This is a genomic window from Trinickia sp. Z7 (assembly GCF_056498045.1).
In genome coordinates this window covers 55,961-111,478 of record NZ_JAUEQW010000015.1, presented here as the reverse complement: position 1 = coordinate 111,478, position 55,518 = coordinate 55,961, and the positions used below count along the sequence as shown (strand labels likewise).

52 protein-coding genes (1 of these 52 running past the window's edge) are annotated in these 55,518 nt (G+C 65.4%); 27 read left to right on the top strand and 25 right to left on the bottom strand.

Annotation, left to right across the window (positions count from 1 at the left end; all coding sequences use genetic code 11):
• Positions 1-2: 2 nt before the first annotated feature.
• Complete coding sequence (locus QQS38_RS21750) at positions 3-434, bottom strand: DUF1841 family protein (RefSeq protein WP_479647440.1); 432 nt, start codon at positions 432-434, stop codon at positions 3-5.
• Positions 435-681: 247 nt separating this feature from the next.
• Between QQS38_RS21750 and QQS38_RS21745 the strand changes: the two genes are divergently transcribed.
• Positions 682-1,614 carry a DMT family transporter gene (locus QQS38_RS21745; protein WP_479647423.1) on the top strand — a complete coding sequence of 311 codons (933 nt, stop codon included), beginning with the start codon at positions 682-684 and terminating at the stop codon, positions 1,612-1,614.
• Positions 1,615-1,622: 8 nt separating this feature from the next.
• Here the strand turns inward: QQS38_RS21745 and nth are convergent, their stop codons facing one another.
• Positions 1,623-2,267 carry an endonuclease III gene (gene nth, locus QQS38_RS21740; protein WP_479647422.1) on the bottom strand — a complete coding sequence of 215 codons (645 nt, stop codon included), beginning with the start codon at positions 2,265-2,267 and terminating at the stop codon, positions 1,623-1,625.
• 24 nt (positions 2,268-2,291) lie between these two features.
• Positions 2,292-3,203, bottom strand: coding sequence for an electron transport complex subunit RsxB (gene rsxB, locus QQS38_RS21735; protein ID WP_479647421.1), 912 nt, complete (start codon positions 3,201-3,203; stop codon positions 2,292-2,294).
• Between the two features lie 280 nt (positions 3,204-3,483).
• Between rsxB and QQS38_RS21730 the strand changes: the two genes are divergently transcribed.
• On the top strand, positions 3,484-4,116 hold the full coding sequence (locus QQS38_RS21730; protein WP_479647420.1) for a TetR/AcrR family transcriptional regulator: 633 nt from the start codon (positions 3,484-3,486) through the stop codon (positions 4,114-4,116).
• Between the two features lie 27 nt (positions 4,117-4,143).
• Here the strand turns inward: QQS38_RS21730 and QQS38_RS21725 are convergent, their stop codons facing one another.
• Together QQS38_RS21725 and QQS38_RS21720 are read right to left on the bottom strand one after the other, a co-directional pair.
• Positions 4,144-5,421, bottom strand: coding sequence for a polyhydroxyalkanoate depolymerase (locus tag QQS38_RS21725; RefSeq protein WP_479647419.1), 1,278 nt, complete (start codon positions 5,419-5,421; stop codon positions 4,144-4,146).
• Positions 5,422-5,800: 379 nt separating this feature from the next.
• Complete coding sequence (locus QQS38_RS21720; RefSeq protein ID WP_479647418.1) at positions 5,801-7,651, bottom strand: glycoside hydrolase family 15 protein; 1,851 nt, start codon at positions 7,649-7,651, stop codon at positions 5,801-5,803.
• 289 nt (positions 7,652-7,940) lie between these two features.
• Here QQS38_RS21720 and QQS38_RS21715 point away from each other — a divergent pair, with 289 nt between their 5' ends.
• Entirely contained in the window at positions 7,941-8,186 is a 246-nt protein-coding gene (locus QQS38_RS21715; protein WP_479647417.1) for a hypothetical protein, read from the top strand.
• Positions 8,187-8,208: 22 nt separating this feature from the next.
• Here the strand turns inward: QQS38_RS21715 and QQS38_RS21710 are convergent, their stop codons facing one another.
• Positions 8,209-8,367 (bottom strand): DUF3096 domain-containing protein, encoded by a 159-nt coding sequence (locus tag QQS38_RS21710; RefSeq protein WP_277429925.1) that lies wholly within the window; start codon positions 8,365-8,367, stop codon positions 8,209-8,211.
• Between QQS38_RS21710 and QQS38_RS21705 the strand changes: the two genes are divergently transcribed.
• Positions 8,366-9,607, top strand: a complete 1,242-nt coding sequence (locus QQS38_RS21705; RefSeq protein WP_479647416.1) for a lactonase family protein — start codon at positions 8,366-8,368, stop codon at positions 9,605-9,607. The genes QQS38_RS21710 and QQS38_RS21705 overlap by 2 nt on opposite strands.
• Before the next feature lie 160 nt (positions 9,608-9,767).
• On the opposite strand, the gene QQS38_RS21700 is transcribed toward QQS38_RS21705, so the two are convergent.
• A complete protein-coding gene (locus QQS38_RS21700) occupies positions 9,768-12,977 on the bottom strand; it encodes a DNA translocase FtsK (RefSeq protein WP_479647415.1) in 3,210 nt (1,069 codons plus the stop codon).
• Positions 12,978-13,017: 40 nt separating this feature from the next.
• Positions 13,018-13,575: an META domain-containing protein gene (locus tag QQS38_RS21695; RefSeq protein WP_479647414.1), complete on the bottom strand. Its 558-nt coding sequence runs from the start codon at positions 13,573-13,575 to the stop codon at positions 13,018-13,020.
• 188 nt (positions 13,576-13,763) lie between these two features.
• On the opposite strand from QQS38_RS21695, the gene purT reads away from it, so the two are divergent.
• Together purT and QQS38_RS21685 are read left to right on the top strand one after the other, a co-directional pair.
• Positions 13,764-14,978 (top strand): formate-dependent phosphoribosylglycinamide formyltransferase, encoded by a 1,215-nt coding sequence (purT, locus tag QQS38_RS21690; RefSeq protein WP_479647413.1) that lies wholly within the window; start codon positions 13,764-13,766, stop codon positions 14,976-14,978.
• A 403-nt stretch (positions 14,979-15,381) separates the two neighbouring features.
• Positions 15,382-16,821 (top strand): DEAD/DEAH box helicase, encoded by a 1,440-nt coding sequence (locus tag QQS38_RS21685; protein ID WP_479647412.1) that lies wholly within the window; start codon positions 15,382-15,384, stop codon positions 16,819-16,821.
• Positions 16,822-17,064: 243 nt separating this feature from the next.
• Here the strand turns inward: QQS38_RS21685 and QQS38_RS21680 are convergent, their stop codons facing one another.
• Complete coding sequence (locus QQS38_RS21680; protein ID WP_479647411.1) at positions 17,065-17,631, bottom strand: Lrp/AsnC family transcriptional regulator; 567 nt, start codon at positions 17,629-17,631, stop codon at positions 17,065-17,067.
• A gap of 204 nt (positions 17,632-17,835) precedes the next feature.
• Between QQS38_RS21680 and QQS38_RS21675 the strand changes: the two genes are divergently transcribed.
• Positions 17,836-18,852: a 1-aminocyclopropane-1-carboxylate deaminase gene (locus QQS38_RS21675; RefSeq protein ID WP_479647410.1), complete on the top strand. Its 1,017-nt coding sequence runs from the start codon at positions 17,836-17,838 to the stop codon at positions 18,850-18,852.
• Here the strand turns inward: QQS38_RS21675 and gluQRS are convergent.
• Both gluQRS and QQS38_RS21665 read right to left on the bottom strand, forming a co-directional pair.
• Positions 18,849-19,865, bottom strand: coding sequence for a tRNA glutamyl-Q(34) synthetase GluQRS (gene gluQRS, locus QQS38_RS21670; protein WP_479647409.1), 1,017 nt, complete (start codon positions 19,863-19,865; stop codon positions 18,849-18,851). The genes QQS38_RS21675 and gluQRS overlap by 4 nt on opposite strands.
• Positions 19,829-20,692: a sulfurtransferase gene (locus QQS38_RS21665; protein ID WP_479647408.1), complete on the bottom strand. Its 864-nt coding sequence runs from the start codon at positions 20,690-20,692 to the stop codon at positions 19,829-19,831. Before QQS38_RS21665 ends, gluQRS begins: the two co-directional genes overlap by 37 nt.
• A 217-nt stretch (positions 20,693-20,909) precedes the next feature.
• Between QQS38_RS21665 and dnaE the strand changes: the two genes are divergently transcribed.
• The 3 genes from dnaE (at position 20,910) to QQS38_RS21650 (ending at position 26,825) form a co-directional block, all read left to right on the top strand.
• The gene (gene dnaE, locus QQS38_RS21660; protein WP_479647407.1) at positions 20,910-24,437 is read left to right on the top strand and encodes a DNA polymerase III subunit alpha; all 3,528 of its coding nucleotides are present in this window, start codon (positions 20,910-20,912) and stop codon (positions 24,435-24,437) included.
• Between the two features lie 14 nt (positions 24,438-24,451).
• Positions 24,452-25,447, top strand: a complete 996-nt coding sequence (locus QQS38_RS21655) for a glycosyltransferase family 9 protein (RefSeq protein WP_479647406.1) — start codon at positions 24,452-24,454, stop codon at positions 25,445-25,447.
• A 151-nt stretch (positions 25,448-25,598) separates the two neighbouring features.
• Positions 25,599-26,825, top strand: a complete 1,227-nt coding sequence (locus QQS38_RS21650) for a glycosyltransferase family 9 protein (protein WP_479647405.1) — start codon at positions 25,599-25,601, stop codon at positions 26,823-26,825.
• Between the two features lie 28 nt (positions 26,826-26,853).
• On the opposite strand, the gene QQS38_RS21645 is transcribed toward QQS38_RS21650, so the two are convergent.
• Positions 26,854-27,963: an O-antigen ligase family protein gene (locus tag QQS38_RS21645; RefSeq protein WP_479647404.1), complete on the bottom strand. Its 1,110-nt coding sequence runs from the start codon at positions 27,961-27,963 to the stop codon at positions 26,854-26,856.
• A gap of 31 nt (positions 27,964-27,994) precedes the next feature.
• Between QQS38_RS21645 and QQS38_RS21640 the strand changes: the two genes are divergently transcribed.
• A complete protein-coding gene (locus tag QQS38_RS21640) occupies positions 27,995-28,162 on the top strand; it encodes a hypothetical protein (RefSeq protein WP_479647403.1) in 168 nt (55 codons plus the stop codon).
• Positions 28,163-28,256: 94 nt separating this feature from the next.
• Here the strand turns inward: QQS38_RS21640 and QQS38_RS21635 are convergent, their stop codons facing one another.
• Together QQS38_RS21635 and QQS38_RS21630 are read right to left on the bottom strand one after the other, a co-directional pair.
• Positions 28,257-29,105 carry a glycosyltransferase family 2 protein gene (locus QQS38_RS21635; RefSeq protein ID WP_479647402.1) on the bottom strand — a complete coding sequence of 283 codons (849 nt, stop codon included), beginning with the start codon at positions 29,103-29,105 and terminating at the stop codon, positions 28,257-28,259.
• A gap of 95 nt (positions 29,106-29,200) precedes the next feature.
• On the bottom strand, positions 29,201-29,998 hold the full coding sequence (locus QQS38_RS21630; protein WP_479647401.1) for a glycosyltransferase family 2 protein: 798 nt from the start codon (positions 29,996-29,998) through the stop codon (positions 29,201-29,203).
• Between the two features lie 218 nt (positions 29,999-30,216).
• On the opposite strand from QQS38_RS21630, the gene msbA reads away from it, so the two are divergent.
• Positions 30,217-31,998 carry a lipid A export permease/ATP-binding protein MsbA gene (msbA, locus tag QQS38_RS21625; RefSeq protein WP_479647400.1) on the top strand — a complete coding sequence of 594 codons (1,782 nt, stop codon included), beginning with the start codon at positions 30,217-30,219 and terminating at the stop codon, positions 31,996-31,998.
• Positions 31,999-32,148: 150 nt separating this feature from the next.
• Positions 32,149-33,534 carry a pyridoxal phosphate-dependent decarboxylase family protein gene (locus QQS38_RS21620; RefSeq protein WP_479647399.1) on the top strand — a complete coding sequence of 462 codons (1,386 nt, stop codon included), beginning with the start codon at positions 32,149-32,151 and terminating at the stop codon, positions 33,532-33,534.
• 32 nt (positions 33,535-33,566) lie between these two features.
• Here QQS38_RS21620 and QQS38_RS21615 read toward each other — a convergent pair whose 3' ends face one another.
• Positions 33,567-33,878, bottom strand: a complete 312-nt coding sequence (locus QQS38_RS21615; RefSeq protein WP_479647398.1) for a hypothetical protein — start codon at positions 33,876-33,878, stop codon at positions 33,567-33,569.
• 17 nt (positions 33,879-33,895) lie between these two features.
• A complete protein-coding gene (locus tag QQS38_RS21610) occupies positions 33,896-34,054 on the bottom strand; it encodes a hypothetical protein (protein ID WP_479647397.1) in 159 nt (52 codons plus the stop codon).
• A 222-nt stretch (positions 34,055-34,276) separates the two neighbouring features.
• Here QQS38_RS21610 and QQS38_RS21605 point away from each other — a divergent pair, with 222 nt between their 5' ends.
• The 8 genes from QQS38_RS21605 (at position 34,277) to QQS38_RS21570 (ending at position 41,277) form a co-directional block, all read left to right on the top strand.
• Positions 34,277-34,555, top strand: coding sequence for a hypothetical protein (locus QQS38_RS21605; RefSeq protein WP_479647396.1), 279 nt, complete (start codon positions 34,277-34,279; stop codon positions 34,553-34,555).
• A 172-nt stretch (positions 34,556-34,727) separates the two neighbouring features.
• Positions 34,728-35,150 (top strand): DUF2946 domain-containing protein, encoded by a 423-nt coding sequence (locus QQS38_RS21600; RefSeq protein ID WP_479647395.1) that lies wholly within the window; start codon positions 34,728-34,730, stop codon positions 35,148-35,150.
• 82 nt (positions 35,151-35,232) lie between these two features.
• A complete protein-coding gene (locus tag QQS38_RS21595) occupies positions 35,233-37,572 on the top strand; it encodes a TonB-dependent receptor (RefSeq protein ID WP_479647394.1) in 2,340 nt (779 codons plus the stop codon).
• Positions 37,569-38,366 carry an energy transducer TonB gene (locus QQS38_RS21590; protein WP_479647393.1) on the top strand — a complete coding sequence of 266 codons (798 nt, stop codon included), beginning with the start codon at positions 37,569-37,571 and terminating at the stop codon, positions 38,364-38,366. Before QQS38_RS21595 ends, QQS38_RS21590 begins: the two co-directional genes overlap by 4 nt.
• Before the next feature lie 11 nt (positions 38,367-38,377).
• Positions 38,378-39,091 carry a MotA/TolQ/ExbB proton channel family protein gene (locus tag QQS38_RS21585; protein ID WP_479647392.1) on the top strand — a complete coding sequence of 238 codons (714 nt, stop codon included), beginning with the start codon at positions 38,378-38,380 and terminating at the stop codon, positions 39,089-39,091.
• Positions 39,091-39,510 (top strand): ExbD/TolR family protein, encoded by a 420-nt coding sequence (locus QQS38_RS21580; RefSeq protein ID WP_479647391.1) that lies wholly within the window; start codon positions 39,091-39,093, stop codon positions 39,508-39,510. The genes QQS38_RS21585 and QQS38_RS21580 overlap by 1 nt, the downstream gene beginning before the upstream one ends.
• Positions 39,511-39,598: 88 nt before the next feature.
• Positions 39,599-40,762, top strand: a complete 1,164-nt coding sequence (locus QQS38_RS21575; protein WP_479647390.1) for a sialidase family protein — start codon at positions 39,599-39,601, stop codon at positions 40,760-40,762.
• Complete coding sequence (locus QQS38_RS21570; protein ID WP_479647389.1) at positions 40,759-41,277, top strand: TlpA family protein disulfide reductase; 519 nt, start codon at positions 40,759-40,761, stop codon at positions 41,275-41,277. The genes QQS38_RS21575 and QQS38_RS21570 overlap by 4 nt, the downstream gene beginning before the upstream one ends.
• A 36-nt stretch (positions 41,278-41,313) precedes the next feature.
• Here QQS38_RS21570 and rng read toward each other — a convergent pair whose 3' ends face one another.
• From rng to upp, 9 genes are all read right to left on the bottom strand, one after another.
• A complete protein-coding gene (gene rng / locus QQS38_RS21565) occupies positions 41,314-42,777 on the bottom strand; it encodes a ribonuclease G (RefSeq protein WP_479647388.1) in 1,464 nt (487 codons plus the stop codon).
• Between the two features lie 11 nt (positions 42,778-42,788).
• Positions 42,789-43,424: a Maf family protein gene (locus QQS38_RS21560; RefSeq protein WP_479647387.1), complete on the bottom strand. Its 636-nt coding sequence runs from the start codon at positions 43,422-43,424 to the stop codon at positions 42,789-42,791.
• Between the two features lie 54 nt (positions 43,425-43,478).
• The gene (gene rlmH / locus QQS38_RS21555) at positions 43,479-43,949 is read right to left on the bottom strand and encodes a 23S rRNA (pseudouridine(1915)-N(3))-methyltransferase RlmH (protein ID WP_479647386.1); all 471 of its coding nucleotides are present in this window, start codon (positions 43,947-43,949) and stop codon (positions 43,479-43,481) included.
• Between the two features lie 25 nt (positions 43,950-43,974).
• On the bottom strand, positions 43,975-44,502 hold the full coding sequence (gene rsfS / locus QQS38_RS21550) for a ribosome silencing factor (RefSeq protein WP_479647385.1): 528 nt from the start codon (positions 44,500-44,502) through the stop codon (positions 43,975-43,977).
• A gap of 2 nt (positions 44,503-44,504) precedes the next feature.
• Complete coding sequence (locus tag QQS38_RS21545) at positions 44,505-45,212, bottom strand: nicotinate-nucleotide adenylyltransferase (RefSeq protein WP_479647384.1); 708 nt, start codon at positions 45,210-45,212, stop codon at positions 44,505-44,507.
• Positions 45,213-45,294: 82 nt separating this feature from the next.
• Entirely contained in the window at positions 45,295-46,218 is a 924-nt protein-coding gene (gene hemF, locus QQS38_RS21540) for an oxygen-dependent coproporphyrinogen oxidase (RefSeq protein WP_479647383.1), read from the bottom strand.
• A gap of 104 nt (positions 46,219-46,322) precedes the next feature.
• On the bottom strand, positions 46,323-47,597 hold the full coding sequence (gene purD / locus QQS38_RS21535) for a phosphoribosylamine--glycine ligase (protein WP_479647382.1): 1,275 nt from the start codon (positions 47,595-47,597) through the stop codon (positions 46,323-46,325).
• Positions 47,598-47,608: 11 nt separating this feature from the next.
• The gene (locus QQS38_RS21530) at positions 47,609-48,337 is read right to left on the bottom strand and encodes a YebC/PmpR family DNA-binding transcriptional regulator (protein ID WP_479647381.1); all 729 of its coding nucleotides are present in this window, start codon (positions 48,335-48,337) and stop codon (positions 47,609-47,611) included.
• Between the two features lie 357 nt (positions 48,338-48,694).
• Positions 48,695-49,345, bottom strand: a complete 651-nt coding sequence (gene upp, locus QQS38_RS21525) for a uracil phosphoribosyltransferase (RefSeq protein ID WP_277429965.1) — start codon at positions 49,343-49,345, stop codon at positions 48,695-48,697.
• Positions 49,346-49,527: 182 nt separating this feature from the next.
• Here upp and QQS38_RS21520 point away from each other — a divergent pair, with 182 nt between their 5' ends.
• From QQS38_RS21520 to QQS38_RS21495, 6 genes are all read left to right on the top strand, one after another.
• On the top strand, positions 49,528-50,307 hold the full coding sequence (locus tag QQS38_RS21520) for an SDR family oxidoreductase (protein ID WP_479647380.1): 780 nt from the start codon (positions 49,528-49,530) through the stop codon (positions 50,305-50,307).
• Positions 50,308-50,372: 65 nt separating this feature from the next.
• A complete protein-coding gene (locus QQS38_RS21515; RefSeq protein ID WP_479647379.1) occupies positions 50,373-50,762 on the top strand; it encodes a methylglyoxal synthase in 390 nt (129 codons plus the stop codon).
• Positions 50,763-50,869: 107 nt separating this feature from the next.
• Complete coding sequence (locus QQS38_RS21510; protein ID WP_479647378.1) at positions 50,870-51,844, top strand: quinone oxidoreductase family protein; 975 nt, start codon at positions 50,870-50,872, stop codon at positions 51,842-51,844.
• 104 nt (positions 51,845-51,948) lie between these two features.
• The gene (locus QQS38_RS21505; protein ID WP_479647377.1) at positions 51,949-52,566 is read left to right on the top strand and encodes a DUF4126 domain-containing protein; all 618 of its coding nucleotides are present in this window, start codon (positions 51,949-51,951) and stop codon (positions 52,564-52,566) included.
• Between the two features lie 44 nt (positions 52,567-52,610).
• Positions 52,611-55,157: an ABC transporter permease gene (locus tag QQS38_RS21500; protein ID WP_479647376.1), complete on the top strand. Its 2,547-nt coding sequence runs from the start codon at positions 52,611-52,613 to the stop codon at positions 55,155-55,157.
• Between the two features lie 78 nt (positions 55,158-55,235).
• Positions 55,236-55,518 carry the 5' portion of a group II truncated hemoglobin gene (locus QQS38_RS21495; RefSeq protein WP_479647375.1) on the top strand. 134 nt of this gene lie beyond the right edge of the window, so 283 of the gene's 417 nt are visible here — the first part of the coding sequence; its start codon is at positions 55,236-55,238; the stop codon falls past the right edge of the window.

Genomic DNA, 55,518 nt, shown 5'->3' with positions numbered 1-55,518 from the left:
GGTCAATCCTTCGATGCCCGCCGTTCAATGCGGGCAAGATAGGCCTCGGTATCGGGCGGCATATTGCTGCGCTGCGCTTCCCAGATCGTTTCCCCGAGACACTCCATGATCGCGTGCTGCGCTTCATGTGTGGAACCGAGCCGGGCCGCGAGCCGCTCGTGCGCGGCCCGAATGCCGGGCGGCTGATCGATCGAGAGTTGCTCGCTGATCGCCAAATGCATCGAGAGATGCAGGAACGGGTTGGTGCGTCCCGCTTCGGGCGAATAATCGACGGTAGCCGTGCCTTCGTCGGCTAGATCCGCGTGGTATTCGGGATGCTCGACGATCCAATCGGCCGCGATCGCTTCCAGCGGCGTCAGGATCTCGCCCGCGCGCTGCTTGCGCCAGGTGTCGATGAAAAAGCGTCGGACTTCGTCGCGGCTCGGATTGAACATCGTGGGATCGACCTTGAAGTAGCGCCGCTCGGCCGTGCGCTCACAGGTAATGTGCCCCGTGTGCGCGGGCTGACCGGCCAATCGGCTATTTTACGCTGCCCGGCTTGCGCGGTTCGGCACTCCCATCCGATCTCGCAGTTAGAATCGACGCGCGCCCGAGCGAAGGGCGCCAGCCCCGCCGTGCGAGCCGAAACGCACGCCGGGCCGACACGGCCCGCAACGCTAACGACAACGACGTTCCTTTACCATGCCAGCTTCGTCCCCCTCCACGCGCGCCGATACGTTGCGCGGCGCTTTGCTCGTGGCGCTGTCCGCCGCCTCCTTCGGCGCCATGGCGATCTTCGGCCGCTATGCCTATGCGGGCGGCACCGACGTACTCGGTCTGCTGACGCTTCGGTTTCTCATCGGCGGGACGGTGCTCGCTGCCGTCGCACGCCGCCGCAACGTCGTCTGGCCCCGTGGGCGCACGCTTTGGGGCATCGTCGCAATGGGAGCCATCGGGTACGTAGGGCAGTCGATTTGCTATTTCGTCGCGCTCCAGCATGCACAGGCGAGCCTCGTCGCGTTGCTGCTTTACCTCTATCCGGCATTCGTGACGCTGCTCGCGGCGCTGTGGCTCGGCGAGCGTTTGACATGGGTGAAGGGCGCAGCGCTCGTGCTCTGCCTGGCCGGCTCGGCCGTGATGGTCGGGGGCGGGCGCGGCGAGCCATTGGGAATCGGGCTCGCGCTGACGGCGGCCATCGTCTACTCGCTCTACATCGTCGCCGGAGCGCGCGTGACGCGCGAGGTCGATCCGCTTGCGACCACGTCGGTCGTCTGTTTATCCGCGGCCGCGGTTTTTTGCATGGCTTCGCTCGTGCGAACCCTGGCAGGGGCGCCCCCGCACTTGCCGTCGACCTCGCTCGGCTGGGCCGCGCTCGTCGCCATTGCGCTGATATCGACCGTCACGGCGATGCTTGCTTTTTTTGCGGGGCTCGCGCGCCTGGGTGCGGCGCGCACGTCGATGCTTTCCACGCTCGAGCCGGTCGTCACCGTGTTGCTTGCGGCAGTTTTGTTGGGCGAGCGCCTGACGCCGCTGCAATGGTTGGGCGGCGCCGCGGTGCTGGCAGCCGTGCTCTGGCTCGTGCGTGCCGGAGGCGGTCCGCACGACGAAGCCGTATCGCTGGAAGCGAATCTATAAGGGCTGCTTCAAAGCTCGGGCGGCGGCGTTTTGGGCTTGAATTCGCATAGCGGCTCGATCGCGCAGTGCCAGCACTCGGGCCGGCGCGCCTTGCAGACATAGCGCCCGTGCAAGATCAGCCAATGGTGCGCGTCATGGCGGAACTCGGGGGGCGTGAATTTTTCCAGGGCTGCTTCGACGGCGCGCACGTCTTTGCCCGGAGCCAACCCGGTGCGGTTCGCGACCCGAAAGATATGCGTGTCGACCGCGATCGTCGGTTGTCCGAAGGCCGTATTGAGCACCACGTTCGCCGTCTTGCGGCCGACGCCGGGCAGCGCTTCGAGCGCGGTACGCTCGGCCGGCACTTCCGATCCGTGCTGTTCGAGCAAAATCCGGCTCGTGGCGATGACATTCTTGGCTTTGGTGCGGTATAGCCCGATCGTCTTGATGTAGTCGGCCACGCCCGCCTCGCCGAGTTCGAGCATCGCTCGGGGCGTGTTCGCCACGGGAAACAACTTGCGCGTCGCCTTGTTGACCGACACGTCGGTTGCTTGCGCCGAGAGCATCACGGCGATCAGCAATTCGAACGGGCTCGTGTATTCGAGTTCGGTCGTCGGATGCGGGTTGAGGCTTTGCAGCGTCTCGTAGATGGCGCGTCGTTTTTGTGCGTTCATGCGGCGGGGGTCGTCGAAGCGGACTCAGTGATCGTCGGGCTTAGCGGGGGCGCCGTGGGAAGCCTCGTTCGTGCGCGGTTCCACCGCTTTGCCCGTCGGCGCGCCGGCTGCGTCCGATCGCTCGGAAGGCGGTTCGGCCGGGGGGGCGTCCCCGCTTGCCCGTGGTGCTGCGCTGCGCGCTTGCTCGGTACCGGCGTCGGTGCGAGCGTCCGCACTCGCCGCAGGGACGTTCCTCGGGCCAAGGCCTTGAGCTGCCAGCGCTTCTTTCTTTTGACGGGCGCGTTCGAGCGCGGCTTGGATGATGGCGCGCTTTTTCGCGGCTTCGTCGTCTGCCCCAGGGCTTGCGGCTGCGGCTGCGGCGGCCGCGGCGCCGGCGCTTGCGGCCGCTTCCGCCCGCCGGGCCGCGGCACGCGCCTGCGCCGCTTGACGCTCGCGTTCGAGGCGCGCGGCGCGCAACCGGTGGCGCTCTCGGGCGGCGTCCGCCTGAGCTTGACTCCAGGCGTCCCAACCCGTGCGATCGCCCGTCACGGGCAGCATCGCAATGCAATCGACGGGACACGGCGCCACGCATAGATCGCAGCCGGTGCAGCGCTCGGCAAGGACCGTGTGCATGAGCTTGGGCGCGCCGACGATGGCATCGACCGGGCAGGCCTGCATGCAAAGCGTGCAGCCGATGCATAGGGATTCGTCGATGACGGCCAGGGCGCGCGGGCGCTCCTCGCCGTGCTCGGGATTCAACGGGATGACGCGCTTGCCCAGGAAGGCGGCCAGGCGCGCAATGCCCTGCGCGCCCCCAGGCGGGCATTGATTGTAGTTGGCTTCACCTTGTGCGATGGCTTCGGCGTAAGGCCGGCAGCCGGCATAGCCGCACTTGGTGCATTGCGTTTGGGGCAGCAGATCCTCGATGCGGTCTGCGAGCGGTGCGCGATCGGTCACATTCGGTACGTCTAGGGCACGCGAGAGCAGCGACGAAAGCGGGCGCCGAGCGGCGCGCTGCGGGGCAGCAGCCGGTGCGCTTCGCGTGCGTGAAAAGAGCGCATTATCGCCGATTTCCCGGATTGCGATTGGTCGGCCATGTGCCATAATCGAAGCGCTTTTTCGCACGAGGCGCAGGGTGTTTCGACAATAACGGCGCGCTCGTCCGCATTGCCGGCGAAGGACCGAGGAGGGCTGGCAGGGCGGCGGGGCAACGCGGCTCATGAAGCAAAAGGCCACCATGAATCAATTGAAAATCAAAAGAGACCCTGAAGGAACCCGGCGCCGTATTCTGCTCGCCGCCGCCGAAGAGTTCGCAAATGGTGGTTTGTTCGGCGCTCGCGTCGATCAGATTGCCCGGCGCGCAGAGACGAACGAGCGCATGCTCTATTACTATTTCGGTAGCAAAGAACAGCTTTTCACGGCGGTACTCGAACACGCTTTCAACGCATTGACCGAGGCGGAAAAGACGCTCGACCTAAATGGCATCGCGCCGATCGAAGCCATTACGCGGCTCGCCCATTTCGTCTGGGACTACTACCGCGATCATCCGGATTTGCTGCGCCTCATCAACAACGAGAACCTGCACGAGGCCCGGTATCTTCAGAAGTCGACGCGCATTCGCGAAATGATTTCGCCCATGGTGACCACGCTCTCTTCGATTCTCGATCGGGGCCAACGCGCAGGTCTTTTTCGTGCGAACGTCGATCCGTTGCGGTTCTACGTTGCCCTGTCGGGGCTCGGCTACTACAGCGTATCGAATCGGTTCACGCTCGAAGCCACGCTGGGCCGCGATTTCAACGCACCCGCGGAGCGTAGCGAAATGGTGCGAATGAATACCGAGTTGCTGCTCGCGTATCTGATGCGCAAATAGCGGGCGCCGCCGTGGCGGCGCCTGCGATCAAGCTTCGACGGGCTCGCGCGTGCGCTTCGTTTCCCGATTGTGTTCCAGGATGAAGTCGCGCAATTGCGGGTAGATGATCGTGCGCCAGCGGCGGCCCGAGAAAATGCCGTAATGGCCGCACTTTTCCGCGGTGAAGTGATGTTTGTGCTTCTCTGGGATGCCCGTGCACAGATCATGCGCGGCGCGCGTTTGGCCGCAGCCCGATATGTCGTCGAGCTCGCCTTCGATCGTAAACAGCGCCGTCTTCTTGATGTCCTCCGGCCGCACGGCTTCGCCGTTGACCTCCCACGTGCCTTCGGCGAGACGGAACTCTTGGAACACGATGCGGATGGTGTCGAGGTAATACTCCGCTGCCATATCGAGCACGGCGTTGTACTCGTCGTAGAAGCGGCGGTGCGCTTCGGCGTCGTCTTCATCGCCGCGCAGCAGGCTCTGATAGAAGTCCCAATGCGATGCCGCGTGCCGTTCGGGGTTCATGGCGACGAAGCCCGAATGCTGCAGGAAGCCTGGGTACACGTGACGGCCGACGCCCGGATAGTTCGAAGGCACCGTATGGATGACGTTGTTCTCGAACCATGAATAAGAGCGCTGCATCGCGAGCGAGTTGACCGACGTGGGGCTGCGCCGCGCGTCGATCGGGCCGCCCATCATCGTCATCGTGCGGGGAGTGTCCTCGCCGCGGCTCGCGAGCAGCGAAATGGCGGCGAGCACCGGCACCGTCGGCTGGCAGACCGACAGCACATGCAGATTCTTGGCGCCGATGTGGCGAATGAATTCCTGGATGTAGGCCACGTAGTCGTCGAGATGGAACGGGCCATTCTCGAGCGGCACCATGCGCGCGTCCATCCAGTCGGTGATGTAGACCTTGTGATCCTGCAACAGCGTGCGCACGGTGTCGCGCAGCAGTGTGGAATGGTGACCCGACAGCGGTGCGCACACGAGCACGACCGGCTCGTCCTTCAATTGCGCGACGGCCTCGCTATCGTCGGCGAAACGCTTGAAGCGCAGCAGGCGGCAAAACGGTTTTTCGATGATCGTTTGTTCGATGATCGGAATGTTATGGCCGTCTTTGACGATTTGATGAATATTGAATTCGGGCTTTTCGTAATCTTTGCCGAGGCGGTAAAGCAGTTCATAGCCGGCCGAAAGACGCGTCGCGCCGGGCACGTAGGCGAAGGGGCTGGCGGGATTTGCGAACGATTTCGAAGCGGCCTGTGCCCAGGCTGTCAACGGATTCAAGAGCGCGCGCTGAAACTCGTAAAACTGGTAAAGCATGGTGTAGGGCTCCCGTGGGGTATGGACGGGGCAAAAAATATGCGGCGCTTTGCGTCGCGGCTGGACCTTGAACGGATGCTCGTGGCGGCGTTACTTCTTTGATGATAAAGGAGAAAGGGTCTTATGTGCAATGCAGCAATCGGCTCGCCCGACGGGTGTTTTCCCCGATACGCCGCAGCGGCTCTCGTGCCGAGATAGGCGTGCTTGCCGAAGCTATCGCGACGCCCATGCCAGACAAGCGTTGGGCAGCTCCTCGCCCCAAGTTGGGGCATGAGGGGCGGCGCCGACGATGTCTTGCCTGCAGTATTCATAGCCGGTTGTTTTCTTGCACTTGCCTCGCCAAGCATGTTGGGAGGGGCCGAATCAGCGTGTCCCGGCCTTAGAGTGCCCCGTCTCCGAAGGCGGGATTCGCATCGCCCTCCGAGCGCGGCGGGTGGCCTGTCGCATGGGCGATCGATTCCTCGTGCCGCATGAGGTTCAAGCCGGTATGGATGAGCGCCACATGCGAGAACGCTTGCGGAAAATTACCGGTGAAGCGCTTCGTCTGCGGGTCGAATTCTTCGGAAAGCAGGCCGACGTCGTTGACGAGACCCACGAGACGCTCGTACATCGCGTGCGCTTCGTCCATGCGCCCTTGCAGCGCGAGATTGTCGACCAGCCAGAAGCTGCAGGCGAGAAACGTACCCTCGCCGGGAGGCAATCCGTCGTCGACCTCGTGGGTGTGATAACGGCGCACGAAGCCCTCGAACATCAAGTCTTGCTCGATCGCGGCGGTCGTCGAGGCGATGCGAGGATCGGTCGGCGGCAGGAAGCCGAGCAACGGCATCAAGAGCAGGCTCGCATCGAGCGCATCGTCGCCATAGACCTGAGTGAAGGTGCGGCGTTGCGCATTCCAGCCTTTCTCGCAGACATCGGCGTGGATCCGCTCGCGCAACGCGCGCCACTCGGCAATCGGTCCGGATAGCTTGAATTTCTCCGCGGAACGGATGGCGCGATCGAACGCGACCCACGCCATGACCTTCGAAAAGGTGAATTGCCGTCGGCCGCTGCGCACTTCCCACAGCCCTTCGTCGGGTTCGGCCCAGACCGTCGCCAAGTGTTCGAGCATGACGCATTGGAGCGACCAGACGTCTTCATCGGCATGCAGCCCGCCAACACGCGCCAGATGCAGCGCGTTCATCACTTCGCCGTAGACATCGAGTTGAAGCTGGCCTACCGCCTTGTTGCCGATGCGCACCGGCTGCGCGCCTTCATAGCCCGGCAGCCACGGGAGTTCCATTTCGGGCACGCGGCGCTCGCCCGCCACGCCGTAGAGGATCTGCGCCTGCGCCGGCGAGCCGGCAAGCGCGCGCTCGAGCCAAATTCGCCAAGCACGGGCTTCGTCGTAGAAACCGCAGCGCATGAGCGCAAGCAGGGTGATCGTCGCGTCGCGCAGCCAGCAGAAGCGGTAGTCCCAGTTGCGCGAGCCGCCCAGCCGCTCCGGCAGCGAAGTGGTGGGTGCGGCCACGATCCCGCCCGTCGGTTCGTAAGCGAGCGCCTTGAGCGTGATCAGCGAACGGCGGATCGGCTCAGCATAGCGCCCGGTGACACGGCATTGGGCGATCCAATCGCGCCAATGTTGCTCGGTGTGTTCGAGCGCCTCGAACGGGTCCTTGGCGGCGGGCGCGCGTTCGTGCGACGCCGAGTAGGCCAACACGAACGGAATACGCTCCCCTTCGGAGACCGTGAAATCGGCCTCCGTGTGCATGTTCTCGCCGCGCAGTTGAACCGTAGTGCGCAGCACCACCGTGTCGGGACCGACCACGGCTTTGATGCCGTGACCGTGGGGGAGCTGTGTGACCCACGGCACCGATAGGCCATAGTCGAAGCGCAGCGTCAGCTTCATGGACATCGGCACCGTGCCGCGCTTGCCCTCGACGATGCGAACGAGCTGTGAGCCGCCGTTGCCCGGTGGCATGAAGTCGATGACGGTGACTGCGCCCTCGGCGGTTTCGTGATCGGTTTCGAGGATGAGCGTGCCGTCGCGATAACGGCGCACCCGGGTGACGGGTCCGTCGACTGCCGGCGCTAGACGCCACGAGCCGTGCTCGTCGGACCCGAGCAGGGCGGCGAAGCACGCGCCCGAGTCGAACCGCGGCCAACAGAGCCAGTCGACCGATCCTTCATTCGAGATGAGTGCGGCCGTTTTGCCGTCGCCGACGAGTGCGTAATTTTCAATATGCGCGGGCATGGTGTTGGAAATTCTCCTGCTGTTTCGCGACGACGCCGGGACGAATGCGGTACGCAATGCCGGTGGGGCGAGCCGTTAGCGTGTGAAACCCAGCAAAGGTTACGCCTCGTCGTTCGCGCTCGCACTGGAAACGGTTTTTGCGTTGCCAGTGCGCAAATTCGCTGGCTACAATCTGGCATCGGGGATTCCGGCCGCGCGCGTTCGATACAACAATCCATACATCTCAGCGTGCCGCGCACTCGGCCATCATCGCGCCTGTCATCCAACACTCAAAGCGAGAACTGACGCCATGCTGAATCCGTCGAAGCTCGACTGCATCACGATTCTCTCTGCCGCACGCGAGGTCGGCGAAGACGCCTTGCTTCACCTCGATCCGCGCACGCTCGGTCTCACACGCAACGGCATGGAAACGGCCGCCGCGTTTCTGATCGAGCGCGCCTGCTTCAAGCGGCATCGCAACGGTAACGGCCAATACGCGGTGGGCGGCTTGTCGCTGCAAGGCAAGCTGCGGCTCGATCAACTCGCGAACGGTTGAACGAGCGCGCGGGCGGGCGAGTTCACAGATGCAGCGAGTGAGCGCCCGGCCCGAATAGCCCCAGTAGTCCGATGATGATGAGGTAGAGCGCGACGATGTAATTGAGCAATCGTGGCGCGACCAGGATCAGAATGCCGGCGATCAGCGCGGCGAGCGGTCCCAAGCTGACGGAAATACTCATGGTGGCTCCTTTCTCGTTTGGCATTTTCGATGCAACGCAGCGGCGCGCATCTTCGTTAAATCCATCCGGCAGCCTCAAAGCGCTGGTGCTCGCGCTTGCACTGGGCGCGATGCCGGCGTTTGCGCAAACCGGCACTGCCGGCTCCAGCTACGACCTGCTCGTCGGCACCTATACGACGGGCGGCAAGAGCGAGGGCATCTACGTCTACCGCTTCGATTCGGCTACCGGGCAGGCAACGCCCGTTTCGTCCATGAAGACGGTCAACCCATCGTACCTCATCGTCGCCCGAGATAACCGGCATGTCTACGCCGTCAGCGAATTGCCGGGCGAGAACGGCCCCGCGTCCGAGCGAGGCGGCGTCAGCGCGTTCGAGTTCGATCCGGGGGCCGGTAAGCTCACGTTCCTCGATCGGGTCTCGTCGGAAGGCAACGATCCCTGCTATCTGAGCTTCTCGCCCGATGGCCGCTATCTGCTGACGGCAAACTATTCCGTTGCCGCCGATCCCGGCGGCAGCTTTGCCGTCTTCCCGCTGCTGGACGACGGCCGCGTGGGCGCAGCGGCGCTCGTCGTCCATCACGAAGGGGCGGGCCCGGTGCGCGGCCGGCAGGACAATGCGCACGTTCATTCGACGGTGTTTTCGCCGGACGGCCGCTACCTGTTCGCGCAAGACCTCGGCAACGACAAGCTCTACCGATACCGCTACACGAACGACCACAGCCGAGGGTTGCTTAGCCCGACGCCGGAAGGGTATGTGCAGATGCCGCCGGGATCGGGGCCGCGGCACCTCGTGTTCGCTGCGACGGGGCGCTACGGCTATTTGACGAGCGAGTTGGCCGGCACCGTCACCGCGCTGCGATACGAAGACGGGGAGTTGACGCCGCTACAGACGCTCGCGCTCACAGCGCCGGGTTTCAAAGGCAAGATCGGCGCGGGCGCGATCCATTTGTCGCCCGACGGCAAGTTTCTCTATGCGACGAACCGCGGGGACGCCAACGAGATCGTGATCTTCTCGATCGATCCCGGCGACGGGCGGCTCAAGCTCGCCGGCAGGCAATCCACGCTCGGCCGCACGCCGCGCGAGTTCGCGATCGATCCTACGGGCCGCTGGCTGATCGTCGGCAATCAAGATAGCGATAGCGCCTACGTGTTCCGGCGCGACCCCGATACCGGGCTGCTCGCGCATCCGACGCGCCTCGAGATCGGCTCGCCCGTCGATTTCAAATTCACGCCGTCGTCTTGAAGGCGATGGCGTGCGACGCCCTCGCGGCGCACGCCGCTTCGCCTATCGGTGTGCCGTGCCTCTCATTGCTTCGGCGCGAGTCCCGGCCGAGCGGTTAATTCTTGCAACCGTCGCGCAGCTTTTACACGTGGTATTGCTTCGACCGTCGTCGGGCCTGACGTCACGGTTCCGCGCTCGACGGCGCGAGCACTTCGCGGCTGCCGTTGATGCCCATCGCCGAAACGAGACCTGCCGCTTCCATTTGCTCGACGAGGCGCGCCGCGCGGTTGTAGCCGATGCGCAGTTGCCGCTGCACGGCGGAGATCGAAGCGCGGCGCGTGCGCACGACGAAGGCAACGGCTTCGTCGTACAGCGGATCGGCCTCGGCATCGGGCGCATCGCCGAACAAGTCTTGCGGGGCGCCATCTGTCGCTGGGCCGTCGAGAATGCCTTCCTCGTATTCCGGCTCGCCGAACTGTTTCAGGTGTTCGACGACGCGATGCACTTCCTCGTCCGCCACGAACGCGCCATGCACGCGTTGCGGATAGCCGGTGCCGGGCGGCAGGAACAGCATGTCGCCTTGGCCCAGCAGCGATTCGGCTCCCATTTGGTCGAGGATCGTGCGCGAATCGATCTTCGACGAAACCTGAAAGGCTACGCGGGTCGGAATGTTCGCTTTGATGAGGCCCGTGATGACATCGACGGACGGGCGCTGGGTCGCGAGAATCAAATGGATGCCGGCCGCGCGCGCCTTTTGCGCGAGCCTCGCGATGAGTTCCTCGATCTTCTTGCCGGCGACCATCATGAGATCGGCTAGCTCGTCGATGACGACGACGATCATCGGCAGCGGCGAGAGCGGCTCGGGCGCTTCGGGCGTCAATGAAAACGGGTTGCCGATCTTCTTGCCCGCGGCTTGCGCATCGCGCAGCTTTTGATTGAACCCTGCGAGGTTGCGCACGCCCACCGCCGACATCAGCCGATAGCGCTTTTCCATTTCGCCCACGCACCAGTTCAGCGCATTGGCGGCGAGCTTCATGTCCGTGACCACGGGCGCGAGCAGATGCGGAATGCCCTCGTAGACCGACAGCTCGAGCATCTTCGGGTCGATCATGATGAGCCGCACTTCCTCGGGCGTCGCCTTGTACAACAGCGAGACGATCATCGCGTTGATCGCCACGGACTTGCCCGAGCCGGTCGTGCCGGCTACCAGCATGTGCGGCGCTTTCGCGAGGTCGGTCACGATCGGGTTGCCGGTGATGTCCTTGCCCATCGCGAGCGTGAGCTTGGAGACCGAACCCCGATAGGAAGGGGCGGCGAGGATTTCCGACAGGCTGATCGTTTGCCGCTTGGCGTTGGGTAACTCCAACCCCATGCAGGTTTTGCCGGGAATCGTCTCCACCACGCGGATCGAGGTCAGGCCAAGCCCGCGCGATAAGTCCTTCATCAAGCCGACGATCTGGCTGCCGCGCACCCCGAGGGCGGGTTCGATTTCGAAGCGTGTAATGACGGGGCCCGCCGACGCGCCGACGACCGCCACCGGCACTTTGAATTCCTGCAAGCGCTGCTCGATGAGCTGCCCGGTTTGCTCCAGGCGCTCGGCCGGGATCTCTTCGGCTTGCGTCGGCGCCGGGTCGAGCAGGTCGAGCGTCGGTAGTTCGACGGCGGAGGCCGCCGGGGCGTGGAACGTGAACTCCGGGCCGGTGTGGCCCCGCAATGGCGGGCGCGGGGCGCCTTCGGGCGGCGGGGGATCGAGCGGCGCCGGCGGCGAAGGCGGGAGTGTCGCAGCCGGCGGTGTCGCAGCCGGGGGCGCTGGAGCCGAAGGTGTCGGAGCCCAGGGTGCCGGAGCCGCCGCAGGCAAAGCCGCGGCGTCCGTGGGTTCGGCGCCTACGGGATTTGCCGCGGTCGCGGCCCAAGGTGCAGCGCCGGCCGGTGGCGTTGGATCGATCGCGAGGGGCGGCGCGGGGGCGACGAGAGGCGCCGACGCAGTTGCCGGCGCCTTGGCCTTCGGCGACGAAGCGAGCTCGATCAGCACCGGCGCTGCCGGCGCTGGCTCGACGCCGCCCGCCGGGGCGTTCGGCGCCAATGAGGCGCCAGCGGCCGGCTGACCCGCCGTCTCGCTCGCCGCCACGGAGCCGACCGGCATTGGCGGCTTGTCGCGATGGTCCGAGGGCGATGCGCTCACGGCCGATATTGCGCCGCTCGTTGCCTCGGGTGAGGGCTCCGCCTCTGCCGAGGGCGATCGCGCGGCGGTAGCGGGCGTGGCGCCGCGGCGCGCAAGGCTCGAGCTCGCAATCGCTGTCCACTGGGCAGCATTGGCTTCGATCGCGCGCAGCGTCTCGAGCACGCCGGGGGGAGGAGCGCCCGCGGCGGACGCCGGGGCGCCTGCTTCGGGCGCCGCGTGCCTCACCTGCACGATCCGCGGCCGTACGGGTGGCCGGGCAGGTTCCGCAGGAGCGGGCGAGGCAGGCTGGCGGCCCGGCTGGGCCGAGGTCGCGGCCCCAGCCGATGAGGCCGACGCGATCGACGATGGCTGCGACGGGCGGTGGGTTGCGTTCACGGCCGCCCCTGTGGCGCCGGGGGAACGCTGCTGCGCCTGCGCGACGCGGGACTTGGCGGCTTCTGTCGAAGCTTCATACGGCCGGGGCCGCATGGCGGGCGAACTCGCTGCATGCGATGCGCCCGATGGGCTAGATGCAAGCGGCGCAGGCCGCCTCTGGCGCGCTCCATGGGCGGAGGGGCCGGCCGGGAAACTTTTGCCTGACGGGGCGCTTCGGCTGGGCGTCACCGGCTCGAACCGGTTGGCGCTCGAAGCGCTCGCCGCATGCTGGCCCGCGCTCGCCACCTGCCCCGCGCGGGCCGTGGCGGGCGGCTGCCATACCGTCGGCCGGGCATATCGCCCTGTCGACTTGGGCGCCATGACGTTGGTCGTGTTGGTCGTGCTCAGGCGTGCGGCCGCGTTCGTGCCGCGCGTCGCGCGCGGCTCGTCCTCGCGCGCGCTGGCCGTGGCACGGGATGCCGGGCCGGAGCCCAGGTTCAATCCCAAGCCGAAGGCCCGATCGGCCCAACGCAGCACATCGCGCCAGCGGAAACCGATCAGCCAAGGCAGCGAAGCGAACAGCAACGCGGGCGGCGCGAACAAGGCGCCGCGCCCGAGCGAACGGGTGGCGGCGGCAAGTAATGCGTGCCCGAGCGCATTGCCGGTGTGAGGCGCGAGTAGGGCTTCCAGCGTCCCGCTGCCGGCCAGCGCGCCGGCAAAGCCGAGCCAGAGCCGGATCGTGCCGCGCCCCCGGGCGGCGGGTTCGCGTGCGAAGGCCGCCAGTGCTAGACGCAAGGCGAGAGGGACGAACCAAATGGCCGAGACGCCGAACCAGCCGAAAACTACCGTATGCATACTCAAAGGTGAAACGTTCGAGACGGTTGCGCGGCGCGCATCATCGAGTGTCGCGAAGGAAGGTGAGCGTGAGCCCGGTCGTAGCGATGATCCGCATTTCCTGCGGCGGCCGCATTTGCACGAGCGTGGCGCCCGCGTGTTCGAGCGCATCGAGGTACGCGCGCTCGATGCGATCGGCCTCGGCGCCGCAGGCTTTGCGCGTCGTCACGAGGGCATCGAACGTCAATTTCCCGCTCGTCAGCTCATACGGAGCCGAAAACCGGTTGCAGCCGGCAAAGCCGCTCGCGCGGCGCTGGCCGGAATGCGTGTCGAGCACGAGCGTGGGCGCCGCCGCTTTATCGGTCGGCACGTCGAATGCCGTGTTGCCGTCGCTCGTTTGGGCGCGCTCGAGCACCCAGCTCGTATCGTCGAGCAACTGCACGGCGGCGGGGTTGAGCGGATTGCTGGGGCCTGCGGCGGAGTCGGGATGGGTCGGGATCGCACAGCCGGCGACGAGCACGCAACCGGCGAGCGCGAGCATCGCCGCGAGCGTGCCCAAGCGCGACGGCAAGCCGCGCTGAGACATCCGCTGCAGCGGCGCGTTGAATGGATTCGACATGGCCCCGAACCTACTGTTTGAACTGGCGAAGGCGTAAGGGTAACGCACTCCCGTCGCGACGCGCGAGTACGCAAGCGCCCGATGCGGTCTTCGGCGATGGGCCGATGCAGGCTACGACGCACGCAAAAGGGGCCGGCCGCCCATGGTAGCATCGCCCTCTTTCCTTTCATTCGCATACGGGATACGCCATGCAGATCGGTCAACGGATCGGCACGCCGCTCTCGCCCAGCGCCACGCGCGTGATGCTGCTCGGCGCGGGCGAACTCGGCAAGGAAGTCATCATTGCGCTACAGCGTCTGGGCGTCGAAGTCATCGCGGTAGACCGCTACCCGAACGCGCCCGGCCATCAAGTGGCGCACCGCGCTCATACGATCGACATGTCCGATCCCGATGCGATCAAAGCGCTCGTGCACGTGGAGCGGCCGCATTTGATCGTGCCCGAGATCGAGGCGATCGCCACCGACGCGTTGATCGACATCGAAGCGCAAGGGCTGGCCGAAGTCATCCCGACCGCGCGCGCGGCCCAGTTGACGATGAATCGAGAAGGTATTCGCCGCCTAGCCGCGGAAACGCTGAGCTTGCCGACTTCGCCTTATGCGTTCGCCGATTCCCTCGACTCGTTCAAGGCGGCGATCGCACGCATCGGCTATCCCTGCGTGGTCAAGCCCGTGATGTCGTCCTCGGGCAAGGGCCAGTCCGTCGTGCGCAGCGATGCCGACGTCGAGCACGCTTGGCAATATGCGACGGTTGGCGCGCGTGTCAATGTCGGCCGCGTCATCGTGGAAGGATTCGTCACGTTCGACTATGAGATCACGCTGCTGACCGTGCGCGCCGTCGATCCTGCAAGCGGGACGGTGCAGACGTCATTCTGCGAGCCGATCGGCCACCTGCAGGTCGATGGCGATTACGTCGAGTCGTGGCAGCCGCAACCGATGTCGCCGGCTGCGCTCGCGCGCGCCAAAGAAATCGCGGAACGCGTCACGAGTGCGCTGGGCGGGCGCGGCGTCTTCGGCGTGGAACTATTCGTGCGCGGCGACGAAGTCTGGTTCTCGGAAGTCAGTCCGCGTCCGCACGATACCGGGCTCGTCACGCTGCGCTCTCAGCGTCTCTCGGAATTCGAATTGCATGCGCGCGCCATTCTGGGCTTGCCCGTCGATACCTCCTTGCTTGCGCCGGGCGCGTCGGCCGTCGTCTATGGTGGCCTCGAACGAGCGGGCATTGCCTTCGATGGCGTGCGCGAGGCGCTTGCCGTGCCTGGCGCCGACCTGCGCCTGTTCGGCAAGCCCGAAAGCTTCAAGAAACGCCGCATGGGCGTGGCCGTGGCGACCGGAGCCGATATCGAGGAAGCCCGCGAGCGCGCACGCACGGCTGCGGCCGCGGTGCGGCCCGTGGCGGCGGAGTAAGGCGGGGTAAAAGGGGAGAAAAGCGGTTGCTCGAAGCGGTTGCGCCCGGCACGGCTGGCGTTCGGGCGGCAGTTGCCGACAACGGTGCCCGCGCCGGCCGCGTCGGTTGGGCGCGCACGATTCGGCACCGTTCGGCACTGTTCGAAGGGGCGCTGCGTGCCGGGTTGAGGCGGGCACGGTCCGTGCAACCCCGCGGTGCTACAATGTCGGCCTTTCCGGCGGTATATCCGCCGGCTGGAGCCGGCCACGCGCGAAGCGCGGTCCTTGCGGGCGTCCTCGGCGCGAATGCGCGAGACCTGCGGTGGCTCCGCCTTCACGTCGATCATTCTCGAGCGGCTGTGCGGCCGCTGCCGCGCGCTCGAACGACGCAGCGCCTAGCGGCGCACTTTTAGCGAACGCCACCATGTCCGATCCCGCTGTCACGCCTATCCCCGCGACTTTCGACCAGTTCGGTCTCGCCCCAGAGATCCAGCGAGCCGTCGCCGAGCAAGGCTACTCCACGCCCACGCCAATCCAAGCCCAAGCGATCCCGGTCGTGCTTTCGGGCCGCGACGTCATGGGCGCCGCGCAAACCGGCACCGGCAAAACGGCGAGTTTCTCGTTGCCCATCATTCAACGTCTGCTGCCGAGCGCGAGCACCAGCGCGTCGCCGGCCCGCCATCCCGTGCGCGCGCTGATCCTCACGCCCACACGCGAACTTGCCGATCAAGTTGCCGCGAACGTTCAGTCGTACGCCAAGCACACGCCGCTGCGCAGCGCCGTGGTGTTCGGCGGCGTCGATATGAATCCGCAATCGGCCGAATTGCGGCGCGGCGTCGAGATCTTGATCGCAACGCCGGGGCGCTTGCTCGATCACGTCCAGCAAAAGACGGCGAACCTCGGTCAAGTGCAGATTCTCGTGCTCGACGAAGCGGACCGTATGCTCGACATGGGCTTCTTGCCCGACCTTCAGCGCATCTTGAATTTGCTCCCGAAAGAGCGGCAAACGCTGCTTTTTTCGGCTACGTTCTCGCCCGAGATCAAAAAACTCGCGTCGACCTACCTGCGCGACCCGCAGACGATCGAAGTCGCGCGCAGCAACTCGACTGCCACCAACGTGACGCAAATCGTCTACGAGGTGGCCGAGGGCGACAAGACGGGCGCCGTCGTGCAACTGATCCGCGAGCGCGAATTGAAGCAAGTGCTCGTCTTTTGCAACAGCAAGATCGGTGCGAGCCGGCTTGCGAAACAGCTCGAGCGTGACGGCGTGGTGGCCGCCGCCATCCATGGCGACAAGTCGCAAAACGAGCGGATGCAGGCGCTCGACGCATTCAAGCGCGGCGAAATCGAAGCGCTCGTGGCAACCGACGTGGCCGCGCGCGGCCTCGATATCGTCGAATTGCCTGCCGTCATCAACTTCGATCTTCCGTTCAACGCCGAAGACTACGTTCACCGTATCGGCCGGACCGGCCGGGCCGGCGCCTCGGGCGATGCGCTCTCGCTTTGCAGCCCCAACGAGCGCAAGCAGTTGGCCGAGATCGAGAAGCTCATCAAGAAGCCGCTGCAGGTGCAGCATCTCGCGGTGGACGCGCCCCCGCGGCGCGGCCGCGAAGATCACGCCCGGCGCGAGCGCGACGAGCGTTCGGGGCGGCGTCGCACGGCGGGCCACGAGCGCCCGAGCTATCGCGCGAACCATGTCCCCATCGACGACTTCTTCCTAAAGCCGTATGTGCCGTCCCCGTCGGCGCGCAAGGAAGACGAAGCGAAGCAGGCCGAGGCCACGCCGGGCAAAACGCCGAAGCAGCCCTTGGCGGCTTTGCTCGGCGGCTTCGGGATGCCGAGGCGAAATAGTTCGTCGTCCTAACTTGTTCGCATCGAGCGGCCCGATCGATCGTTCCCGCGGCGTGCAAGGCGCCGCGTACGGGGCGCCGAATTCAGAATGCAATGAGGCGTGCGCGACACTGCCGCTCCAAGCGGGGCGGCGGGGCAGCGGGGCAGAGGGGCGCGATAAATGCCGAATCGCACCGCAGGCCGGATCGGCCAATTTGCCGTTCGCGCTCGTTGCGATAGCGGCGCTGTCTTCAGCGTGGCGAACTCGGCCATGCCGTCATAGCGGAAACGCCGTCGTCGACAAAATCTCCTTGAGCACCATGAACGAGCGTATCTGCCGCACACCGGGCAGATAGAGCAACTGTTCGGCATGCAGACGATTGAAGCTGTCGCTGTCGCGCGTGCGCACCAGCATGAAGTAATCGAATTCGCCCGTGACGACGTGGCATTCCATACAGCCGGAAACATTGCGCGCAGCTTGCTCGAATGCAGCGAACGCTTCCGGCGTCGATCGATCGAGGACGATGCCGATCACGACGAGCATCCCCGCGCCGACCGCCTTCGGCTCCAACAGTGCGACGACCCGTCGAATCATGCCCGCCGTCTTCAACCGCTCGACGCGCCGCAAGCAAGCGGGGGCGCTCAGCTTGACCTTTCGCGCGAGCGCGACGTTCGACATGGACGCGTCGTGCTGCAACGCCTTGAGGATGGCGCGATCGATGCGGTCCAGCTGTGGGAGCGCGACCGGCTCTGCGCTTGGCGCTGCGCCGCGGCGAGCGGCAGGGGTTTTCGAGCGCGGCGATGCGGTGCGGGGCGCGCTCCCACGCAATTTCGTTGCGCACATAGGGTTCTCCGAGAAAGCTCATTGGGCCGGGCCCGGCTGATACGATCGAAAAATAGGTGAACGGCCGGTACTTCGCAAGCTCATTTCGTCCGGGCTTGGCTATCATTTTTGGGTGCGTGGGGCACGCTGTCTTCGCGGCCACACCGCGTCGGACCACGCTCGACAGCGCCGATCCGCGCCTGCCCGATCTGATTGGAGGCCTAGATGAACCTGCAACGATTTCCCCGTTATCCGTTGACGTTCGGCCCGACGCCGATCCAGCCGCTCAAGCGATTGAGCGCGCATTTGGGCGGCAAAGTCGAGTTGTATGCGAAGCGCGAAGACTGCAACAGCGGACTCGCGTTTGGTGGCAACAAGACGCGCAAGCTCGAATACCTCGTGCCGGAGGCCATCGAGCAAGGTTGCGACACGCTCGTGTCGATCGGTGGGATCCAGTCGAATCAGACCCGGCAAGTCGCCGCCGTTGCGGCGCATTTGGGCATGAAGTGCGTGCTCGTGCAGGAGAACTGGGTCAACTATCACGATGCGCTCTACGATCGCGTCGGCAACATCGAACTCTCGCGCATCCTCGGCGCGGACGTGCGGCTCGTGCCGGACGGCTTCGATATCGGCATTCGCAAGAGCTGGGAGGATGCGCTGGAGAGCGTGCGCGCAGCCGGCGGCAAGCCGTACGCCATTCCGGCGGGCTGCTCGGAGCACCGGCTGGGCGGGCTGGGCTTCGTCGGCTTCGCGCAGGAAGTGCGCGCGCAGGAGGCCGAACTGGGGTTTCGCTTCGACTACATCGTCGTCTGCTCGGTCACGGGCAGCACGCAGGCCGGAATGATCGTCGGGTTCGCGGACGACGGGCGCGCCGACCGCGTGATCGGCATCGATGCGTCGGCCAAACCCGAAGCCACGCATGCGCAGATTGCCCGCATTGCCGAGCATACGGCGGAACTCGTCGGGCTCGGCCGCGCGCTCTCGCCGAGCGAGATCGTTCTCGACACGCGCTACGGCGGCCCCGAATACGGCTTGCCCAATGAGGGAACGCTCGAAGCGATTCGGTTGTGCGCGCGGGCCGAAGGCATGCTGACCGATCCCGTGTACGAGGGTAAGTCGATGCACGGCATGATCGACAAAGTGCGCCGCGGCGAATTCGAGCCGGGTTCGCGCGTGCTGTATGCGCACTTGGGCGGCGCACCCGCGCTGAGCGCCTACAGCTTTATTTTCCGCGACGGCTAGCGGGTGAGCGCGGTGAGCGCTTGCGTGCGATGGCGCCACGCCGCGATTGCATCGGCATAGAAGGCGTCGAGCGAGCGATAGGGCTGGGCGTTGGGCGCATCGTTCGACGTGCTGCCGCGCCGGTCGCGGGTAAGGGCAAGGCCCAAATGCCTCGCGGCCGCGACGAGCGCCGGCAGCGGATCGTCGTTATCGAGCGCCCGCGCGCCGGTCTGCTTGCTGAGCTTTTCGCCGTTCGCGTCCAGGACGACGGGCACGTGCAGATAAGCGGGCGTGGGCATGCCGAGGCAGCGTTGCAAATAGATCTGACGCGCTGTCGATTCGAGCAAGTCGGCGCCGCGCACGACATGGGTGATGCCTTGTTCGGCATCGTCGACGACGACGGCGAGTTGATACGCCCATTGCCCGTCCGCCCGCTTGAGCACGAAATCGCCGACTTCGAGCGCGAGATTTTGTTGCTGCGGGCCTTGCCAACGATCCTCGAAGGTCACGACGGCATCCGCGCCGTCAGGCACGCGGATGCGCCAAGCGCGTGCAGTTTTGCCGCGTAATCCGTGGCGGCAAGTACCCGGATAGGCCAGGGTCGTATGACGCGCGTGCGCGCTTGCCAGTGAATCGGCAATTTCTTTGCGCGTGCAGCCGCACGGGTAGACGAGGCCAGCTCGTTCCAAGCGATCGAATGCACGGGCGTAGCGCTCGGTGCGGGCGCTTTGCCAGACGGGCGGCTCATCGCTTTGCATGCCGAAGCGCGCGAGCGCTTCCAAAATTGCGCGGTCGGCCCCGCGCACGGTGCGCGGGCCGTCGATGTCTTCGATGCGAACGAGCCATACGCCGTCGTGCGCCCGTGCATCGAGGTAGCTCGCGAGTGCGCCGACGAGCGAGCCTGCGTGAAGCTCGCCGGTGGGCGACGGCGCGAAGCGGCCGCGGTAGGGCCGGTGTGCGCCTGCCGCGCCGCTTGCGCTCGGCGCAGCGGGACTGTTTACGCCGCTTGCGGCGTGTCCTTGTTCGGGTGGCATGCGGGGCAGGTCTGGCCGGCCGCATAAAGCGCAGACCGTTGCGCCTCGGGCGTCACGACGGCGCGGCAGCCGAAGCATTGCACGGTTTCGGTCGGCGCGAGCTGAGGATTGAGTGCGGTGCGATAGTCGAATACGAAGCAATCGCCGCGATAATGAGCGCCGCCGACTTCTTCGAAATATTTCAGGATGCCGCCTTCGAGTTGATAGACGTGCTCGATGCCGGCCTCCTTCATGTGGATGGCGGCTTTCTCGCAGCGAATGCCGCCCGTGCAAAAGGAAACGACGGTTTTGCCCTGAAGCGCCTCGCGATTCGATTCGACGACGCTCGGAAACTCGCTGAACTTCGTGATCCGGTAGTCGATCGCATTTTCGAACGTGCCGACGTCGACTTCGAACGCATTGCGGGTGTCGAGCATGACGACGGGGCGGCCCTCGTCGTCTTCGCCGCGGTCGAGCCAGCGCTTGAGCGTGGGCGCATCGACCGCGGGCGCGCGACCGAGCTCGGGCTTGATCGCAGGCTTTTTCATCGTGATGATCTCGCGCTTGCGCTTGACGAGCATGCGGCGAAACGGCTGCGTTTCCGAGAGACTTTCCTTGAACTGCAGATCGGCGAACTTGCCTTCGAAGAGCGGGTCGCCGCGCAGAAATTCGATGAAGGCGCGGGCCGCCTCGGACGTGCCGGCGAGGAACAGATTGATACCCTCGGGCGCGAGCAGGATGGTGCCGCGCAGCCCGAGCGCCTCGCATCGCTTGGCGAGGCACTCGCGCCAGGTGTCGATGGCGTCGATGGAGACGAAGCGGTAGGCGGCGAGATTGACGATGCTCATGATGGTGGTGCAATGATTCGTGCTGCCGCGAGCACGGGGCAATCCGGCCCCAAGGGGGCGCTCGGAGAACCGGCACAGCGCCGAGGAACCGTTGACGCGCCAAGCCTTGGCGGCTTGCCGGGCGGCGAAACCGCTATTATCCTGCAAACCGCGGGTCGTCCGTCATTGGCCGTTCGGCCGGGCTGTTTCGGGGGAGGCCGGATGTACAATACGGCCCATGTCAGATCCTCGCTTCGTTCATCTCCGCGTCCACTCCGAATTCTCGATTGCCGATGGCATCGTGCGTCTTGACGACGTCGTCAAGGCCGCCGCCGAGGACGGTCAGGGCGCGCTCGCATTGACCGATCTCGCCAACGCGTTCGGTCTCGTCCGGTTCTACAAGGAAGCGCGCGGCAACGGCATCAAGCCGATCGCGGGCTGCGACGTCTGGGTCATGAACCCGGACGATCGCGACAAACCTTCGCGCTTGTTGTTGCTCGTCAAAGACCGGCGCGGGTATCTGAATCTTTGCGAGCTGTTGACGAAAGCGTGGCTCACGAATCAGTACCGCGGGCGTGCGGAACTCGATGCCGCATGGCTCGATTCGCCCCTCAGCGAGGGTCTGATCGCGTTGTCCGGCGCGCAGCAGGGCGATGTGGGCCTTGCGCTCGCGGCCGGTAACGAGCAGGCCGCCAGGCGTCATGCGCAGCGCTGGGCGGCGCGTTTCCCGAACGCGTTCTACATCGAATTGCAGCGCTACGGGCAGCCGGGCGGCGAGGCATACGTGCAGCAAGCGGTGGCGCTCGCTTCGGCGTTGAAGCTGCCCGTCGTGGCGACGCATCCCGTCCAATTCATGAGCGCCGACGATTACACCGCGCACGAGGCGCGTGTTTGTATCTCCGAGGGCGACATCCTCGCGAATCCACGGCGGCCCAAGCGCTTCACGACCGAGCAGCGGTTTTGCACGCAGGACGAAATGGCGGAGCGCTTCGCCGATATCCCGTCTGCGCTGGCCAATACGGTCGAAATTGCCAAACGCTGCAATTTGACGCTCGAGCTCGGCAAGCCGAAGCTGCCGCTGTTTCCGACCCCGGACGGCATGTCGCTTGACGATTACCTCGTGCAGTTGTCGAAAGAGGGCCTCGAAAAGCGGCTGATCGAACTCTTCCCCGAAGCGTCGGCGCGCGAGAGCGAGCGCGAAAAGTACTACCAGCGGCTCGATTTCGAATGCGGCACGATCATCAAGATGGGCTTTCCTGGCTACTTCTTGATCGTGGCCGACTTCATCAATTGGGCGAAGAACAACGGCGTGCCCGTCGGGCCGGGCCGCGGTTCGGGCGCGGGCTCGCTCGTCGCGTATGCGCTCGGCATCACCGATTTGGACCCGTTGCGCTACAACCTCCTGTTCGAGCGCTTTCTGAACCCGGAGCGCGTGTCGATGCCCGACTTCGACATCGACTTCTGTCAGGAGGGGCGCGATCGCGTGATTCAGTACGTGAAGGCCAAGTACGGCGCCGACGCGGTTTCGCAGATCGCGACGTTCGGCACCATGGCGGCCAAGGCCGCCGTGCGCGACATCGGCCGCGTGCTCGATCTCGGCTACAACTTCACCGACGGCGTGGCCAAGCTGATCCCGTTCAAGCCGGGCAAGCACGTGACCATCGCCGACGCGATGAAGGAAGAACCGCTGCTGCAAGAGCGCAACGACAACGAAGACGAAGTGCGCCAGTTGCTCGAACTTGCGCAGCGTGTCGAAGGGTTGACGCGCAATGTGGGCATGCACGCGGGCGGTGTTCTGATCGCGCCGGGCAAGCTCACCGATTTCTGTCCGCTCTATACGCAGGGCGACGACGGTGGCGTCGTGAGCCAGTACGACAAGGACGACGTGGAAGCGGTCGGCCTCGTCAAATTCGACTTCTTGGGCCTGACCACGCTCACGATCCTCGATTGGGCCGAACGCTATATTCGCCGGCTCGATTCGTCCAAGGCCGATTGGTCGCTCGCGCAGGTGCCGCTAGACGATCCCGCCTCGTTCTCGATCTTGAAGAAGGCCAACACGGTCGCCGTGTTCCAGCTGGAAAGCCGCGGCATGCAAGGCATGCTCAAGGACGCGCAGCCGGACCGCTTCGAGGACATCATCGCGCTCGTGGCCTTGTACCGCCCGGGTCCGATGGATCTGATCCCAAGCTTTTGCGCGCGTAAGCACGGACGCGAGATGGTCGAGTTTCCCGATCCGCGCGTCGAGCCCGTCCTGAAAGAGACCTACGGCATCATGGTCTATCAGGAGCAGGTCATGCAGATGGCGCAGATCATCGGCGGCTACTCGCTCGGCGGCGCCGATTTGCTGCGCCGCGCGATGGGTAAGAAAAAGCCCGAGGAAATGGCCAAGCATCGGGAGATCTTCGCCGAGGGTGCGGCCAAGAACGGCCTCACGCGTGAGAAGTCCGACGAAATCTTCGACTTGATGGAGAAGTTCGCCGGTTACGGCTTCAACAAGTCGCACGCGGCCGCGTATGCACTGCTCGCGTACTACACCGCGTGGCTCAAGGCGCACCATCCTGCGGAATTCATGGCGGCCAACATGAGCTTGGCCATGGACGACACGGACAAGGTCAAGGTTCTCTACGACGATTGCAAGGTGAACGGCATCGCGGTGCTGCCGCCGGACATCAATTGTTCCGCCTATCGGTTCGAGCCGGTGGCGCAGGCCGACGGCAAGCGCTCGCGCACGATTCGCTACGGCCTTGGCGCCGTGAAGGGCAGCGGTCAAAACGCGATCGAAGAAATCCTGCGCGCACGCGAAGAGGCGCCGTTTACGGATCTGTTCGATTTTTGCGCGCGGATCGACCGGCGCGTCGTCAACCGGCGCACGGTCGAGGCGCTGATCCGCGCCGGCGCGTTCGATTCGATCCACGCGAACCGGGCGCAGTTGATCGCTTCGGTGCCGCTTGCCATGGAAGCGGCCGAGCAGGCGAGCGCCAATGCGATGCAAGCCGGCTTGTTCGATATGGGCGATGCGCCCTCGCGAGGGCACGAGCTCGTCGACGAGCCCGCATGGCACGAGAAGCGCAAGCTGCAGGAAGAAAAGACAGCGCTGGGTTTCTATCTGTCGGGGCACTTGTTCGATGCCTATAAGGACGAGGTGCGGCGCTTCGTGCGAATGAAGCTCGCCGATCTGAAAGAAGGGCGCGACAAGCTCGTCGCCGGCATCATCGCCTCGCTGCGCACGCAAATGACCCAGCGCGGCAAGATGCTGATCGCTCTGCTCGACGACGGCACGGGTCAATGCGAAGTCACGGTCTTCAACGAGCAATACGAGGCCAATAGGGCGCTCTTCAAGGAAGACGAGTTGCTCGTCGTGCAAGGACAGGCGCGCAACGATGCGTTCACGGGCGGCATTCGCTTCACCGTCGATTCCGTGATGGATCTCGAGCGCGCTCGCAGCCGCTATGCCCAGGCGGTGAAGCTGTGCATGAACGGCAATGCCGATGCGGCCGTGCTCAAGCGCGTGCTCGAGGCGCATTGCGCGCCGCGCGAGGCTCCCGCGGAGCCGGCTGCCTCGGCGCCGCGCGGCGGCCGCGGCGATGGGGCTCGGCAACGGCCGGCTGCTGCCGCCAACGGGCTGACCGTGCAAATTCAATACAGCAATGCGCGTGCGCAAGGGGAAGTGCGCTTAGGCGATGGCTGGCGCGTTCGCCCGTCAGACGAGTTGCTCGCGGATTTGCGCGGCGCATTCGCCGCGAGCGCGGTCGAAATCGTCTATTGAGCGCGGCGTTGGAAATGCATCGCGTCCTCGTCATCCGCATCGACTTTCTCGGCGACATGGCGTGCACGACCGCGTTCTTGCACGCGCTCAAGCAGCGCTGGCCGCAAGCCGAGATCCACGTGCTCGCAAACAAGATCAACCGTGCGGTGCTCGAGCGCAATCCCGACGTCGCCGCGGTTCATACCTACGTCTACAGCAAGCAGTGCGAACGCAACGATCGGCCTGGGAAGGTCAATGCGTTGCTCGATCGGCTGCGGCTCGTGTTTCGGTTGCGGCGCCTCGCGTTCGACCTCGTAGTCGTGCCCAATGGCGGGATGCACAAGAACAGCATTCAGTTCGCGCGGCAGTTGCGCGCCAAGGCATATCGTTGGCACGACGCCGAGACGGAGTTCGACGACCGCAAGGCGGAGCATGCGGCACGCCGGCCCATGCGGCATGAAGCACTGTCCGGGTTCGCGTTGATGCCGGAGCTTGCTCCCGTCGCCCCCGATGCGCTGCGGCTTCGGGTGTTTCCCGATGCGGCGCTGCAGGCCAAATGGGAGACCGAGCTCGCGCCGAAGCGCCGCCCGCGGGTCGGGCTGTTCGTATCCAATAAGGCCGAGCAACGACGGTGGGCGACTCAGAAGTGGCACCGGCTGGCCGAAACGATGGCAGAGCGCGCCGATGTCGTGATATTTCTCGATCCGGCTGATTCTCGCGCCGTCGAATCCTTTGCGCCGGGGTTCGCGCACGTGCTTTCGCCGCCCACGGTAGGCGATCTCATCGCGGCAATGAGCGTGCTCGATCTAGTGGTATCGGCGGATAGCGCACCGGTGCACTTCGCGTCGGCGTTGGGAGTGCCGGTGGTCGCGATGTTCGAGGACCGCCCGGAGAAATACTTGCGGTGGTATCCGCTCGGGGTGCCGCACGTGCTGTTGCGTGCGGGGCCGAAGGTCGACGATATTTCGGCTGCGCAAGTTGCTGCCGCCGCGTGTTCGTTGCTGGACGAACGCGTTGCGGCCATGTCATAGCGCGAGGATTGTCGGGAAGCAGCATGTTTTCGTGCATGGATCGATTGGCGATGCGCATCGCGAGCCCGGCGTCTGATGCCGCCTGGCGCCCCGACGCATCGTTGCGGTTGGGCATTTTGCCGAGTCCGCTTTTGGAAGGAGCGCAACTGAAATGACGGAAAACGCCTTGGCGGCGGTCGCCGCGAAGTCGAGTCTGGTCTTGTCGCGCCCCCCGCGGACGATTCTCGTTGCGTGCACCCGTCGCATCGGCGACGTGCTGCTGGCAACGCCGCTCGTTCGATCATTGAAGGCCCGGTGGCCGGACGCTCAGATCGACATGCTGGTCTTTCGCGGCACCGAGGGCGTGCTCGAGCACAATCCCGACCTGCGCCGCGTGATCGTGATGTCCCAGCGAGCCCGGCTGCGCGAGCGCCTAGCGGATATCGCGCGCATTTGGCGGCGCTACGATCTGGCATGTGCTGCGGTGAGTTCCGACCGGCCGAGGTTCTACAGCTGGTTTGCGGGTAGGCAGCGGGTCGGGCTCGTCGACGACGATCGCATCACGTGGCTCAAACGGTTCCTGCTCGACGGCATTGCGCTCAACTATCACACGGCGGCGCATACGGTGGAAAGCAGTCTTGAAGTCGCGCGCGTGCTTGGGATCGAGCCGATCGGAGAAGTCGTGCCGCCGGGCATTGGCGATGACCCGGCGCGGCGCGCCGCGTTCGAGGCGCGCTTTTCGGCGGTAGCGGGGCAACCGCTTGCGGTGCTGCATCCCGCGCCGATGTTCGCTTACAAGCGCTGGCGCGTAGACGGTTGGGCAGACCTGGTTCGTTGGCTGCGCGCGCGGGGCTTCGCCGTTGCCATGAGCGGCGGCCCGGCGGCGGCGGAGCGCGAGTACGCGCTACAAGTTGCGGCTGCGGCTGGCGGCCCGTTGCTCAACTTCGTCGGCCAATTTTCGCTAGGCGAGAGCGCAGAGTTGTTTAGGCGGGCAAAGATCTTCGTGGGGCCCGATACCGGCGCCACGCATATGGCGGCAGCCACCGGCACGCCTACGGTTGCACTGTTCGGCCCGTCCGATCCCGTGCGGTGGGGGCCGTGGCCGAAAGCGTGGCCCGCGGGCTCGAACCCCTGGCCGCTCGTCGGCTCGGGCCGCCGCGGCAATGTTTATTTGGTGCAAGGCGAAGCGGCCTGCGTGCCTTGCAAGCAAGAGGGCTGCGAGCGGCACGTGGAAAGTGTGAGCCAATGTCTCGTCACGCTATCGACTGAACGTGTGATCGGCGCGATGACGCAGATGCTCGCGTTGTCCATGCCAGGGGCCTTCGCCGAAGGTGCAACAGGGCCCGCGACAGCGATCGTCGATACGTCGGCCCTCGGCACGCTTGGCGGCCAGCGCTAGCCGGGGGCTAGCGTGGCCACGCCCCAACTCAACGTGCCGCCGCCTGCCCGGCCATATGCGGGCCGTGCGCCGAGGCGACGCTGCGCGCACCGCTGCGATACCCGCACCCGAGCAGGATGCCACTTAGCAGCGCGAACATATGCCCTTCCGCGAAGTCGAGCAATAGCGAGTTTGCGAGGCTCCCGATGGCGAAGGCGGCCAGCCATGCAAGCAGCAACTGGCGCGAGTGGGGCTCCAGCCGCGCGCCACGCCGGCCGATTTGAACGAGCATATTCACGAACAGCAGTGCGCCCGGTATACCTAGCTGGACAGCCATCAGCAGGTACTCGTTGTGCGGGTTCTGCGTATCGATGCCCTTGGCGCCCGTCTCGTTTTTGGTCAATTTGGCGAACTCGGCGCCTAGGCCCCCCGCCCCGTATCCGGCGAGCGGCCTCGCGCGGATCAATTCGAGACACTTTGTGTACCATTCGAGACGCAAACCCGTGGACGTTATCGCGTCGTCTTGGCGGTACGCCTGAACTTCGCCGGCGACTTCCCGAATTCGGCTGCCGTGCATCGTGCAGGCATAGGCGACGAGGGTGGCCGTGGCGAGCAGCAGCGCGGCGGCGCCCACCGCGGTCCATGCCTTGAGCCGGCGCCGCGCGTGCCAAGCGGCGCGCGCAGCCACGGCCAGCGCGAACATCACGACGATGATTTGGCCCGTGCGCCCCTGCAACATGATCAGTACGTTCGCAAGTGCGAGTGCGGCGATGACCGCATAGGCCAGGCGTGCGCGCGTATGGGCTGCCGCGAGCGCCAGATCGGCGGCTTGATAGAACAGCAACGCGCCGAAGAGTCCGTTGGCGATACGATTTCTGAATACCAGCGCGTGCGCGACTGGGTCCGACGCAATATAGGAGGGTCCAATATGCGTAAGACCGAGATAATTCGTCGTCGACAGCACGACGGTCACACTAAGCGTCGTGAACAGCGCCCAGCGAGCGATGCCATCCCATTGCGAATCGGCGAAGGCCAGGATGGCAAAGGGCACGAGCAGCAGCTTGAGGTATTTGCCCATCCATGACCATGCTTCATGCAGGCCTGCGGTGCTATAAAACGTACTGACTGCCAACGCGGTGAGCAGCACCAGCGTTGCCATTGCCGCTCCGTGACGCCGTAACGACGGCAGCTTGCGCCAGAATTCCGGCGCGCTCACCAGCAGCAATGCGAAAAGGCCGCAGGCGATGTTCGTCAGCGCCGTCGAGATCGGCACACAACAGAGCGCGACGACCGCACTGGTGCGTGCGGCGGAAAGTCGATACGACGGGCGCGGCGCTGCGGACGCCCTCAAAACTTGATGCAACTCGGTCCCCTTATTGCAGATGGCGGGCGCCTGGGTGAGAGCGGTCCCGCGAGTCGAGGCTGACGGGCCGCGAAGCTGCGGCCCGACCTTTAGGCAAGCGACAGCGCGCGTTTGAGTCGCGATCGGATCAAAGCGCGTTTCAGTTTGCCGCGAACGGCGGGCGTCTCCAGTTCGATCCGCTCTGCTGCCGGTTGCCCGCGGCGCAGATAGTAGCGATCGAACGTCGATTGCGTCATGCCCCATTTGTTCAGAAATTGCCGGCGGCCGTCGTTCTTGACCACCTTGCCCGTGGATTTCTGCTGGAAGTGGTAGACGAGGCTATCGCCCACGCCGAGAAACGTGCGGCAGCCGGCGTCCCAGAGCTTCATGGAGAAATCGTTGTCGCTGCTCATCCCGGGGGAGAGCTCGCTGCTGTAACCGCCAAGCCTATTCCACCAATCGCGATGCACGAGCGTCGGCGGCCACGTGGCGCCCAGCCAGTCGCCGCGCACGAGTCCCGGCGCCGCGGCCAGCAGCGCTTCGGCGCGAAACGTGTCGGCGTCGCGTCCGGCGTCATGCACGACGACGCACGGATTGTGCGTATCGACCGGTTCGATCATCGTGCCCGACAACATGAAAAGATCGGAGGGCATCCGCTCGATATGCCTCACGAGCGCCGCGTCCCAGCCCGGGCAGACGTACATGTCGTCGTTCATATAGACGACGTAGTCCTGTCGCGCACGGGCGGCGGCGAGATTGACCGCATGGCAGATGCCGATGTTGGCGGGCGAAGCGGTGTGCTCGATGCCCTCACCGCGCACCCATTGCAGCGACCCATCGGTGCCGTCGTTGATATGCACGATCACCTGATGCTCGTATTGCGAGTGGCGACGCAGGCTGTTGACCACGAGCTTCAGGTAGGGCAGGTTATTCCAAGTGGGGATAATGATGGAAAACATCGACCGGAGGTTGCTGACTTCGGAAAGGGGCCGCGGCCCATGCGCGCCGTGGCGCGGCGGGAAAACGCGCCGATATTACCATTAGCCATGATGCGCTACGGGCTTTGCGCGGAGCCGTCATGGGCGTGAGCCAGCTTCAGAAAGCGGTAGTAGACCGTTTCGGCATTGAAGAGCGCGATCATGAATCCGGCTTGTCCGTCCAACACGCCGCCCCGCAGTACGTACGTCCGTACGAAGGCCCAGGCGCCGCGCCCCAGCGCGCGAGCGAACCCGCCGCGCTTGCCCGCAGCCAGGCGCTGCCGCGCACCGGCGCTCGAATACGCGTCCATTTTGCGCAGCACCGTCTCGAAATCGTCGTAGGAGTAGTGAAGCAGGCGGCCGGCGAGCTTCTCGATGTTGCCCTCGAAGACCAGCCGCTCATGGACCAGGTCGTCCGAGAAGCATGCCGCGCCGCGCTTGAACAGGCGCGGTACCCAGTCCGGGTACCAGCCGCTGTGGCGTATCCAGCGTCCGCAAAAGTTCGAGAGGCGATCGAGCGCATATACGCTCGTCACGGGCGAGTCGAGCGCCTCGCGAATGGAGGCGGCCAGTTCGGGCGTCACGACTTCGTCGGTGTCGATCGAGAGAATCCAGTCCGTATCGAGCGCGGCGACCGCCCGATTTTTTTGAGGGCCGAAGCCGGGCCAATCGGGAGCGAGGACGACGCGGGCCCCATGCGCGCGCGCAATCGACGCCGTTGCGTCGGTGCTGCCGCCGTCGACGACGACGATGTCGTCGGCAAAGCGCAGGGCGTCGAGACACTGCGCGATTCTCGCTTGCGCGTTCAATGCGATGATCGCAACCCCCAGCGAGGGGCGCTGTGCGCTAACGGGTGCTGTCGGCGGCGAAGTCACGGCAGGTTCGCTCGGGTGTCGGGAAAGGCGCCAGTATACCGGCCGGCGCCGGGCGCCCCGCGCTCGAGCGTCGGCTACCAGCCTTATAATGTGTCGCTTTTCGTCGCAGGCCGTTATCCGCCTCGGCCGCGCGCCGGCGTTTCGGCTCGCGTGAGGAACTGGCGCGCACGTACCGCGCGCTACCGCGCGATATCTGCGCGCAACCATGAAGGAATAGATTGGAAAACCGAGCCACTTTGAGAAAATCGGTCGGCGGTGAGCAAACGTCGACGGCGGCGGTGATGCGCCGGTTGTGGCCTTATCTGAAACCCCTCGTTTGGGTCATGGTGCTCGCCGTGGCCGCGATGGGGCTGTCGGCCGCCACCGACGCAGGCATCCCCGCGCTCTTGAAGCCGCTGCTCGATCGCGGCTTCGGCGCGAATGCAAGCCAGCACGCCAAGTGGTATGTCCCGCTCGCCGTCATCGGCCTGGCGATCGTGCGCGGCGTGTCGCAATATGCGTCGCAATATTTGCTGTCGTACGTCTCGAACCGCATCTTGCTGCAACTGCGGCTCGACATGTTCCAGCGGATGATTCACACGAGCGCCTCGTTCTTTCAGCGCGAGACGGCCAGCACGGTCATCAATGCGATCGTCTTCGAAGTCAATCAGATCCTGAGCGTCCTGACGAGCGTGATGGTGACGCTCGTGCGCGATTCGCTTTCGGTCGTCTTCTTGCTGGGCTATCTGTTTTATTTGAACTGGCGCTTGACGCTCATCGTCGCAGTGATCCTGCCCGGGATCGGTTGGCTCGTGAGCAAGATCAACCGTCGGCTGCGCCGGCTCGGCCGAGAACAGCAAACGCTCACGAACGAGCTCGCGTATATCGTCGAGGAGACGGTTGCGGGCTACAAGGTCGTCAAGGTGCACAACGGCGAGGCGTACGAAATGAGCCGCTTCGCCGCGATGAGCCAGCGCTTGCGCGGCTACGCGATGCGCATGACGGTGGCCGGCGGCCTGGCGCAGCCGCTCACACAGATTTTCGCGTCGTTTGCGCTCGCCATCGTCATTACTATCGCCGTCGTGCAGTCGGCGCACAACCAGACGACCGTCGGCGGTTTCGTCGCCTTCGTCACCTCGATGCTGCTCGTGATTTCGCCGCTCAAGCATTTGATCGACGTGAACCAACCGCTGCAGCGGGGAATGACGGCTGCCGAACTGATCTTCGGGCTCATCGACGAGCCCCTCGAGCCGGCAGGGGGCACGCGGCGGCTCGAACACGCGCGCGGCGAAATCGAATTTCGCGACGTGACGTTCAGCTACGGCGCCCCCGATCGTCCGACGCTCGACCGCGTGTCGTTTACGGCCGCGCCAGGCGAGATGATCGCGCTCGCGGGTCCCTCGGGCAGCGGCAAGACCACGCTCGTCAATTTGCTCCCGCGGTTTTTCGCGCCGGCGAGCGGGCACATTCTCGTCGACGGCGTGCCGATTCACGAATACGACCTCCACGACCTGCGCAGTCACATCGCGATGGTGAGTCAAGACGTCGTGCTGTTCAACGACACGATCGCGGCCAACGTCGCCTACGGCGGTACGCCCGATCGTGCGCGCGTGCACGCGGCGCTCGCGGCGGCGAACTTGTGGGACACGGTCGAGGCGATGCCCGAAGGCATGGACACGCTCGTGGGGGGCAACGGCATGCGCCTGTCCGGCGGGCAGCGACAGCGGCTCGCCATCGCCCGCGCCCTTTATAAGGACGCTCCGATCTTGATTCTCGACGAAGCTACTTCAGCGCTCGATTCGGAATCGGAGCGCCACGTGCAAGCGGCGCTCGAGACGCTGATGAAAGGACGCACGACGCTCGTGATCGCGCATCGGCTTTCGACCATCGAGCGCGCCGATCGCATCCTCGTCATGGAGGCCGGGCACATCGTGGAGCAGGGCAGTCACGAGGCGTTGCTGCAGCAAAACGGGCTCTACTCGCATTTGCATCGCATCCAGTATCAGCAGCAAGCGGCGTAGCGGCAGCGGCAAGCTTGCCCGCAGTGCACGTCGGCACGCATACGGATCACGTGATTGCAGCGCACGCGCCGCGCTGCCGGCGGCGCCGATCGAAGCTTGGAAATGTCGAGCAGCGCGTGAGCGCCGCTCGGGCTCGTATTGAGGATTCGCATGTACGAAAAGCTATCGCATGATCTCGAATCGTTCGACGTGGTGCTCGCGAGCGCAATGCGCCACGCGACGCAGGCGCTCGCCGGTATTGACAGCCGCACGGTCGCGCTGGGTCCTGCTCGCGTCGAGTCGCAACCGCTGCCGGAGCATGGAGCGGGGTTCGCCGGTGCGCTCGACGAATTCGCGAGGCGCTGGGCGCCCGGTTTTTCGGGCAGCGCGGGTCCGCGCTATCTGGGCTTCGTGACGGGCGGCGCCACCCCGGCGGCGATCGGCGGAGATTGGCTAACGAGCGTCTACGATCAAAATCCGACGGCGGGTATCGATAGCGCTGCTCCCGACTTCGAACGTGAAACGCTCGATCGTCTACGGCAACTGTTCGGGCTTTCGACTGCGCACAGAAGCGCGTTCGTCAGCGGCGCGACGATGTCGAATTTCGTAGGCTTGGCGATCGGCCGCGAATGGCTCGGCGAGAGAGCCGGCATCAGCGTCGCCCAAGAGGGTATGGCAGCATTGGGCGAGATCCACGTGCTGTCGGGCGCGCCGCATGCGAGCATCTACAAGGCGCTGTCGATGCTCGGGATCGGCCGCAAGGCGGTGCGCAAGATCGCGCTGCTCGAAGAGCGCGAGGCGATCGACATTGCGGCGCTCGAAACGGCGCTCGACCAGTTGCGAGGGGCGAACGTGATCGTGGTCGCCAATGCGGGCACCGTCAATACGGTCGACTTCGACGATCTGCAGGCGATCGCCGCATTGAAGGACCGCTACCCGTTCTGGCTCCACGTCGACGGCGCGTTCGGCGCCTTCTGCGCGCTATTGCCTGAGCACGCACACCTCGTCGCCGGCCTCGACGCGGCCGATTCGATTTGCATCGATCTGCATAAGTGGCTCAACGTTCCCTACGATTCGGCCGTCCAATTCACGCGCCGGCGCGATCTGCAGGTGCGTGTGTTTCAGAACGCCGCGGCCTATCTCGGTCTGCCCGGTGACAATCCCGATTTCGTCCATCTGACACCGGAGAACTCGCGGCGGTTGCGTGCCATGGCCGCGTGGTTTTCGCTGGCCGCCTACGGCCGCGTGGGTCATGCGGAAATCGTCGAGCGTAACGTTCGCATGGCTCGGCGTTTGGGCGAGCGGCTGGCGGGGCATCCCCGCTTCGAGTTGCTTGCGCCTACGCGCATGAACGTCGTCTGCTTCACGCTTGCCGATGCGCCCACCGAAGCGCGCGTGCAGGCCTACGTGTTGGCCGTGCGCGACCGTGGCGAGACGTTCGTTTCGCCCACCTGCTACGCCGGCACGTGGGGACTGCGCGCGGCGTTCTCGAACTGGCGCACCGGCGAGGACGACGTCGAGCGCGCATTCGCGTCCTTGGTCGCCGCGCTCGATTGACCTCGACCTAGGGCCGATTGCGCGGAGTGACGCTATACGCCGCTCGTGACGAGGGACAGTACCGAAAGATCCGCGTGCGTACCGTCGACGATCGTTCGCCCCACGTGCGTTGCTTCATCGACCGCGGCCCCGGCGTTCGGGAAGCTCACGTCGCCGTCCGCATGAAAGGGCACCGCGTGGCCCGGCAATTTCGGATCCGCACCCGGATGGCAGACATATCCTACGTAGGTATAAGCGCCGCCCTGCGGCGGCGCTCCACCCTCATCATCCAGTACCTGCGGCGCGACATGGATCTCGAAACCTTCGTACTGCGTCATCTGCCAAAGGGCGTCCGTTTCCGACATGTTGCTCTCCCCGCTCGTCAATGCCGATGCCTGAGCTTATCCCACAGTCGCGTGTTGTCCATTCTGTGCAGCCATCGCGCTTTTTGATGCTCGCGGCGATAGTGCGACGCGACGATGATCGCGACGGCGATCAAAAGAATGACGCCGACGACGCTGTCTCCCATCGATTGAGCCATGACGCTCTCCTTGCAAACACGCTACTGCAAAAATTCTAGGAGATTTCACCGGGAACGCGCGGCGCTTTCCGTTAGGCGATGGCGCCCTATTTGCCCGACGTCGGCCGCCCCTGCGCCTACATTACAGTTCGCATTCCGGCTATTACAGCTTTTACGCGCTGACACAACTGGCCGTCGAACGCTCTCCCGCCGAGAGGCTCTAAAGGGACAAGGAGAAGAATCATGAAAAAGACGTTCGTTGTCCTAACTTATGCGGTGGCGGCCGTGGCGCTGAGCGGTTCGTTGACGGGATGTGTCGTTGCGCCCGCGACGCCCGCGTACTACGGCTATGACTATGGATACGCGCCGGGTTATTACGCGTATCCGGCCTATCCTGCTTATGCGGAACCCTCCGTGGGAATCGGCATTGGGTTCGGCGGGGGCGGCGGCTGGCATGGCGACCACGATCGGCACGGGGGGCGCGGCTGGGGCGGGGGCCACGGGTGGCGCGACGGCCACTGACCGTACAGCATGGCGAGAGCGGCTCGGGGAGGGCCGCTTTTTTATATGACGATCGGAGGATAAGCAAGGCGCCGAATCGACCGAGTGCAAGCGTCAAAAGGCCTCACCCCCGTCACTAGTCGTCGAATCTAGCGCGATGCTAGACTTTGGCGGGTTATTGATGGTGTGACGAATGCGTCCTTTTTCACATAGGCGGTTGACTGCATGGCTTGGCTTGTTTGCCATGTGGCTCGTCCTTTCCGCGCCTATCGTGAGTCAGGCGTTGGCGCACCAGCAGCGTCACGTGCACCCGCACTCGCTGTCGCACCATATGCAGCGTCGCCTGGCCGAGCCGGCATGCGACGAACTGCACGCCGGCGCGCAGTCCGGCGGCCTGACCGAGCGCGGCGCTCATCTCGATAAGGGGCCCGCCACGGCCGCATGCGGCTATTGCGACTTGCTCGCCACGCATGCTGCGTTGCCCGCACTCGCGCCCGCAGCGCCCGCTGCGATCATTCTCGTCGCTTTCGCGGCGTTTCTTGCCCCCACCGAACGCGCGATACCGCTCGGCGCATTCCCGAGCGGGCGCGCCCGCGAGCCCCCGCTTCTTTCCTGATCGTACCGATTTCCGGCCGCATGACTAGACGTGCCCTGCAAGGCGCGCGCGGCCGCTCGTCCATCGATTCCAGGAATTCATCATGCTCGACTTTGCATGGCAAAGCGCGTGCGCTCGCGCGCGCCAGTATGCTCGGCAGGCAGCCGTGGGGATGCTGCCGCTCTCGTTCGTTTCATCAGCCGCGTTTGCCGAGCAGGCGGCCGACCCGATCACACTGCCGGCGGTCACGGTCAGCGCAAGCGGCGAGGGGCGCTCGGGCGCCCCGCCGGCCGTCGACCCAGACCTGCCCGCCACGGTTGAAAGCGTCTCGCGCGAGCAGTTCCAGAATTGGAACGTCGTCAATACGGAGGACGTTCTCAAATACATGCCGAATTTCGCAGTCAGAAAGCGCTACATCGGCGACCCGAATTCGATCGTCGCGGTGCGCGGCACGAGCAACGTGCAAAGCGCGCGCGCGCTGGTGTATGCCGATGGCTTGCTGTTGAGCAATCTGCTCGGCAACAGCTATACGTTTGCGCCACGCTGGTCGATGGTGTTCCCCGATGAAATCGCGCAGGTCGACGTCCTCTACGGCGCCTTCAGCGCGCTCTATCCGGGCAACTCTCTCGGCGCGACGGTCGCGATCACGACACGGATGCCGACGCGCTTCGAAGCGGACGCGGACGTGAAGGCGTTCACGCAGCACTTCAGCTTGTACGGCGTGAACGAGAGCTTCAACGGTAGCGAAGCGAGCGCGACGATCGGGGATCGGATCGGCAAATTCTCGTACCTGCTGGGCGTCAACCATCTGGAAAACACGAGCCAGCCGCTGCAGTTCGCCACGTTGGCCCAATCGACGAAACCCGCGACCGCGGGCGACACCCCCGTGACGGGCGCGCACTTCTACAACAACCAAAGCGGCGCGCCCACCGCTGTGATCGGTGTCAACGGAGAGGGTATCCAGCATTCGGTCCAGGATCAATTCAAGCTGAAGGCGCAATACGAATTCACCCCGTGGCTGCAAGGCGGCTTTACCCTCGGCTACTGGCATCGCAACTATGACAACGCAGCTTCGACGTTTCTCGTCGATGCGAACGGCAACCCTGTCTATAGCGGCAAAGTGGCGATCGGCGGCGCCGAGTACACGATACCTGCCGCGGCGCTTGCGCCGAGCAGCGGATGGAGCGAGAACTGGCTCTATGGCGTCTCGCTCGCCACGCGCAATGCGACGGGCTGGAACGGCGAGGCAATCGCGTCGTATTACGACGTCGCGAACAGCGTGGCGCGCACGGCCAATGCCGGTGGACCGGGCAACGGCGCGGGCGCGATCACCTATGGGGACGGCACGGGTTGGAAGACGCTCGATCTGAAGGCCACCTATACGCCGCACTCGCCGCGGGCCGGCATCGCGAACCACCGCCTGGCATTCGGATACCACTACGACAACTACTTCTTGGAGAACCGGACTTACGATACCGGCGCTTGGCGCGACGGCGGCGCGGGCGCATTCAACAATGCCTTTGCAGGAAAGACCGAAGCCCAGGCGCTGTACGCACAAGACGCGTGGCGCTTCCTGCCGCGGTTCAAGTTCGTCTACGGGCTGCGTTACGAAGATTGGCGCGCCTACGGCGGCTATCAGGCGCTACGGAGCGAGACGGTTCCGTACGCCGATGCGCGAGAGCGCCATGTCTCGCCCAAGCTATCGCTCTCGTACGACGTGGCGCAGGACCTCACGCTGCGCGCATCGATCGGCCGCGCTTATCGCTTCGCGACCGTCGGCGAACTCTTTCAAGGACAGATCAATGGATCGTCGATCGTCAACAACAATCCGAATCTGAAACCCGAAGACGATCTGGCCAAGGAACTGACGGCCGAGTGGGCGCACTGGGGCGGGCTCGTGCGTCTCTCGTTGTTCCAGGACGACGTCAAAAATTCGATCTTCAGCCAGACCGATACGACGGTCATCCCGAACGTCACCAACTATCAGAACATCGGCAAGGTGCGTTCGCGGGGCATCGAATCGAGCTATCAAGGCGAAGATGTGCTCGTGCGCGGGCTCGACCTGCTGGCGAGCGTGGCCTACACGCAATCGAAGATCATCGCCAATGCGCAAAACCCAGCGTCGGTCGGAAAGTATTTCTATCGCGTCCCGTTGTGGCGAGTCGATTTGGCGACGACGTATCACATGGGCGCGCGCTCGGCCGTGACGTTGGCGGCGCGATACTCGGGCCGGCAGTACAACACGCTCACCAACACGGATTCGAATCCGAATGTGTACGGCGGAACGAGCACTTACATCGTCGCCGATGCCAAATACACGTTCCGCCCGACCAAAGCGAGCGAGGTGGGCGTGGGCATCGACAATATCTTCGACGCGCGCTATTTCGTTTATCACCCGTATCCGGGCCGCACGTTCTATCTCGAAGCGAAGCTCAAGATATGACCGTGCCGACCCGAACCTTGGACGGTGCGGAGCACTGCCCGCGCGATGAGCGTCCTTGCGCTGCGGAACGCTTGCGCTTGCGGCATCCGCTTGCCGCACTGTTGCTCGTCGTGGCCGCGCATGTCGGCGCCGTGCTGGCGTTGCTCGCGGCCGCGCCCGCGCAGCGGCAGGTCGATAGGGCGCAGCCGGCGCACATTCTCGCCGCCGAATTGATTGCGCGGGTGTCGCCCGCGCCTACGCCCGCCGACCCAGCGCCGGCGCACCCCATCCAGGCTGCGCGCCCGGCGAGGCCGCACGAGAGCGTGGCGCATCGTATCCCAACGCAAACGCCCCCTGCGTTGCAAGCGCCGCCGCCGGCGTTCACGCCGCGCCCGTCCCCGGCGCCCGCTCCAGCCGCGCCGCGCGGCCACATCGACGATACGTCGAGGCCGGCCGCCGCCGAGCCAATCGAAGGCGCCGCGGCTTCGCCACGTGACGAGAGCGCCGAGTCGGGCGGCGGCGCCTTGGCGTCCGTGCCGAAGTCCGTGGCGCATCTCGCTTGCGCGATCGCCAAGCCTGCCTATCCGGCGCTCTCGCGCCGCATGCGGGAGACGGGCACGGTGCTGGTCGAACTCATCGTCGCGGCGACGGGACGCGTGGAATCCGCTCGCATCGCCGAGACGAGCGGTCATGAACGTTTGGACGAAGCGGCCCGCGAAGCGGTGGCCGCGAGCTCATGCTCGCCGTATCTGGAAAGCGGCGTTGCCTTTCGCGTGGCGGCCAAAGTGCCCGTCACGTTCAACCTCAACGATTAGAGATGTGAGCCATGCAAACCTATGGACTGTTTCATATCTGGCAGCAAGGCGATTTGATGACGCGCGGCATTGCACTGCTGCTGTTGGCGATGTCGATCGCGTCGTGGACCGTGATCCTGCTCAAAGGCATCGAACTGCGGCATATCGCGCGTCACGCCGCGCGTGCCGATGAGCATTTCTGGGACGCGCAGCATGTCGAAGCGGGCATGCAGACGCTCGGCCGGCCCGGTTCATTTTTTTACGATTTGGCTGAAGCAGGGCAGGCGGCCGTGGCGCACCACGAGGCCAATCGGCCGCGGCTGCACGAGCGCATCGAGATCAGCGATTGGCTCGCGCGGACGATGCGCGCTTCGGTGGAGGACGCGGCCGCGCGTCTGCAACGCGGCTTGGCGCTGCTTGCTTCGATCGGCGCGACCGCGCCGTTCGTCGGCTTGCTCGGCACGGTGTGGGGCATCTACCACGCGTTGATTGCGATTGGCGCGAGCGGCGAGGCGAGCCTCGATCACGTAGCGGGCCCGGTCGGCGAAGCGCTGGTGATGACGGCGTTGGGCCTGATGGTCGCGATTCCCGCGGTGCTCGGCTATAACGCGTTGACGCGGATCTCACGTGGCATTGTCGCCAAACTCAATCGCTTTGCGCACGGTTTGCATGCGTTGCTGTTGACCGGTGCGAGGCCATGGCCGCGCAACCGCACGGCCAAGCTCGTGGCGGGAGGGCGCGCGTGATGGACGACTTCTCGAACCTGGACGAGACGGCGGCGCTCGCGGCCGACATCAACATGACGCCGCTGATCGACGTGATGCTCGTCCTGCTCGTCGTTTTCATGGTGACGCTACCGGTCTTGCATCACGCCGCCAAGATCGCGCTGCCTCAGGCTAGCAGCCGACGCGAGGATGTGCGGCCGCCTCACGTGAACGTCGAAATCGATGCGCTTGGACAGATTCGCTGGGACGGCAGGCCGCTTGCCGATGCGGCACTGGCCGGCGCGATGTCCGTCGCGGCAAGGCAGGCGCCGCAGCCCGAGATTCGGCTCGTTGCCGACCGCATGACGCGCTACGAGCGCGTCGCAACGGTGCTTTCCGCGGCAAACCGAGCGGGGCTGGCCAAAGTGGGGTTCATCACCGATCCCGGTGCGCAGCGCTAGGAGAACAATGATGAAATGCCTCTCTTGGATTCGAATGATTATCGTTGGCGGTCTCATCGCCGGTGGCCACGCAGCGTTGGCGCACGACATGAGCAAAATGTCGGGCATGCACCCGGGCGCGGGCGAGGGTGAGACCTGCGTCGGTCTCTCGCTCGAGTGCGCGAGCGTCGCTACGCCGTTCCTCGATGCGCACGGCAAGCTATGGCTTGCATGGTCGGCGGGCGGCGCCGTATCGATTGCGTCGTCGGTCGATGGCGGCCGGCATTTCAGCGCCCCTATCGTCATCGGCCGTTACGGCTCCCGTCTCGATGCGGGAGTAGAAGCGCATCCGCAACTCGCGGTGGACGACAAGGGCCGCGGGGTCGTGGCATACAGCGTGTTCAAGGACGACAATTGGAACGCTCGCGTGTGGGTGGCCACCTGGGACGATGGCGGCGCGTTCTCGGCGCCGCATCCGATTTCGCGAGATGCGGCGAGCCAACGTTTTCCGGTGCTCGCTTTCGGCCCGGACGGCATGCTCTTCGCCGCGTGGATCGACAAGCGCACGGTGGTGCAGGCGCGTAAGCGCGCGCTCGTGCAACCGGGCGCGGCGATCGCCTACGCGTGGTCGCGCGATGCGGGCGCGACGTTTTCGGGCGAAGCCATCGGCGAGGATCACACCTGCGAGTGCTGTCGCCTCGATGCGGCCGTCGATGGCGCGGGACATCCGGTCGTGCTGTTTCGCAAAATTTACGGGGCGCACGAGCGCGACCATGCGGTGCTGACTTTTTCGCAAGACCATGCGCCGCTCCCATCGCGCCGGGTCGCGGTCGATCGTTGGCATATCGAGGGCTGTCCGCATCATGGGCCGGCGCTCGCGGTGTCGGCGGACGGCACCTGGCATGCGGCTTGGATGACGGGCGGCGAAGTGCGGCAGGGATTGTTCTACGCGCGCTCTACGGACGAAGGCCGCTCGTTCTCCGCGCCGCAGCCCGTGGGCGATGCCGAGCGTCAGCCTGGACGGCCATCGCTGCTCGCGCGAGGGGCTTCCGTGTGGCTCGCTTGGAAGGAGTTCGACGGGGAACGCATTCTTGCGCGCGCGCGCCATTCGAGCGATGGCGGCCGCACGTGGTCGCCCGACCGCACGATCGATACGGTGCAAGGCTACGCCGACCGCCCGCTGCTCGTTGGCGAGCGCGGGGGCGATCGGGTGTACATGTCGTGGCTCACGCGCGAGCACGGATACCGGCTCATCGAATTGGATGCATCATGAAACGCACATCGAGATTCCTATTGAGCGCGGCATTGGCGCTTGCTTCGGCGTGCTTTGCGCTGCAAGCGCATGCGACGCCGCCCAAACCATTCACGACGCACAGCTTCGCCGAAATCCAAGCGCGGCACGCGGGCGTTCCGCTCGTGGTCCATATTTGGGCGATGAGCTGCGGTCCTTGCTTGGCCGAATTGCCGAAGTGGGGGGCGTTCGCGAGGCAGCGCCCGGGCGTCGCCCTCGTGCTCGTGCGCTTCGATCAAGCGCCAGCCGAGGCGAGCGAGGCGCGGCTCGCGCGTTCGGGGCTTGCGGCCGCCGAAAGCTGGGGCGTCGCGGGCGAGGCCGACGAGTATCTGCGCGCAAGCGTCGATCGCAAGTGGATCGGCGACGTGCCGCGCACGATGCTCATCGCACCGGACGGCGAGGTGACCGCGATCAGGGGCATCGCCGATCTTTCCAGGGTCGAGCAGTGGTTGGACGGCGTCGGCGCCGGACGGCCCGGGCCCAGGCCGTCGCATTGACGCCGTGCAGGTCGCGCGAGCGCGACGCGGCCGCCGTTACATCAGCACGATGTCGTACTGCTCTTGGCTCAAATTGGACTCGACCTGCAGCGATACCGGCTTGCCGATGAAGTCGATGAGCATTGCCAGATGCTGCGATTCCTCATCGAGGAACAAGTCGATGACCTGTTGCGAGGCCACGACCCGAAATTCACGCGGATTGAACTGCCGCGACTCGCGCAGGATTTCGCGCAGCACGTCGTAGCATACCGTGCGCGCGGTTTTGACTTGTCCCTTACCCTCGCAAACAGGGCACGGCTCGCACAGCACGTGGGCCAGCGATTCGCGCGTGCGCTTGCGCGTCATCTCGACGAGCCCGAGCTGCGAGAAGCCGTTGACGGTCGAGCGCGTGCGGTCGCGCGCGAGCGCTTTCTTCAGCTCGCCGAGCACGGCATCGCGATGCTCGGCGTTTTCCATATCGATGAAATCGATGATGATGATGCCGCCCAGGTTGCGCAACCGCAATTGACGCGCGATCGTATGCGCCGCTTCGAGATTCGTCTTGAAGATCGTGTCGTCGAAGTTGCGGGCGCCGACATAGCCGCCCGTATTGACGTCGATCGTCGTCATCGCTTCGGTTTGATCGATCATCAAATAGCCGCCCGACTTCAAATCGACCCGGCGCGAGAGCGCGCGTTGCAACTCGGTTTCGATGTTGTACAAGTCGAACAGCGGCCGCTCGCCCGTGTAGTGATGCAGTTTGGAGCTGACGGCTGGGGTGAATTCCGCGGCGAACTCCGTGAGCATTTGAAACGTCTCGCGCGAATCGACTTGAATGCGGGTCGTCTCGTCGGTCACGAAATCGCGCAGCACGCGCTGAGCCAAATTCAAGTCCTGATAGAGCAGGCTCGTGGGCGGCAGGCGCTGCGCTTGCGCGACGACGGTCGCCCAGGTTTTGCGCAGATAGGCGACATCGCTCGCGAGTTCCTCGCTCGTCGCGTCTTCGGCAATCGTGCGCACGATATAGCCGCCTTTTTCATCGGCAGGAAGAACGGCCGTCAAGCGCGCGCGGATTGCTTCGCGCTCGGCTTCGCTTTCGATCTTTTGCGAAATGCCGATGTGCGGCTCTTGCGGCAAGTAGACGAGCGTGCGGCCCGCGATGCTGATCTGCGTCGAGAGCCGCGCTCCCTTGGTGCCGATCGGATCTTTGATCACCTGCACCGTCAGCGTTTGGCCTTCGAACACGATCTTCTCGATCGGATTGGGCGAGCTTGCGTGCTCGCCCGCCAAGCGCGGATGCCAGATGTCGGCCACATGCAAAAACGCTGCCCGTTCGAGGCCAATGTCGATGAACGCCGATTGCATGCCGGGCAAGACGCGCACGACTTTGCCCAAGTACACGTTGCCCACGCGCCCGCGCGAGAGCGTGCGCTCGACATGCAACTCCTGCACGGCGCCTTGCTGAATCAGCGCGACCCGCGTCTCCTGCGGGGTGACATTGATGAGGATTTCTTCGTTCATTGTCGGCGGCTTCAGAAGTCGACGCGTGCCTGGCGCAACAGCGCGGCCGTCTCAAATAGGGGCAGACCCATGATACCCGAATAGGATCCGTCGATTCGTTCGATAAACTCGGCGGCGCGGCCTTGGATTCCGTAAGCGCCTGCCTTGCCGAGCGGCTGGCCCGTCATCGCATAGCGCGTGAGCGATGCGAGCGGGGCGGCGCAAAAGCGCACCGTCGAGCGAGACAACGCGGGCTCGAGCAGCGTACCGCCCGCATCGACCACGGCCACCGCGGTAAGGACTTCATGCTCGCGCCCCGCGAGCCGCGCAAGCATCTGCACGGCGTGCTCGACATCACTGGGCTTGCCCAGGATGGCGCCGTCGATCGTCACGGTCGTATCGGCGACGAGAATCGGCGCCGCCGCATGCGCGAGCGCCGATAGCCGCGCGCGCGCCGCCTCGGCCTTCGCCACGCATACCCGCTGCACGTAGGCATGCGCGGACTCGCCGGGCAGCTCGGCCTCCAACGCTTCGGCATCTTCGTCGGGCAGCGGTAGCAACGGCTCGAAGCGCACGCCCAGTTGCGCGAGCAGCTCCTGCCGACGCGGGCTTTGCGAAGCAAGGTAGAGATAGGGGTATAGCGGAAGGCGGCGACTCGGCTGCGACATGGATCGTTCGTTCTCGTTGGGCGCAGGCGGCCGCCGATGAGAACGGACGCCGTATCAGACGCGGTGATAAGGGTGATTCTGCGTGATGCTCCACGCGCGGTAAAGCTGTTCCGCAAGCAGCACGCGGACCATGCCGTGCGGCAGCGTCAAGCTGGATAGCCGCAGCAGCAGCTCGGCCCGGGTTTTGATTGCGGGATCGAGGCCATCGGCGCCCCCGATCACGAACGCAACGTCGCGGCCGTCGCGCTGCCAGTCGGGAAGCGCCTGCGCAAGTTGCATCGTCGTCCAGTCGCGGCCGTGTTCGTCGAGCGCGACGAGACGGACGGTTTTCGGCAACGCGGCTTCGATACGCTGGCGCTCCGCAGCCATCACGCTTTGCGCCGAGCGGCTGCTCGTGCGCGGTTCCGGCTTGATTTCGCGCAGTTCGATGCGCAATTCCGGCGGCATGCGCTTCGCGTATTCGTCGAAACCGGTCGCGATCCAGTCGGGCATCTTATGGCCGACGGCCAGGATATGCAGTTTCATTGCCGCACGCGCCGCCGCTTAGATGTTACTTCCCGCTCGCTTTGCGGGCGGGCGCTTTACGCGCGGCGGTTTTGCTCGCCGGCACAGGGGCCTTGCGCGGCGCGCTCTTGCGCGCGGACTTTGCCGCCGGCGCCGCCTCGTTAAGTTCGTCTTCGTCCTCGTCTTCGCCGTCGAACTCGGTCGCCCGCGCACCCGCGAACGGACTCGTGTTCGAGAGTTTCACGCGCACCGGCTTGTCGCCCCAGATTTCCTCGAGGTTGTAGTACTGGCGAAGCGCGGGCTGCAGGATGTGGACGATGGCATCGCCGCAATCGACGAGCACCCATTCGCCGATGTCCTCGCCCTCGGTGCTGATGATTTCTCCGCCGGCTTCCTTCACCTTCTCGCGCACGCTGGAGGCGAGCGCCTTCGTTTGGCGGTTCGAGGTGCCGCTCGCCACGATCACGCGATCGAACAGCTCGGTCAGATGGGTCGTATTGAAGACGCGGATGTCTTGCGCTTTGACGTCTTCGAGACCGTCTACGATTGCGCGCTGCAGTTTGCGAATATCCATGGTTACGGATGGTACAGGTGATGTTGAAGAATATAGTCCCAGACGGCATCGGGGATCGGCTCGGGCGCCGGCGCGCCGTGCGCGTCCGGCATGGCGGCCCGCTCGCCCGCGCTGGCGTCTCGCGCAAGCTTGGCTTTCAGATGGGCGCGAATATCGGTAGCCGACACATCCAACGCGAGGGTATCGTCGATGAGCAAATGCCCCGCGCGCGTGCAACGCAGCGTGCCGGCGTCGGCTCTGCGCGGGCCGAGTTCCGCGGCAAGCGCCGGCGACAGGCTCGACAAATCGAAGCCGGGCCGCGTGGCCGCACAAATGTGCGCGAACTCGAATAAGCGGCGCCAATCGCGCCAGGTGTCCAGCCGAAGCAACTGGTCCGCCCCGATCAAGAGCGCCAACGACACGTCCTCGCCTTCGCGCGCGCGCCAGCGCGCGAGCGTCTCGACCGTGTAAGTCGGCCCTTCGTGCTCGATCTCGTCGGTCGCGACAGTCACGGCCACTCCCGGCAGCGTAAGCGAGGCGGCCGCCGCGCGCGTCATCGCCAGCCGGTGCCGCGCCGCCGAAACCCCAGCCTTCTGGTAGGGTTGCCCGGCCGGCAGCAAGACGAGCTCGGTCAGCGCGAGCAGGCCGGCGAAGCGGCGCGCGAGCGCGAGATGCCCGTTATGGATCGGATCGAAGGTTCCGCCGAGCAAACCGACGCGGCGCGGCAGCATGGGCTGCGGCGGGCGGGCCTCGCGCGACGGGGCAGGGTGGGTGGCAGTCAGATGTCGTCCTCGGCGGTCAAGCGGCCTCGCGTCACGCCCAATCTCGCGGCGTCAGAAAATCGCTGTAAAGCCGCGCCTCGGGCGTGCCCGGTTCGGGGCGCCAGTCATAGCGCCAATTCGCGACGGGCGGCATCGACAGCAAGATCGATTCGGCACGGCCGCCGCTTTGCAGCCCGAACAAGGTGCCGCGGTCGTAGACCAGGTTGAATTCGACGTAGCGGCCGCGGCGATAGCATTGGAACGCGCGCTCGCGTTCCCCGTAGGGGGTTGCGCGCCGTTTTTCGAGCAGCGGCAGATAGGCGTCGACGAATGCGTCGCCGACGCTCCTGACCATCGCGAACGAGCGCTCGAAACCGAGTTCGTCGAAGTCGTCGAAAAAGATGCCGCCCACGCCGCGCGTCTCGTTACGGTGCTTCAGAAAGAAGTAGTCGTCGCACCAGCGCTTGAAGCGCGGATACAGATCCGCGCCGAACGGCGCAAGCGCATCGCGGCACACGCGATGGAAATGCGCGGCGTCTTCCTCGAAGCCATAGTAGGGCGTCAAATCCATGCCGCCGCCGAACCAGAAGATCGGCGCTTCGCCTTCCTTGGTCGCCGCCAGCATGCGCACGTTCATGTGGGCGGTAGGGCAGTACGGATTACGCGGGTGGATGACGAGCGACACGCCCATGGCTTCGAACCCGCGCCCGGCCAGGTGCGGCCGCAGCGCGCTGGCCGAGGGCGGCAACTTCTCGCCCGCGACATCGGAGAAGCCGACCCCGCCGCGCTCGATCAGCTCGCCTTCTTCCAAAATGCGCGTGAGCCCGCCGCCTCGTAGCTTCTCGCCTGGCGGCCGCGTCCAGGCATCCGCGCCGAACGGCTTGCCGTCGAGCGCGCCGAGCGCATCGACGATGCGCGTTTGCAGCCCTTGCAAATAGCTGCGCACGGAAGAGACGTCGTAGGTCGTATCGGACATAGAGTGGCGTACGCAAAAGAGGCCGAAGAGCCGGACCGCGAATGACCGGGCCGCGAACGGCCCGGAGGCGAATGAAGGCGAGCGCGCTAGCGCGCCGCCGGCGATCAGTGCTTGCGGTTCAAAGCGCGATAGCCGATATCGCGACGATACTGCATGCCGTCGAACGAGATTTGGTTGATCGCTTCGTAGGCGGCCGATTGCGCGCCGCGCACCGAATCGGACAAACCTACCACGCACAGCACGCGCCCGCCGGCCGTCACGAGCTTGCCGTCGACGAGCGCCGTCCCTGCATGGAACGTCACGGCAGTATCGGTCTCGGGCGGAATACCGTTGATGCGGTCGCCTTTGCGCGGGGCGTCGGGGTAGTTGTGCGCGGCGAGCACGACGCCGAGCGCCGTGCGGCGGTCCCACGTGAGCTCGACCGTATCGAGCGTACCCGCGATCGCGCTCTCGATCACCTTGGAAAAATCGCCCTTCAAGCGCGCCATGATCGGCTGCGTTTCGGGATCGCCCATGCGGCAATTGAATTCGAGCGTCTTCGGATTGCCCTCGGCGTCGATCATGAGGCCCGCATACAAGAAGCCCGTATAGCGAATCCCTTCCTTCTCCATGCCGCGCACCGTCGGCAGGATGATTTCGCGCATCACGCGCGCATGCAATTGCGGCGTGACGATCGGGGCCGGCGAGTACGCGCCCATGCCGCCCGTGTTCGGGCCTTGGTCACCGTCGAGCAAGCGCTTGTGATCCTGGCTCGAGGCGAGCGGCAGCACATGCTTGCCGTCGACCATGACGATGAAGCTCGCTTCCTCGCCCGCGAGGAATTCCTCGACGACCACGCGTGCGCCGGCATCGCCGAGCTTGTTGTCGGCGAGCATCATATCGATGGCGGCATGCGCTTCGTCGGCCGTCGTTGCGACGACCACACCCTTGCCCGCGGCGAGCCCGTCGGCCTTGATGACGATGGGCGCGCCTTTCCGATCCACGTAAGCGTGCGCGGCGGCCGCGTCGGCGAACGTTTCGTATTCTGCCGTCGGAATGCCGTGACGCTTCATGAACGCCTTGGCGAAATCCTTCGAGCTTTCGAGCTGCGCCGCTTCCTTCGTCGGGCCGAACACCTTCAGGCCGCGCTGGCGGAACAGATTGACGATGCCGGCCGCGAGCGGCGCTTCGGGACCGACCACGGTCAGCGCGACTTGCTCTTTTTCAGCGAAATCGGCCAATTCGGCCAGATCGGTGATATCGACGTTGTGCAGGCGCTCGTCCCGCGCCGTGCCGCCGTTGCCTGGCGCCACGTAGACGACTTGCACGCGCGGCGACTGCGCGAGCTTCCAAGCGAGCGCGTGTTCGCGGCCACCGGAACCGACGACGAGTAATTTCATGGAAGCGTCCTTTACTCGTCCGCGATCGACGCGTTCGTGTAAACCTCTTGAACGTCGTCGAGGTTTTCGAGCGCATCGAGCAGCTTTTGCATTTTCACGGCGTCATCGCCCGTGAACTCGACTTCGGTTTGCGGCTTCATCGTGACTTCGGCGAGCTCGGCTTTGAAGCCGGCTGCCTCGAGCGCTTCCTTGACCTTGGAGAAATCGTTCGGTGCGCACAGCACTTCGATGCTGCCGTCGTCGTTCGTGACGACATCGTTCGCGCCTGCTTCGAGCGCCGCATCCATGAGCTTGTCCTCGGGCGTGCCGGGGGCGAACAGGAATTGGCCCACGTGATCGAACAGGAACGAAACCGAACCGTCCGTGCCCATGTTGCCGCCGAATTTCGAGAACGCGTGGCGCACTTCCGCAACCGTGCGCGTGCGATTGTCGGTCATCGTGTCGACGATGACGGCCGCGCCGCCGATGCCGTAGCCTTCGTAGCGGATTTCCTCGTAGCTCGCCCCGTCGACGCCGCCCACGCCGCGCTGGATCGCGCGGTTGATGTTGTCCTTGGGCATGTTGGCGTCGTAGGCCTTTTCGACGGCGAGCCGCAGACGCGGATTCGAGTCGATTTCGCCGCCGCCCATGCGGGCCGCGACCTGGATTTCCTTGATGAGGCGCGTCCAGACTTTGCCGCGCTTGGCGTCGGCTGCCGCCTTCTTATGTTTGATGTTGGCCCATTTGGAATGACCAGCCATACGTTTCTCCGTGGCGCGCGCCGATTGGGCGCACGCATGATGCGTTTTTGTCGATTGCGAATCGTGTGAACCGTGCGAGTCCTGCCGGTGGTCCAGGCGCCGGGCGGCGTGCTGCCCATGTGGCGTGCGTTTTCCGCGTGTTTCAGTTTACGCGGGCCGCGATGCGAGGAGGGCAGGCCGTCCGAAGAGCAGACCGCGATTTTACCATGCCGCCCGGGCGGCGGCGGCGGCGCGGGGCCGCTGCGCCCGGCCTCGCGCCGCGCACGCGCCGCGTGAAGCGGATGCGCAGCCGCCTGCGAATTTATTGCTTATTGCGCCCCGTTTTATTCGTCGGCGCCTCTGGGCTTGCCGCCGCCGTCAGTTCTTGGTGCCGAACAGCCGGTCCCCGGCGTCGCCGAGTCCCGGCACGATATACGCGTGCTCGTTCAGGTGCGAGTCGAGCGATGCCACATAAAGCTTGACGTCCGGATGGGCGTCTTGGAACACCTGAACCCCCTCGGGCGCGGCCACGAGCGCGACGAACGAGATATGCTCGCCCGCCACGCCGCGCCGCTTCAACACGTCGACTGCGTGCACGGCCGAATAGCCCGTCGCCACCATCGGATCGCACAAAATGAAGGTGCGGTCCTCGAGATCGGGCAGCCGCACGAGGTATTCGACGGGCCGATGCTCGGCGTCGCGGTAAACGCCGATATGTCCGACGCGCGCCGACGGGATCAGTTCGAGCAAGCCGTCCGACATGCCGATTCCTGCCCGCAGCACCGGAACGATCGCGAGCTTCCTGCCCGCGATCACGGGCGCGTCGATTTCGACGAGCGGCGTCTCGACACGGCGTGTCGTGATCGGCAAGTTGCGCGTGATCTCGTAACCCATCAACAGTGTGATTTCGCGCAGCAGCTCCCGAAATGTGCGCGTGGACGTGTCCTTGTCGCGCATATGCGTGAGTTTGTGCTGAATCAGCGGGTGATTGAGGATGAATAGGTTCGGGAAACGGCTATCTTGTTTCATGGCGGGGGCGCCAGGCGGCGCGATCGAGAGAGAGTCGCGCAAGTTTACCGAAAGAAGCGCAGCGGCCGGCGGCGATTTTTCGGCACGAGGCCTTCGTCCTGCGCGCCGCGAAGGCGCTCGGCGCGATCGCGGCGATTCTTCTACAATCGCCCCCATTGCCCGTCGATATTGGGGACACACGCATGGATCTTGGAATCGCAGGACGCACCGCGCTCGTTTGCGCGGCCAGCAAGGGACTCGGGCGCGGCTGCGCCGAGGCGCTTGCGGCCGAAGGCGTAGCGCTCGTCATCGTCGCACGCACGCAGGCGACGCTCGAGGCCACCGCGGCGCAGATCCGCGCGAACACCGGCGTATCGGTGCGAACCGTCGCCTGCGACATCACCACGGCCGAGGGCCGAGCGGCCGCGCTGGCGGCCTGTCCCGCGCCGGACATCCTGATCAACAACGCGGGCGGCCCGCCGCCCGGCGATTTCCGCCAGTTCACGCACGAGGATTGGATCCGCGCGCTCGAGGCCAACATGCTTACCCCCATCGCGCTGCTGCAGGCCACGATCGACGGCATGATCGCGCGCGGCTTCGGCCGCATCGTCAACATCACGAGCTCGTCCGTGAAGGCGCCCATCGATGTGCTGGGCCTGTCGAACGGGGCGCGCTCGGGCCTCACGGGCTTCGTCGCCGGCGTTGCACGCAAGGTCGCCCAGCACAACGTGACCATCAACAACCTGCTGCCTGGGCTCTTCGATACCGACCGAATTGCGACTACGCTCAATGCGCAGGCGCACGCCAAGGGGATCAGCGTGGACGAGGCGCGGCGCGAGCGCGCGGCCGGCATTCCCGCGCAGCGGCTCGGGCAGCCCGGCGAATTCGGCAAGGCTTGCGCATTCCTGTGCAGCGCGCATGCGAGCTACATTACGGGCCAGAACTGGCTCATCGACGGCGGCGCTTATCCCGGCACCTTCTGACCGACGCCGGATCGGGCCGGCGGATTATTGATGATGAAATCGTTTGACTTGGAAGGAGTTGCGCCATGACCCCCTGCGTTGCGCTGATCGCGCACGATCACATGAAGGAAGACATCGTTGCCCTCGCAGGCGAGTACGCGCCGACCTTGCGCGTCTGCAAGCTCATCGCGACGGGCACGACGGGCGGGCGCATTGCGGATACGCACGGCTTGACGGTCGAGCGGATGCTCTCCGGCCCGTACGGCGGCGACTTGCAAATCGGGGCGATGCTGGCCGAGGGGAAGGTCGATCTCGTGATCTTCCTGCGCGATCCCATGACGCCGCAGCCGCACGAACCCGACATCAACGCACTCGTGCGCGCGTGCGACGTGCACGACGTTCCTTGCGCGACCAACGTCGCCACGGCGCGCATGCTGCTCGATACGCTCGCGGCGCGCACGTCCGCCACGGCTTGAGCACTGCGCTCGGGCAAGGAAACGGTGGGGCGGCGATAGAGCAGCGGCATTTCGCCACGCCGCATGAAACGGAGCAATCGAGCGAGAGGCTCGTCAAGGAGAACCCCATGGTGAAAGCGATTCGAATCGACCGCACGGGCGGTCCCGAAGTCATGCAGTGGGTCGACGTCGAGGTGGGTGCGCCCGGCGCCGGCGAGGTGCGCATCGAGCAGCACGCGGTCGGCCTCAATTACATCGACGTCTACTTTCGTACCGGCCACTACCCGTTGCCGCTACCTGCGGGGCTCGGCATGGAGGCGGCCGGCGTCGTCACCGAGGTGGGGGCCGGCGTCACGCGCTTCAAAGCCGGCGACCGCGTCGCCTACGTCGCGCGCCCGCCCGGCGCCTATGCCGAGGAGCGCGTGCTTCCCGCCGACGCGCTCGTCAAGCTGCCCGATTCGATCTCCTTCGACGATGCGGCCTCGGCCATGCTGCAGGGGCTGACCGCGCAATACCTGCTGCGGCGAACGTTCCGCGTCGAACCGGGGCAGACGATCCTGATTCATGCCGCCGCGGGCGGTGTGGGCTTGTTCGTCTGCCAGTGGGCCAAGGCGCTCGGGGCGACGGTGATTGGGACCGTCGGCTCCGACGAAAAGGCCGAACTGGCCAAGGCGCACGGTTGCGACTACCCGATCGTCTATACGCGCGAGAACTTCACCGAGCGCGTAAAGGAGATCACGAACGGGGCCGGCGTCCCCGTCGTTTACGACTCGATCGGCAAGGACACCTACAAAGGCTCGCTCGATTGCCTCGCGCCGCTCGGCTATTTCGTCAGCTTCGGCAGCGCTTCCGGGCCGCTGCCCCCGATCGAGGCGGCGGAATTGTCGAACCGCGGCTCGCTGTTTTTCACGCGGCCGACGCTGTTCAGCTATATCGCCAAGCGCGAATGGCTCGATGCAATGGCGTCCGAGCTATTCGAAGTGATCGCCTCGGGCAAGGTGAAGACGAACGTGCGTCAGCGCTATGCGCTCAAGGATGTGGCCGACGCCCATCGCGCGCTCGAGGGGCGCAAGACCACGGGCTCGACGGTGCTGTTGCCTTGATCTGACGCCTGATCCGCGCCGCCGCACGTGTCTATAATGAGATCAAAGCGCGCACCGCGAGCGTGCGCGTGCGGCCTCAGTCGCCGGTAGGCAGGGAGGGGGCAATGCTCGACGCACTTTCGCTGGGCGCGGGTCTGTCGTGGGCCAGCGGCTTGCGTCTTTATCTGACTGTTTTTCTGGTGGGCGTTTCTGCCCGGCTGGGCATCGTCCATCTGCCCGACACCCTATCGGCGCTCGACTCGGGCTGGGTCATCGGCGCAGCGGCCGTGCTCGCCGTCGTCGAGTTCCTGGCCGACCGCATACCCGCCTTCGATTCGCTTTGGGATGCGATTCAGACGTTCATCCGCATTCCCGCCGGCGCGCTGCTTGCCGCGGGCGCGCTCGGGCATGCCGATCCGACGTTGCTCACCGTCGCGGCGCTCGCGGGCGGCGCGCTTGCCGGCTCGGCGCATTTGACCAAGGCCGGCACGCGCGCACTGATCAACTTCTCGCCGGAGCCTTTCTCGAACTGGGTCGCCTCGTCGATGGAGGACGTGCTCGTCTGCGTCGGGCTCGCGCTCGCGTTGTTCGTGCCGCTCGTCTTTCTCGTGCTGATGGCGCTCTTTCTCGCCTTCGCGAGCTGGGCGCTGCCGCGTTTGTGGCGCGGCGTCCAAGGCGGCTTTCGCGCAATGGCGGCGCACATGGTCTCGCGCCTGGGCTCGTTCGGGGGCAAGCGCGATTGAGCCGCGCAGCGACTTCCGGCACGCCGCGGCCGCCGGCTAGCCGCATGGGGCTCGTACGCCAAGCCGCGCGCATGACCGCGCGGGACTGGCGCGCCGGCGAGTTGACGATGCTCGTCATTGCGCTCGTGCTCGCGGTCGCCGCCCTCTCCAGCGTCGGTTTTCTCGCCGACCGTCTGCAACAAGGGCTGGAGCGCGACGCGCGCAGCATGATCGCGGCCGATTTCGTGGTCCGTTCCGATCACCCCGTCGATTCCGCATTCTTCGACGAAGCCCATAGCCTCGGCCTGCGCACTGCCACGACCGCGATCTTTCCGAGCATGGTCGCGCGCGTCGCCACGGGCGCGTCGGACGATCCAGGGTTGTCGAATGCGCGGCTCGCGGCGGTCAAGGCCGTCTCGCCGACGTATCCCTTGCGCGGCGCCTTGCGCATCGCGCCGGCGGCCGGTGCGCCGGACCACCGCGCCGACGGCATTCCCGCCAAAGGCACGGTGTGGGTCGATGAACAATTGCTCGAAACGCTGCATGCGCGCGTGGGTGACGTCGTGGCGCTCGGCGATCGCCGCTTCACGATCGGCGCCGTCATCACGCGCGAACTCGATCGCGGCTTCGCCTTCGTCAATTTTTCTCCCCGCACCATGGTGCGCGCCGACGATCTCGCTTCCACCGGGCTCATCGGCTACGGTAGCCGCGTGACGTACCGATTGCTGGTCGCCGGAGACGATGCCGCCGTCGCGCGCTTTGCGGCTTTCGCGCATGCGCGGGTCGACGGCGGCAAGCTGCGTGGCGTGGCGCTCGAATCGTTGAACGACGGCCAGCCCCAAGTGCGTGCGACGCTCGATCGCGCCGGGCGCTTTTTGCGTCTCGTCGCGCTGCTGACCGCGTTGCTGGCGGCCGTCGCGATCGCCATGGCCGCTCACCGCTACGTGCGGCGTCATCTCGACGGCTGTGCCGTGATGCGCTGCCTGGGCCTCGGTCAGCGCGAATTGCGCACACTCGTTGCACTCGAGTTCGCATTCGTCGGTGCGGCGGGGGGCGTCGCCGGCGCCGCCCTCGGTTATGCGGGGCACTTCGTCTTGCTGGCCTGGCTTGGCCAACTGATCGCCGTGGCGTTGCCGCAGTCGAGCCCCTTGCCCGCGCTCGAGGGCATCGGCGCGGCGCTCGTGCTGCTGTTCGGCTTCGCGATGCCGCCGCTCTTGCCGCTCACGCGGGTGCCGCCGCTGCGCGTGCTGCGCCGCGAGTGGGACGGGCAGGCCCGCACGGCCTGGTGGGCCTATGCCCTCGGCATCGCGTTGTTCGGGGCGTTGCTGGTCCTCGCGGCCGGCGAGCTCAAACTCGGCGGTATCGTCGCTGCGGGCTTCGCGTTCGGGCTCGTCGTATTCGCGGCGGTGGCCCGCGCGGCGCTGTGGCTCTGCGCGCGGTTCGCCCGCAGCGACAGCGGCCGGCGCTTGGCTGCCTCCGTCGGGTGGCGCTACGCATTGGCGTCGCTCGAACGGCGCGGCTGGGCCAGCGCGCTGCAAATCACCGCGCTCGCGATCGGCCTCATGTGCCTGCTCCTCATTGCAATGACGCGCAACGATCTCGTGGCCGGCTGGCGCAACTCCACGCCCCCCGATGCACCCAACGAGTTTCTGATCGACATCCAGCCCGATGAGCGGCAAGCAGTGCTCGACTATCTGCGCACGCACGGCGTCGCCGATATCGCGCTCGAGCCGATGGTGCGGGGCCGGCTCGTTGCGATCGACGGCAAGCGCGTCGTGCCGGAGTCATACAAGAACGACGACGCCCGGCGCCTCGTCGATCGCGAATTCAATCTGTCGTATCGCAGCGCTTTGCCAAGCGACAACCGGATCGCCGAGGGGCGATGGTACGGCGGCACGAAGCGGCCCGAGATCTCCATCGAAGCGGGGCTTGCCAAGCTGCTCGGCCTGAAACTTGGAGACGTATTGCGCTTCGACGTGACCGGCATGCCGATCGAGGCCCCGATCACGAGCGTGCGCAAGCTCGACTGGGGTACGTTCAAGGTCAATTTCTTCGTGCTGATGCCGCCGGCCACGCTCGAGGACCTGCCTGCGATTTTCATCACGAGTTTTCATCTTCCGCCCGAGCGGCGGTCCATCCTGGACGGCCTCATCGCCGCGCATCCGAACGTCACGGCCATCGATACGACACCGATCCTCGCGCAAATCCAGCATGTGCTCGACCAGGTGATCGGCGCCGTGCAGTTCCTATTCGCGTTCACCCTCGCGGCCGGCGTGCTCGTGCTCTATTCGGCGTTGGCCGGCACACGCGATGAGCGCGTGCGAGAATCGGCGTTGTTGCGCGCGCTTGGCGCGTCTCACCGTCAGGTACGCTCCGTTCATGCGGCCGAGTTCGCGCTCGTCGGCGCGCTGGCGGGGCTGATGGCGGCTTTGGGCGCGCAAGCGCTCGGCATCGTGCTCGCGACGCGCGTGTTCGATTTCCATCTCGACCTCGACCCGTGGCTACTGCCGGCGGGGGTGGCGGCCGGCGTCGCCTGCGCGGGCGTAGGCGGCTGGCTGAGCCTGCGGCGCGTGCTGCGGCGGCCGGCGGCGCAGTCTCTGCGCGAGACGTGATGCAGCCAGTTCGGACTTCCCGAGGGCGTCGCCCGCGGCGATGTCGCTTTCGATTGATAGACGTGACGAAGTGAAGGTATGACAGATTCGACCGGCGACGAAACGCAAGGCGCGCAGCCGAGCGCATTCGATCTCGTGGGCGGCGAGGCGCGTGTGCGCGAACTCGTCGACCGCTTTTACGATTTGATGGACCTCGAGCCGGAATTCGCCGGCATTCGCGCGCTGCATCCCGCTTCGCTCGACGGCTCGCGCGACAAGCTGTTCTGGTTTTTGTGCGGCTGGCTGGGGGGCCCCGATCACTACATCGAACGCTTCGGCCATCCGCGTCTGCGGGCGCGCCATCTACCGTTCGCGATCGCCT

What these genes read in the sequence shown, in the direction of transcription:
- QQS38_RS21750 (WP_479647440.1), bottom strand. Translation starts at nt 434, where the DNA reads ATGTTCAATCCGAGCCGCGACGAAGTCCGACGCTTTTTCATCGACACC.
- QQS38_RS21745 (WP_479647423.1), top strand. Translation starts at nt 682, where the DNA reads ATGCCAGCTTCGTCCCCCTCCACGCGCGCCGATACGTTGCGCGGCGCT.
- nth (WP_479647422.1), bottom strand. Translation starts at nt 2,267, where the DNA reads ATGAACGCACAAAAACGACGCGCCATCTACGAGACGCTGCAAAGCCTC.
- QQS38_RS21730 (WP_479647420.1), top strand. Translation starts at nt 3,484, where the DNA reads ATGAATCAATTGAAAATCAAAAGAGACCCTGAAGGAACCCGGCGCCGT.
- QQS38_RS21725 (WP_479647419.1), bottom strand. Translation starts at nt 5,421, where the DNA reads ATGCTTTACCAGTTTTACGAGTTTCAGCGCGCGCTCTTGAATCCGTTG.
- QQS38_RS21720 (WP_479647418.1), bottom strand. Translation starts at nt 7,651, where the DNA reads ATGCCCGCGCATATTGAAAATTACGCACTCGTCGGCGACGGCAAAACG.
- QQS38_RS21715 (WP_479647417.1), top strand. Translation starts at nt 7,941, where the DNA reads ATGCTGAATCCGTCGAAGCTCGACTGCATCACGATTCTCTCTGCCGCA.
- QQS38_RS21705 (WP_479647416.1), top strand. Translation starts at nt 8,366, where the DNA reads ATGGTGGCTCCTTTCTCGTTTGGCATTTTCGATGCAACGCAGCGGCGC.
- QQS38_RS21710 (WP_277429925.1), bottom strand. Translation starts at nt 8,367, where the DNA reads ATGAGTATTTCCGTCAGCTTGGGACCGCTCGCCGCGCTGATCGCCGGC.
- QQS38_RS21700 (WP_479647415.1), bottom strand. Translation starts at nt 12,977, where the DNA reads ATGCATACGGTAGTTTTCGGCTGGTTCGGCGTCTCGGCCATTTGGTTC.
- QQS38_RS21695 (WP_479647414.1), bottom strand. Translation starts at nt 13,575, where the DNA reads ATGTCGAATCCATTCAACGCGCCGCTGCAGCGGATGTCTCAGCGCGGC.
- purT (WP_479647413.1), top strand. Translation starts at nt 13,764, where the DNA reads ATGCAGATCGGTCAACGGATCGGCACGCCGCTCTCGCCCAGCGCCACG.
- QQS38_RS21685 (WP_479647412.1), top strand. Translation starts at nt 15,382, where the DNA reads ATGTCCGATCCCGCTGTCACGCCTATCCCCGCGACTTTCGACCAGTTC.
- QQS38_RS21680 (WP_479647411.1), bottom strand. Translation starts at nt 17,631, where the DNA reads ATGTGCGCAACGAAATTGCGTGGGAGCGCGCCCCGCACCGCATCGCCG.
- QQS38_RS21675 (WP_479647410.1), top strand. Translation starts at nt 17,836, where the DNA reads ATGAACCTGCAACGATTTCCCCGTTATCCGTTGACGTTCGGCCCGACG.
- gluQRS (WP_479647409.1), bottom strand. Translation starts at nt 19,865, where the DNA reads ATGCCACCCGAACAAGGACACGCCGCAAGCGGCGTAAACAGTCCCGCT.
- QQS38_RS21665 (WP_479647408.1), bottom strand. Translation starts at nt 20,692, where the DNA reads ATGAGCATCGTCAATCTCGCCGCCTACCGCTTCGTCTCCATCGACGCC.
- dnaE (WP_479647407.1), top strand. Translation starts at nt 20,910, where the DNA reads ATGTCAGATCCTCGCTTCGTTCATCTCCGCGTCCACTCCGAATTCTCG.
- QQS38_RS21655 (WP_479647406.1), top strand. Translation starts at nt 24,452, where the DNA reads ATGCATCGCGTCCTCGTCATCCGCATCGACTTTCTCGGCGACATGGCG.
- QQS38_RS21650 (WP_479647405.1), top strand. Translation starts at nt 25,599, where the DNA reads ATGACGGAAAACGCCTTGGCGGCGGTCGCCGCGAAGTCGAGTCTGGTC.
- QQS38_RS21645 (WP_479647404.1), bottom strand. Translation starts at nt 27,963, where the DNA reads ATGGCAACGCTGGTGCTGCTCACCGCGTTGGCAGTCAGTACGTTTTAT.
- QQS38_RS21635 (WP_479647402.1), bottom strand. Translation starts at nt 29,105, where the DNA reads ATGTTTTCCATCATTATCCCCACTTGGAATAACCTGCCCTACCTGAAG.
- QQS38_RS21620 (WP_479647399.1), top strand. Translation starts at nt 32,149, where the DNA reads ATGTACGAAAAGCTATCGCATGATCTCGAATCGTTCGACGTGGTGCTC.
- QQS38_RS21615 (WP_479647398.1), bottom strand. Translation starts at nt 33,878, where the DNA reads ATGTCGGAAACGGACGCCCTTTGGCAGATGACGCAGTACGAAGGTTTC.
- QQS38_RS21610 (WP_479647397.1), bottom strand. Translation starts at nt 34,054, where the DNA reads ATGGCTCAATCGATGGGAGACAGCGTCGTCGGCGTCATTCTTTTGATC.
- QQS38_RS21605 (WP_479647396.1), top strand. Translation starts at nt 34,277, where the DNA reads ATGAAAAAGACGTTCGTTGTCCTAACTTATGCGGTGGCGGCCGTGGCG.
- QQS38_RS21600 (WP_479647395.1), top strand. Translation starts at nt 34,728, where the DNA reads ATGCGTCCTTTTTCACATAGGCGGTTGACTGCATGGCTTGGCTTGTTT.
- QQS38_RS21595 (WP_479647394.1), top strand. Translation starts at nt 35,233, where the DNA reads ATGCTCGACTTTGCATGGCAAAGCGCGTGCGCTCGCGCGCGCCAGTAT.
- QQS38_RS21590 (WP_479647393.1), top strand. Translation starts at nt 37,569, where the DNA reads ATGACCGTGCCGACCCGAACCTTGGACGGTGCGGAGCACTGCCCGCGC.
- QQS38_RS21585 (WP_479647392.1), top strand. Translation starts at nt 38,378, where the DNA reads ATGCAAACCTATGGACTGTTTCATATCTGGCAGCAAGGCGATTTGATG.
- QQS38_RS21580 (WP_479647391.1), top strand. Translation starts at nt 39,091, where the DNA reads ATGGACGACTTCTCGAACCTGGACGAGACGGCGGCGCTCGCGGCCGAC.
- QQS38_RS21575 (WP_479647390.1), top strand. Translation starts at nt 39,599, where the DNA reads ATGAGCAAAATGTCGGGCATGCACCCGGGCGCGGGCGAGGGTGAGACC.
- QQS38_RS21570 (WP_479647389.1), top strand. Translation starts at nt 40,759, where the DNA reads ATGAAACGCACATCGAGATTCCTATTGAGCGCGGCATTGGCGCTTGCT.
- rng (WP_479647388.1), bottom strand. Translation starts at nt 42,777, where the DNA reads ATGAACGAAGAAATCCTCATCAATGTCACCCCGCAGGAGACGCGGGTC.
- QQS38_RS21560 (WP_479647387.1), bottom strand. Translation starts at nt 43,424, where the DNA reads ATGTCGCAGCCGAGTCGCCGCCTTCCGCTATACCCCTATCTCTACCTT.
- rlmH (WP_479647386.1), bottom strand. Translation starts at nt 43,949, where the DNA reads ATGAAACTGCATATCCTGGCCGTCGGCCATAAGATGCCCGACTGGATC.
- rsfS (WP_479647385.1), bottom strand. Translation starts at nt 44,502, where the DNA reads ATGGATATTCGCAAACTGCAGCGCGCAATCGTAGACGGTCTCGAAGAC.
- QQS38_RS21545 (WP_479647384.1), bottom strand. Translation starts at nt 45,212, where the DNA reads ATGCTGCCGCGCCGCGTCGGTTTGCTCGGCGGAACCTTCGATCCGATC.
- hemF (WP_479647383.1), bottom strand. Translation starts at nt 46,218, where the DNA reads ATGTCCGATACGACCTACGACGTCTCTTCCGTGCGCAGCTATTTGCAA.
- purD (WP_479647382.1), bottom strand. Translation starts at nt 47,597, where the DNA reads ATGAAATTACTCGTCGTCGGTTCCGGTGGCCGCGAACACGCGCTCGCT.
- QQS38_RS21530 (WP_479647381.1), bottom strand. Translation starts at nt 48,337, where the DNA reads ATGGCTGGTCATTCCAAATGGGCCAACATCAAACATAAGAAGGCGGCA.
- upp (WP_277429965.1), bottom strand. Translation starts at nt 49,345, where the DNA reads ATGAAACAAGATAGCCGTTTCCCGAACCTATTCATCCTCAATCACCCG.
- QQS38_RS21520 (WP_479647380.1), top strand. Translation starts at nt 49,528, where the DNA reads ATGGATCTTGGAATCGCAGGACGCACCGCGCTCGTTTGCGCGGCCAGC.
- QQS38_RS21515 (WP_479647379.1), top strand. Translation starts at nt 50,373, where the DNA reads ATGACCCCCTGCGTTGCGCTGATCGCGCACGATCACATGAAGGAAGAC.
- QQS38_RS21510 (WP_479647378.1), top strand. Translation starts at nt 50,870, where the DNA reads ATGGTGAAAGCGATTCGAATCGACCGCACGGGCGGTCCCGAAGTCATG.
- QQS38_RS21505 (WP_479647377.1), top strand. Translation starts at nt 51,949, where the DNA reads ATGCTCGACGCACTTTCGCTGGGCGCGGGTCTGTCGTGGGCCAGCGGC.
- QQS38_RS21500 (WP_479647376.1), top strand. Translation starts at nt 52,611, where the DNA reads ATGGGGCTCGTACGCCAAGCCGCGCGCATGACCGCGCGGGACTGGCGC.